Source organism: Candidatus Hydrogenedens sp., from assembly GCA_035361075.1.
Taxonomy (GTDB): Bacteria; Hydrogenedentota; Hydrogenedentia; order Hydrogenedentales; family Hydrogenedentaceae; genus Hydrogenedens.
In genome coordinates this window covers 57,672-104,234 of the sequence record DAOSBX010000008.1, presented here as the reverse complement: position 1 = coordinate 104,234, position 46,563 = coordinate 57,672, and the positions used below count along the sequence as shown (strand labels likewise).

The following is a 46,563-nucleotide window of genomic DNA, read 5'->3' as shown; positions in this document are numbered from 1 at the left end:
ACCTTTTTTTGTTTTCTCCCATGTCTATGACTTACATTCCAAAATGGAATCTGGAATGCAAATATACGACTCGAATGATGATAGATTTAGATTTTTTAGCAATTTGATAGATGCACCTTCAGAACTTACTCCCGAATGTTTGCCTGCTAATCCACGCTCTCTATTACAAATTATGATTGATAATCTCATATTTAAAGGGAAATCTTTTTTACTCAATCCGTACGAGAATCTTTATCTTCAAACCTGCTACGATGATTGCATAGCAAAGGTGGATTTCGCACTGGGAAATTTCTTTGAATATTTGAAAACCCATAATCTATATGAGAAATCACTGATCATAATCGTCTCCGATCACGGCGAATCTTTTGGAGAAAATGGATTTTATGAACACACAGGTGTATATGAAAACACTTGTAGAGTAGTTATGATGATAAAATTTCCCAATGAAGAGTTTAGAGGCACAAACATATACGAGTTAGTATCACTGATAGATATCGTTCCTACTGTGCTTGATTATATAGGATACCATTCTGATAAATTACCATATAAGTTTGATGGCTTTTCTGTTCTCCCTTTAATAAAAAATGGTAAAAAGTTAAGAGACTTCTTAGTCACTCAAAACCCAAGTATGGAAAACTTAGCAATTATCAAAAAAGATTATAAATATATACTAAATGGTGGAGAAAGGAAAGAACATCTTTTTAATTTAGCCTTACCTGATAGTGAAAATTTAGATTTATCCATCAAAAAAAGTGGTATTTTAGAGCAAATGAGAAATATGTTAAGGAATACTGAAAAAGAAAAGGAAAGAGGATATATTATCTCCTATAAGAACACTTCTGGGGCGGATGTTAATAATACATTTGAATTACTTATATCTCCTGATAATGAAGTTATAGCGATATATGGCACAGGGGGAACAATATGTATTCCAAATAAGGGCATCGAATATTCAGGTTCCATACCAACATTAATCAGAGAGACTAATTTTATCCCGGATTTGGGTAAGGTAGTTATCGTGCCTAAGTCTCCCCAATCGAGAATAAAAATCTCTTTAATAAATGGACCTGAATATTCTTTAGTTTTACCTGACCAATCGGTGATAAAGCTTGAAAAGAATAAGCCCGTAGATATTTCTGTTCCCCACATATATTGGGAAACCGAACCAAAGTTTCCTGAGGATTCAGGTCCCTATCTTGCTATCCAGAGAAAGTTAGCTACTGGAGGTGGAACCAAAATTGAGGTTCCTGAAGAAGTCCAGCAACAGCTAAATGCCCTCGGATACCTAAACTAAGAATTTTTGCAAATAAAAGAAATGAGATATCTCTGAACAAGGCGAGTATGAGGTTTTAATATAAGTTATACATGTTTTTATGAGAAGAAATTCGATTGAAAATCAACATAAACAAGAACTCAGAGGTTTATTCCTACTTATTTTATTCTATTTTCACCCATTTTATTTGTTATTTTCTATTGTTTTTTCTCTCTTTTTATCACCTATACATAACATCCATCTCCATTTACCACCTCAATTCCTTATACATCCGTTTCAAATTATAGCCCGCCACTGACAAGAAGTGATATGCCCCATTCTTCTCTAAACCCCGAAACCGACATAGCGTTGTCTCGTCCAGCACCACACCATCAAAGCCGATACCCAAAAATTCTCGAAAGGATAAACAATCTACTATCTGTTCCTCCGTCTGCAGGTCTGATAACCCATACCATGCCTGTAAAAATAAACTCCCTGACAATATCCGAAATGATAACGATGGACGAGTTAGTTCACCCTAATTCGCTTTGTATACCCCACATCTATACACTTCTGTTCCAATTCTATTCACGGAATCACCTCTTGCATCTACCTTAAAAATTCTCCACGGCAGGTCGGCTTCTGGTTAGACAGTTCATAATCTAAAAAACTCGTCTGGCTCCATTTCTTTCGTCATACCTCGTTACCCTTTCTTCATGTATATTTATTCTAAATTGTGTAATCGTCCAATTACTCACCTAATCTTTATATCACTCCCCTCTCTTTTCGTTTCATCTTTTTTCTCATCACCCTCTTTCTTTATAATCTATTTCTAAAATACTAACTTGAAATAAAACTTATTCAGAAACATCATATATATAAGGAAATATCCTATGATGTATTTTATGACATTATTATTAATCTTAAAAGCATGGGAATTACCAGCCCCAATAGATAAAGAGCCAGTCCCTTCTGCCTTTTTCAAAGATAGATTACATACATATATATGGCTAAATTGGTCTGTTGTCCCAACTAAAAAAATAGCCGAAACTATCGGAGCCAAAGAAGAAGACATCTTATCTATTGGGAAACGAATGGGATTACCTGACCCACCTCATTTAACAACACAAGAATTAGCACAATTGCATTGCACAATTATCCGTCGGAACTGGCATTTATTACCCTATGAGCAAATTATGAAATTATTGGGTTGGAACAGCCATCAATTAGCATATACACTACGAGAAGATGATTTCCTATTTATTAAATTAGGCAATTTCAAACCAAAATGTGAACCTCTAATTTTTGAGGAACCTGATAAAGACACAATCCAATATGAAGAACAGATCGGAAACACTATCAAAAGACTATTCCCAAACGGTATATCTTCATGGGGAGAAAGACCTTTACATTTCATTGAAGAACTAAAAAAAGAAATCCCATTAGAAAAACAAACCAAAAAAATAGATATTACAAATGCACCTACGAGATACTGCTCATCTTACTTCCTACATTATGGAGACCCATTTTCAGACCTCGAAAAGTCTTATCCAATGGGATACATTCAAAAACTTCATGAATTGGGTGTAAATGGTATATGGCTACAAGCGGTCCTTTATTTATTAACCCCATTCCCATGGGACCCATCCATTAGTGAAGGTTGGGAAAAACGATTAGAAAATCTAAGTATCTTCTCCCAAAAACTAAAAAATGAAGGCGTCAACGTTTTCCTATACTTAAACGAACCCCGAGCAATGCCTAATTCTTTTTATGAAAAGTTCCCAGAATTAAAAGGCGTGAACGAAGGCGATTTTTCCGCTCTTTGTACTTCTAATCCTGATGTTCAAAACTATATCAAAAATGCAATAAAAATGATTTGTGAAAAAGTTCCTGAGTTAGGTGGCTTCTTTACTATCAGTGCATCCGAAAATCTTACAAATTGCTGGTCTCATCATCACGGAGAAAATTGTCCCCGTTGTTCAAAACGAAATCCATCAGAGGTCATCGCAGAAGTTCATCAACTGATTCAATCGGGAATAGATTCTGCTCACTCGTCATGTAAACTCATCGCATGGGATTGGGGCTGGCGTGATGATTGGGTCGAAGGAATCATTTCAAATTTACCATCCAGAACAGCCGTCATGAGCGTTAGCGAATGGGATATCTCAATAACTCGTGGAGGAGTAAATTCAGTCATCGGCGAATATAGTTTGACTGAGCCCGGACCCGGGCCACGTGCCTCACGCCACTGGGAAATAGCAAAAAAATATAATCACCCTACCTTTGCAAAATTACAAATAGGAACAACATGGGAATTAGGTTCTGTCCCTTACATCCCCGTTCTTGAAAACGTCGCAACTCATGCCATCAGACTCCGCGAAAAAAAACTCGATGGATTTATGCTGGGCTGGACATTAGGGGGGTACCCATCCCCAAATATTCAAGTCTTCAATTTATTAATTGATAATCCCGAACTCGATATAGACAACGCATTAAAACAAGTAGCCGAAAAACGATTCGGTCAAACATTAGCCCCCATAATGGTCAAAACATGGAAACACATTACACAAGCTTTCAAAGAATACCCATTTCATATCATCGCTGTTTACCAATGTCCAGTACAGGTAGGTCCTTCAAATCCTCTCTGGGCTAAACCAACAGGATATAACGCTACCATGACAGGGTTCCCTTATGATGATGTAAAAAACTGGTGCGGAAATTTTCCACCAGAAATCTTTGCTAATCAAATGGAAAAAATGGCTCGTGGGTTTAACGAAGCCATTCTTACCGCCAAAAATGAATTAAAAAATCTAAATGTGGATAACCAAGAGCATCTCTCCTCTTTTGAAAACGAATGCAGAATCATTGAAGTCTGCGCTTCACATTTCCAAGCAGTTGCAAATCAAACACGATTCGTCCTATTAAGAAACAAACTTCTAAATGAGCAATTATCTAACGAAGAAAAAACAAAACTAATTGCTCAACTTAGGGAGATACTGAACAACGAAATGGACATCGCCACGAAAGAATACCTAAATCAGCTCCAAGATAGCCGTATTGGCTTTGAAGCCACTAATCATTACTTCTATGTCCCTCTTGATCTCGTATTAAAAGTTATGAATTGTAAACTACTATTAAACACATGGCTCCCTGAACTAACAACAAGTGCCCAACAATGATAAAAATATAGATAATGGACAATAAAGAACAAAAAAAACAATATATAGGGGTTATTCGTTACGACGGCTCTGCTTTTCATGGCTGGCAGTTTCAACCCAATTTGCCAACAGTACAAGGAACCGTAGAGCAGGTCTTATCTCTAATTACAAGACAACCCATTCAAATTCAGGGTGCATCCCGTACCGATACAGGAGTACATGCCTTAGGACAAGTTTTTTCCTTCTTTTTCAATGCCGAAATACCAAAACGACTTAGACATTCTGCCTCACAATTACTATCACCAAATGCACAAATAACAAATATTAAAGAGGTACCATTGGAATTTGATGTTTGCCGAGATGTAAAGTGGAAAAAATATTGCTACACTATAGATTTAGGAAAAGAATCCGACCCTTTTGCACATAAATATGCTTGGCACATTCCATACAGCATCGATTTAGAACTACTTCAAAAATTATTCAAATATCTCATCGGTACCCACGATTTTAGAGGATTTCAAAGTACAGGAAGCCAGATGACCTCTACTATCCGCACCTTATACTCCATTCAACTAAAAAAAGGGGGGGTTATAGGACCAATAGACTCTAAAACCCTATATCACATCGAATATATTGGCAACGGCTTTCTTTATCACATGGTTCGTAACATTACAGGCACACTTATCGAAATTGCACGAGGGAAACAACAACCAGATTTTTTAATCGAATGTCTTGAACTTAACAAAAAATTCAAAGGTCTATGTGCTCCACCCCAAGGACTCACACTGGCACAAATCAGTTATGAACCCTTTACTCATACGTAGAATCTCTTCCCGTATGAAAATGACCAAAAATATTCAACGCCCGAAAATCAATAAATTTAGGAAGGTTCTTAAAAAATTTAGTTAATGAATACCTATTAAACTTCAACAAAATCCATAAATAGATAAGTGGTTGTAAAAAGAAATAACCCACCAACATATAAATCTTAAATAATAATTTTGTAAACCAACTATTTCGTTTTTCCCTATAACGATTCAACAAGTAATTCACTGCCCATGCAGGAAATATCGTTGCAAAGTGTTGAAGATGATTTAATTCTGTCGGTGCTGGTACTAAAAAATCTTTTGTTGTATCATCATGCAAAAACTCTGGTTTCTCCTTCTTTACACGTTCCCTCAAATCTGTCCCTTCATATAAAGTAAGCGAAAAGATAAGGAAAAAATAAGGCTTAGATAATCCCATTAATACTTTTACTGTTTCTATTTGGTCTTCCTCTGTCTCAAACGGATTATCGCAAATAATATCATAATATGGGACTACTGGATATTTATGTATAATCTCCGCAACCTCTTTAAATTTTTGAGGCGTCATCTGACGGTTATATACATTTTTACAAACAGACTCACTTCCAGTTTGAAGACCTACATGTATCGATGCCAAGCCACCATCTACCGCCATCTTTAATTTTTCCTCAGTCAAAAAATTAGGCGAACTAAACAAAATCAAAGGCTTACCCACTCGTTTCTTATATAAATCAAAAAATTCTCTCATCTGTTCCGTTGTTTGAGCAAAAAAATTATCATTGAATATCGATATAAATAAAAGGGGTAAATCCTCGGAAACTCCTGCTACAATTTCATCCACCATCCGTTTCGGAGATGTCCATCGAACCCTCCAATTATGGTACAGTTTTGGGAAAATAGAATTAACACAATAACTACATTTGTGAGGACACCCACGAGATTGCATTATTCTATAAATTCCCCCATAAAATGCACTATACTTCATATAAAGTTTTCTCGTAAGTGGCATAACATTATCTTTTGGAAGTATAAATGTCTTTTGTGCTAATCGTGGTACAAAAGGCAAACTATCAAGGTCTTCTATAATTGGATTTAAGGGATTTACCTTAATTTCTCCATCCTCAAACCATGCAAGATTATTTATATCTTTCAGTGGTTTACCATACGTCAATGCCTCACAAATATCTACAACAGTTTGTTCACCCTCCCCTACACATAAATAATCTGCAATCTGCACACACCGTTCCACTGCAGTAGTCGCTTGTATTCCACCCCAAATTACAGGGAACGAATCAAATTCCCTTTTTAGGAAATAGGTAATTTCTTTAGCATCATGAAACTCCGATGCAGTTACGCTAATACCAACCCATGACGGATTTAAATCTCTAACAAACCCCTTTAGCGCATCCAACATCCTTTTATTTTCTTTATTAAAACGATTCAAATAAAGAAGATTTGAATCATATCCTCTTTCTAAAAGGATTTGATGCAATAATTTTAAACCTAAGATATTTAGATTTCTCTGAAGGGATAGAAGAAGAACTTTCATACAACGTCTTATATAAAATAGTTTTACCTATTATATCACATTTTTCTATATATAACTAATAACAAAGCCACAGCGGAAGTTCATTCCTGCTGTGGCTAATATTAACCAATACTAAAATATAACCTTACTTCGCCGAGGGGTTAAAAAATAGTAACATCTGCCCTTCTAACAAACCATCCTTCTTCTCATTTATTAAGCGAATTTCACGTATCTCTGCCAATGCTTTCTCAACCTCCATTTGCATTCCACCTAAATTCTGACCCATTATACTCATTAACGGGAAAATAGTATCTAAAAATAATTTGCTCTGAATTGATATTAGCGAATAGCGTGGGACACCTGCATCAACAGGAGGATTTAAATTAGCCAAATAATTTGATGATTGTTTATCAAGAACCAAATCTATCATTTTCTTTAACACATCTGTATTATTACTTACAACAACCTTATCTTCAACCATCACCATCGCAATAGGAATAGGCGACGGAACAGCTATCTTCTTCACAGGAATTTCCCGATAAACTTCATCCTGCATTGATGGTACCAACATATCCAACAATGCCTTCACTTGTTCAACATTTGAAACGTGAATTACAATAATCAACGCAGGAAAATCCCCCATCGTACCTGTAATTCCTACTCCCAATTCATTACCTAAAAATCCCATTGCTGTCGAACCATACTGCAATCCCTGAGCTATCTGTTTCTTATCTGACAATGCAGTTTTAATCTGTGGTACTGCCGTTTGAGTTAAATAGGTTTTGTATTCATTAGTAACTTGAAAGAACAGGGATGCTTGAGTATTATCAGGGAACAATTTAGGCAACTGTAATGGATTCGCCTGACCCAAAATACTGGCAGATTTGGGACGTTTCGACATATCAATTAATGTCCGAACCTGTAATTTCTCTTCTGGATTTAAGGACATACAAACATAAACTGGGTCATCTACCCCTTCACTTACCATCTCTGCCCAAGGTCCAAGTTTCATCTGAGCAAGCACACCATAAGGGGACATTTGAACAAGATACGGTGTGAGTTGATTTAACATTGGAATCAATTTCCAATCTTTTATCAAGGTAACTCCTTCAGGTTCTGAACTTGCTGGCATTTCCGCTGTACCATACCTTATCGCATACGGATTTGAAAAACGGTTTGCCACATCTTTCACAAGAACAGTAGAACCAACCACTACATATTTAGCAGATATAAAATACGAATATGGTCCATATTCAATTACCTTCGCACCATCTACTATTTCTTCTTTAGGTGCTATTCCACTAATTTCCGGAACCTCAACTACCAGTTCTTTCAAACTCTCTTCTACCTTCGCAGTATCCTTTACACCTAACATTAATACCCAATTAGGTTGTTTTATCTGTGCCCAATCAATTTGGTCAATTTTCTTCTTCTCCCCTTGAGCCTCTGCCTCCGTAGTTGGTGCTAATATCTGCATTAAATCATTAAATGAAGGTGATAAATCAGCAAAAACACCCACAGGAACCGTAATATCAAATCCTCTACCTTCCGCAATCTCTATTAGACTTTTTGCCTCTGGTAAACCAGCAAATCCCGCTAAATTCCTCAAATTATTCTGTATCCATCCATCCACTTCATCCGCAGGATAAAAACGTTTTGCTGTTTGAACTACCTTATCCAATCCTTCCGCTAATGAGGGTAACACCATACCCAATTGCGCCAATTCTGGCGTCAACTTTAATAATGATGTCGTCGGAAGATTCCCCTCTGCGGGAGGAAGTGATAATTCTCTAGGTTCCTGTGGTTTCGGTGGTGGTGCCTGTTCTGCTGGACCTCCACACCCTGAAAAAACAAACAAACAAAGCACAACAGAAACCAAACTGAACATCAAAATCCCTTTTCTCAATGTGTTTCTCATATATCTTTCCTTATCTTTATTTGTTAAATTAAACACAAAAAATTGAATCTTATTTAGTTTGACAGCATAACTTATATCTATGGTTTCAGTCAAAACAAACATTTTTTTAATCCATGACCAAACACTATTATAAATATATCAATCCATACAATAATATTATCTCCCATCTTTTTTTACCTTATCCTATTCCGTCAGTTCGTTTGCAATAGTATCTTTATTACGGTTTTAATTCCTATTGCTCTCTATTTTTACCCTTTACATTAAGGTTCCTTGCAAAATATGCCCTGTATTCAGATGGATTACATCCAGTTACCTTCTTAAATTTTGCAGATAAATGCGAACTATACTTGACACCTACCTTTATACTGACTCTCGAAAGACTTTCATCTGTTTTCCTCAAGGACTCTGCAGTTTTCTCCACCTGTATATAACTCAATAAGTCCTCATAATTAGAATCCACATTCCTTTTTAACCAATGACTTAACGCAGAGACATTCATTCCCAATCTCTTCTCAATTAGTTTCATTAGGTTAGGAGCCCATAAGTGATTCCTCATCTCAGATACAATACTCTCAAAACGTTCCTGCTTTTTCTTAAAGACACAGGTATTATCACTAAAAAACTCAGGAGCCAAAGATGAAAAAATAATTTTACGTATCCTCTTTACACCACTATCTAAGCCTTTAACATTTTGAAAATTTTCCTGTCCCACACACGATAATATCCTTTTATCTATAAACGTGTCCAGTCCATAATCGAACAATCTTGATGTTATTACATTAATCGACCAAATATATAATAAAAATAGTGCCTGTGATAAATTGCTTCTACTATTACGTATCTCATCACCCTTCCCCCTCAAAACGATTTCCATTAATTCTTTATTCTTCGTCCGTAAAGCAACTAAAAACATGTTCTCCCGCACACGGTCAAATTTTTCCAAACGGACTACTTTTCCCTCTTCTAATTCTGTTTCCCCATTTTGTCCAAGCACCTTTTCTTCCCGCCTATCAACATAATCTTTTGTATTAAAAAGTGTTATCCATTCCTTTTGAAAAGAGTCCTTCGTCCATAAAAGTACCTCTCTTACAGAATCCGACAACAAATATGGCAACTGCTTCAAATAAGCCATATCCTGTTCAGATACTTCTATACTATACCTACTCATATTTTTTGAATATTCATACTCCAAAACCTCCCTATTCTCATCAATATAAAAGGGACCAACAGTCAGAACTAAAACATTATTGTCAAGATGAAACAAAAGAACCGATGCACAATAAAATCCTACATGACACTTAAATAAAAAAGGAATATCTAAATTAATAATCTGCTTTACGATCTTTGCCCTATCTTTATCACATACTTTCAAACAATGAGGAGAAGAGGCAATCAAATCACAAAAAACACCTTTTTTCTCTGACCATAGTTTCCATTGCCTGTTCCCTTTCCTATCCCACAAATGGACAGCCACCGATGAATTTAATATAGTTGCCACACGATGAAACAAAGGCTCAAAACGAGGTCCCGTAATGCGTCTTGTTAAAATGGCTAACTTAAATGAATCAATGGCGTTGGGTGTGTCTGATTGGTTATCCATAATTGAATATCTCTACTGCCTATAGTTTCACGCACCAACCGTGCTACAATTTCAGGATGATTATTATTTTCACTAATATGAGCAAGCACTAAAACCCGCAAGGCTTCATCCATAACTTCAGACACAATCTGTAACATTTGCTGGTTTGAAAGATGGCCATACCGACCTTTTATCCTTTGTTTAAGATGTGCGGGATATGGACCGTTGATTAACATATCCGGACAATAGTTCGATTCTACAATCAAACCGTGACAGCCTTTAAGTTTGTTTATCATTAACTTTGAAGGATAACCACAATCTGTTGCAAAACCAACCCGTACACCAGAATGCGAAATAACATAATTCACAGGGTCACCAGCATCATGAGTCACCGCAAAGGATTGAACATAAATATCCCCAACCGCTATTGAGTCACCCGATTCAAATATCTCAATATTCTTATTGCTATCAAATAACCCTTGCAGTGCACAATATGTTCCACGAGTCATAAATACTGGTATATCGCAAATAGAAAGTAATCGTTTCAAACCACATACATGGTCTGTATGTTCATGTGTTATCAAAATTGCATCCAAATCCAATATATCTCTCCCCAAATATTCCATCCTCTTCTTTATTTGTGGCAAACTAAAACCACAATCTAACAAAATTGAACGACAAGAACTCTGGATATATGTTGCGTTTCCCGAACTTCCACTACCTAATACAGAAAAACATATCATATATTTCAACACCTCATTTATAAATCCAAAAATATATCATGTTTTATAGCATCGGAACACACCAACATCATAAGAAGGAACTCTAATTTTTATGTTAGTATCTTTTCTATTTACAAACCTCGTCCCACTAAATAGCTCAAAAACCTCTTTACCATCATAATCGGGGTTAACAAATCGGATAGACCCTTCCCATTCAAAATCTGCATGATTTACTAAAATAATCGTCTGGCTATCTTCTTCACTTGTAACCAACCACTCACATGGAGGTCCTTCAATAGAAATCGGAATCAAAGAATTAAAAATGAAATCAAACAACTTAACCGCAACACCTGCCAAACAAAACATCGGTGACTCAAACCACGGCACAAGACAGGTATATATTTGTCCCTTCCCAAAATGAGAACAAACAACTAAAGGTGAACCTTTATTAGCCCATGCCAAAACATGAGATTGTGAATCCACATTAGAAGGAACATAACGAAATGCCTCATTAATCCAACCCGTCTGTTCCCACTGCCATCTGTATCCCACATGCAATTCAGGTAATATCTGTATTCCTAACCAGTCATAATCATCAGGTCCTACTGTACCTGCAGAATGAATAAGTATCCCCCCAGAATTTACATAACTCAATAACTTCTTACGGAATTCCTCATAAATTATTAAAGGTCCCAAAACCACCACAACCTTATATTCATTCAATACATCTACATTTACCTCATCAGTAAATACATCAAAAATATCTCCCCAACGGCTTACCCCCATTGGTCGATATGGAGCAGGTTCTATTCTATTTTCATTTAAAAACCGATTCGCCCCTTTCCTATTTCGAAATTTACCAAAAGGAATATATGACTTACTATAAAAAATATTCTTTGGTGAAGGTGCATAACGTGGAGTAATACATGACAATGCAAATGGACTTGATGGAGGGTCATTTTCCTCATAACAACCTAACGGATAAGGGTCCATCGCAAATTGACTTCCAGGAAAACACATTCCAAAAAAACCATCTATCCCCTTCTCACCAGGCTCCCTCCGCAATCGTGCATAATTCCATGCAAATGACTGTGTCTCCCAATATGGCGGTGTAATCCAACCATGAGAAGATGGAAGTATTACCGCAACAGGTGTGTATGCCACTCCCCGTTTATTCTTACTTATCCACTTAGAAAATGCTTCAAATTCAGAACCCATAACAGATAATTTGCCCTCTGGCGAACAGAGCAAATCGCCACCTTCAACCGACATATAATCTGCACCAGAAAAATAAGAAATCAACCAATTCCGACGATGATAAGAGCAGGGCAAATTCTGAACACACCCATAAAAAACACCCCACCAAAGAGAAAAATCAACTCCCCAAGAACATCCATATTGCTTCCCTGCTCCCCTTAAAAATGCAATCCCCGTCTGTAAATCATCAACATCATCATTTGCCCTTTCAAGTAATACACAATCCAAACCAAGTTTCGCATACGTATGCGTACTACTTGCATAACCACATCTACCCCATTTATGAATATTTGGAGCATATTTACACACCTCAGATAATCCTTCTCTCAAAAACTGTTCAAACCGTTCCTCCGCTTCTTTATGGGAACTGGGTTGATTCTGTAATAAACAACGAGAAAAACCTACTCCCGAAGAATCTTCTTCTGTAAATCCCTCCCATATAAATTTGTTTCCAAAAATATCAAAATACGGGGCAAGGGCATCTTCAGGTCTAATCAAAGACATATTATTATCTTCAAAAAAACGTTGCCGACTTTCAGGATGTGCCAAAAAAGAAGTGATTATCGGTGTAATCTCTTTCTGTTTTAAATAATTTAAATGACTTCTACCCTTCCCAGGAGGTGAAGCAAGACCCCATGCCCAGTTACCTTCACATATCCAACGCCACAAACCTGATATCTCATTACCTCCTTGAAAAGAAGGACAATCAACAATTATTTTCGCATTACACCGATTATTCAATTAAATTCCTTCCTGTAATTACATTTATAATACGTTCAGTATACTCCCAATCATAAAATAAAGTATCATTAATTATACTAATGAAGGACAACAAAAATGGAAATTATTGATGTGCATTGCCATTTAGAAGCACAAGAATTCAGCAATGACCTGGATATTGTTTTAGACGACGCTAAAAAAATAGGCATCATAAAACTTATCACCTCTTCCGTCGAGCCTTCTCAATGGGATAAATCGTTAGAACTTTCCCAAAAATATCCAGAAATTGAATGTACATGGGGTATCCATCCATGGTATATAAAAGAAGAATTTTTCGACGACTTGAATCGTTTAACTTCAGACTCAGTAGAAAAAATTGTAGCCATTGGGGAAATAGGTTTAGACCTGAAAATTGATACTCCGTCCTACGATTTACAAGAAAAATTTTTCATCCGTCAATTAGAAATTGCAAAAGAAATAAATATACCTGTAGTCATCCATTGTCGAGGGGCATTCTCTCAACTTACAGGCATCGTAAAAAAAATTGGTATGCCCCAAAAAGGTGGCATCATCCATGCCTTCAAAGGAAGTGTCGAAATCGTAGAGCAACTACTCCCTCTCGGTTTCTATTTCTCTTTCGGTTGTGGTATCACATACAGATATAGTAAAAAAAGACAACACGTATTAAATACTATTTACCCAGAAAGAATATTAATAGAAACAGACAGCCCTGATATCCCACCTGCAGGAAAAAGTGATACACGAAATATACCGTCAAACATCACTCTTGTAATTAAAAATCTCACTGAATACTTAAAATGTTCAGAAAATGAAATTGCTTCTCAAACAACAAAAAATGCAAAAAAAATTTTTAATTTATAAAAATTTTTTTTGAAAAATAAAATAAAAAAATACATAAATATATGTAAATTATTGACTGATAATAATATACAGATTTTTATTATTTTTCTGTTTTAATCGATTTTTTACTTGACTTTCAGGATTATTTATGGTATAAATATTATGTAATCCCTTTGGACCTGTATTTCACTTAGGTAGGGGGTTCGTTAAATATAAAATAAAAGTGAAATTCTTTTTTTGATGTTTTTGTTTTTATAATAAACAATAAACCTTAACATACAAAAAGAAAGCGAGGTGATTAAAATGAAACGTTGTGCTCTTTGTAACGAGTACATAGAGGACATCGAGTTCCAGTTCGACGAAGCTATCGATTTAGATGGTGAGTACTGGCATGTGGGCTGTTATGAAGAATATTTCGGTGAGATGCCAGAAATCACCACTTCCGCAACAACTCCTGTCTATAATCATACAAGGTCAAATAATGTGACCTTGCCAAAAAGAAATCAATGACGGAGTTGTATTGTTTTACAATTGAATCGTCCTCTATGTCTCATTCATGTAGGGAGTCTTATTTGAGTGAATTTTGATTAAACTGACTATTCAGGTTTTATAATTTATAAATTAGCACTCAAAATCAAGACTCCCAATTTTATTTTAAAATGAATTCAATTATTGAATTTTATGACTCACTTTCATAAAATATAAAAATAGTAGAACCCAACAAATTCATAATAACCCTGTTATGCAATACAAAAAAGAATCAACATTCAAATTCAAAGTACACATCATTCCTTCTGCACACTCTGAATCTATCTATCTAAGAGAGGATAATATAATTGCTGTGCGTGTAAATGCTCCCCCTGAAAAAGGAAAAGCAAATACAAAATTACTTGAACTCCTATCAAAATGGTTAAATATCAGCAAAACAAAAATCAAAATCATCCAGGGCGAAACAAGTAGAGATAAGTTATTAGAATTACCAGAAGAATTTAAATCAATATTCCTTCAAAAAAAATCTGAACTTCTCAAATTAAATAACCAAAATTAATAGGGAGATTATTATGAACACACTACGAGAACAAATCAACGAATCCGTCAAAGTCATACGAAGTGCCACAAACACTCATCCTTCAATCGGCATTATTTTAGGAACAGGATTAGGAACCTTAAAAGAAATTATCAACAGCGAAATAAATATTCCATATCAAGAAATCCCCCATTTCCCAGACGATTCCCTTCATGGTGGCGAATTAATTGTCGGCGAACTCGCAGGCAAAAAAGTCCTTGCCCTATCCGGACGGTTCCATTATTATGAAGGATTCTCTATGCAACAAGTAACATTCCCTGTTCGCGTAGCAAAAGCCTTAGGAGTAAAAATACTCATTGTCTCAAACGCTGCAGGCGGGATGAATCCCCTCTTCAAAGCAGGTGACCTAATGATTATTACAGACCATATTAATCTTATGGGCGACAATCCATTAATTGGTCCAAATGATGATACGTTAGGTCCACGTTTCCCAGATATGAGCGAACCCTATTCACAAGAACTTATTGCTCTTGCTGAAAACACTGCTATTGACCTAAAAATACCCATCAAAAAAGGAGTATATGTTGGCGTGGCAGGACCATGTCTGGAAACACGAGCAGAATACCGATTCCTACGAGCCATCGGTGCAGACGCCGTAGGTATGAGCACCGTTCCTGAAGTTATTGTCGCCGTCCATTCAGGACTAAAAGTACTCGGTTTCTCTGCAATTACCGATGAGTGTTTCCCAGACGCTCTACAACCCGCAAACATCGAACATATCATCGCAACCGCACAAAAAATAGAACCTTTACTCAGAACATTAGTTAAAGAAATCATCTCAAAAATCCCTGAATAAAAAGTCACCATTTTTAATAAAAGATTAAAAATACCAAACATGAACCAAATCAATATTCTCCAAATTCACATTCACCCCTATTATTCATAACAAAAGAATAAGTCCACAAAAGACATAATACATACTTAATATTTAGTTAAGGAACATATCCTTCCTCATATAAATATCATAAATATCAATTACGTTCGTATTATAGAAAATCTACAAAACGCATTTTGAAAAAACAAAAAGAATAATGATAAATTATTATACAAAGGGATTAACAAAAAAAGGTTTATAAAAAATGGTTATAAAAATTATTAAAGTTGTTTTCGTGTTAGCTTGTATAATTATGGGGATAATGTGGGCATATTATCTCACGGGCGAACTAACCGACCCAGGAAATAATCACGCCTTACTATTGGGGCTCTCCGCAAAAATCTGGATTGTCTTAGGGGGAATAATAGGTGCCATATTAGCCATCGCTATTCTGTTTGCAATCCAGTTTATAACTCAAGAAATTTATGAACGTATTGCTCCTGCCTTAGTTGCCATTGTTCTCGCTATGGTCGCAGGATATTTCATCGGCCAATATATCTTCTTCTGGGCACCCCAAGCCGAACTCACCCTCCGTATTTTCGTCATGGTTTCATTAGTTCTCATATTCGGTTTTATTGGTATTATCCTCGGTATAACTCGCGCCTCTAATTGGGAATCTCTAATAACAGCCGTCCAAAAGAAAGGAACAAATTTCAGTAATGTCAAAATAATAGATACCAGTATACTCATCGATGGCAGAATTGCAGATATATGTAAAAGTGGATTCCTCGAAGGAACACTTCTTGTCCCTCGTTTTGTCCTACGTGAATTACAAAATATTGCCGATTCAACGGACATACTCCGTAGAGCCAAAGGAAGACGAGGCTTAGATGTATTAAAAGCATTACAGGAATCCTCCGAATGTCAAATCGAGATTATCGAAGAAAATCCAAAAGATGTCCGTGAAGTTGATGCTAAACTCGTAACCCTTGCAAAAAAATATCATGCCCCAATCTTAACTACTGATTTTAACCTAAACAAAGTAGCACAAATTGAAGGCGTCCGTGTATTAAATGTCAATGACCTCGCAAATGCACTAAAACCTATCTTACTACCAGATGAACAAATGGAAATAAAAGTTATCAAAGAAGGAAAAGAAACAGGACAAGGTATCGGCTACCTCGATGACGGAACAATGGTCGTTATTGATGGAGGCAAACCTTATCTCGGACACACAATCAATGTCATCGTTACAAGTATTCTTCAAACATCAGCAGGTAGAATGATATTCACTCGATTTCAATCATTAGTTTCATGAATGCACAACTCCTCATACCCGCAGGCGGATTCGGAAGCAGATTAGGAAAAGGAATTCCTAAAGCATTAGTCCCTATCGGAAACAAACCTATACTTTACTGGACATTAAAAAGACTCCTAAATCTACATTGGATAGCCCCGCCTATCATTGCTGTCCCACCAAACTGTATCAATACCTTTGAAAAAGAAATCATCCAAAAATACAATCTTCCACCATGCACCTTCGTTGAAGGTGGACATGAAAGACAACATTCCGTATATAACGGACTGCAATATTTACATAAAAAAACAGACATTGTCGTGATTCACGACTGTGCAAGACCTTTCGTTCCTCTTAACTGCGTCACCGACTCCATAGAAAAAGCAATTAAATTCGGTTCCGCAACCGTCGCAATTCCTGTAACAAATACTATCCTTGAGATAGACGAACAATTATTCCTGAAAAATACCCCTAACCGAAAATATCTTTATGAATGTCAAACACCACAATCGTTCAAAAAAGAAATTATCCAATCCGCACACGAACAAGCAAAACAAAAAGGCATAATCTACACCGATGATGCAACTCTTGTCCATGAAATGGGGTATAATGTTAGCATTGTCATTGGAGACCCCATAAACATAAAAATTACATTACCATTCGATATCAGATTAAGCGAATACCTAATAAAGATAATCCAAAATGACTAATCATAACTTCATACATCGAATCGGCATAGGCTACGACCTACACAGACTTACTGAAGGACGTCCCCTTATTATCGGCGGAGTGACGATATCCCATCATAAAGGTCTACAAGGCCATTCCGATGCTGATGTCCTTATCCATGCCATTATCGACGCCATCTTAGGGGCATTAGCATTAGGTGACATCGGAACTTACTTTCCCGATACAGACCCTAAATATAAAAATATCGATAGCAAAATATTACTAAAACAAACCGTTCAAGTCCTACAACAAAATGGCTGGAAAATCGTAAATCTCGATACGACAATAATTGCCGAACAACCCAAACTTAAACCCTACATCAAATCCATGCGTGATGTCCTAAGCCAACTTCTTCAAATTCCTTTGGAATGCACATCCGTAAAAGCAAAAACGAATGAAGGCGTCGGACCAGAAGGCAAAGAAGAAGCCATCTCCGCATTTGCTGTAGTTCTCATCTCACAAAAAAGTTAAAACCTTAAATCACAAAAATCATAACATAATATCAATCATAACGTTAACATATCTCTATACCACTATTAAAAATCTATTTAAATCTTTACACATATTAAACTAAATGTTATATAAACAACACTTGATTCATAGTCTAAGCACCTTTTATGCTCTAGAATAACTACAATAATATAAATACAATCTCAAAAATAAATCTACATCCTCCAGAAACCAAAATATTCAAATAGTAGTCCTATAATCTAAATCCAATTTATGTTAAAATAATTGATATAAAAATTTTTGATAAAAAACTTGATTTTCCAATTTTTTTGTGCTATAATATTGATTGAAATTTGAAGAAAATTTAATATATAATGTATTTTATAGAATTTATTATAAACGTTGTAAACTTTTGAAACTTTTTTGACGTTTATAGTATAAAAGAATATAGAAGAGAAAAAGGTAAAATTAATCTCGCTCTTTGACATTTGAATAATTCACCAAATTGTGTAGAAAGTGAGGTATATTATAGCCTACTTTTTATTTTGAATCTGGCCTTTCTCAACCTCAAAAACATATTAGCTTTCATGTTAAAAAAAGGCCTTCCTCCCAACCAAAAATATTTCATATCTAAGTTACCACACACACACAGCCCTCACTACCCTGCACAGTACCCTCCCCAGCGCACGGGCTACTATCCCCCCCTCCTATGCCTGTTCCGATAGATATGCCCGTGCGCACCTTTTTTAAATACCTACATTATTCAGTCTCCTCATTTTATATCCAATTTATCGAAACTTTTTTCTACAATTCCCTATCTAATAAAAAAACAGAAAAATTTCACTAAAAATTATTGTTAAGGAAGTAACACCAATGACTAAAACAAAAAATCTCCATTCAAAACATCTAACCTCATTCTTATTAATTACAGTTATCCTATTCTTTTTAAATCTTCCTCCCTTTGCTGATTTAAAAACACCTCCAGAACGTGAAACCCCCTTCCCCGTTACAGAAACACCCTCTCAGATAGTACTCACCATAACTGAAACACCCCAAAATTCAATTTCAATACAATGGAGCACCTCCACAAATGTAAAAGAAAGCATCATCGAATGGCGAAAAAAAGAAGATTCAAACACATTAAAAAGTCAAGCCCAATCCATCTCCATAATAGACCCACCCTTGAAAAACAATCCAGAAATACTCCGATGGTTCATAACCTTAAATTCTTTAGAACCTGACACAATTTATGAGTACCGAGTAGCTTCCATCCCACAAGATATTTGGAGTAATTGGTTCTCCTTCAAAACTGCCCCTGCCCAACCACGAACCTTTTCATTTATATACTTAGGGGATGCTCAAGTTGGATTTGAAGAATGGGGAAAATTGCTTAGTAATGCTATTGAAAAATGTCCCGATTGCTCCTTTATCCTTATGGCTGGAGACCTTGTAAATCGTGGGAATGAACGGGATGACTGGGATGCCTTATTCCACTTCGCAGGTGATATATTCGCCCGATACCCGTTAGTCCCAACAATTGGCAACCACGAGTATAAATCCAGCCCTATGTTACCTAAAATGTACACCGACTACTTCGTCCTGCCACAAAACGGACCCGAAAATATCCCAAAAGAATATTGCTACTCCTTCCTTTTTTCAAACGCACATTTTACTATCCTAAATGCTAACCATAATCCAGAAGAACAAACGGCTTGGTTAGAAAATCAATTAGCACACAGTCAAAGTTTATGGAAATTCCTCTTATTTCACCAACCTATTTATAGTTCGGGAGTACGTAGAGATAACAAACACATTAGAGACGCATGGTTACCTATCATTGACAAATACCATGTTGATTTTGTTTTTCAAGGTCATGACCATTCCTACTGGCGAACATATCCATTAAATAACAACCAAAAAGTATCCTCTCCATACGAAGGAACATACTACGTTATTGCCTTCTCTGGGACAAAAGCTTACGAAACTCAGGAACCAACCGAACTTATTGAAAAAACATTCACAAAAACCCCAACATATCAAATAATAACAATCGAGACGGAAAAAGATAATAAACTCACGTACCGTTCCTTTGACAAAGAAGGTAATCTCAAAGACGAAGTTATCATCTACAAACCTGCACAAAACTTACACTCCTTCAATTTTGATTCATTAAGATATTTCGAACCTATTTTAACTGCCAACGCATTTTAATTTTTATTAAAAAAATAGTATAATAATCGTATCTTCCATGGGGGAAGGTTTTTTCCACATACCCAACCATCATAATTTTTTTAATAGAGGTTTATATGCGTCGAAATATTGTTCACGAAGGTGCCCGTAATTTAAGCTACGAAATAAGAGAAATCGTAGCCATCGCTAATAAAGTAAAGGAATTAGGTCAACCTATTACATGGGAAAATATCGGAGACCCTATCGAAAAAGGGGAACAAATTGCCCCCTGGATTAAAGACATTATTCATGAAACAATTGATGATTCACGCACCTACGGTTACTGTGATACTGCTGGCGTCCCTGAAACCCGTGCCTTTTTAGCCGAAATGGTAAATCAACGAAGTGGTAGCACTAAAATTACACCCGATGATATCATCTTCTTCAATGGCATCGGAGATGCTGTCGCAAAAGTCTACGGTTTTCTTAAACGTGAAGCAAGAGTCTTAGGTCCTTCACCAGCATATAGCACTCATTCTTCTGCTGAGGCGGCTCACTCTGGTTACAGTCACCTCACCTATAAATTAGACCCATATAATAACTGGATGCCCGATTTATATGACCTTAGAAACAAAGTAAAATATAACGACTCCATCGCAGGCATACTCCTACTCTCACCAGATAACCCTACAGGAGCCGTGTATCCAAGAAGTGTGCTTGAGGAAATACTTAAAATCGCAAAAGAATACGATTTATTTATCATTACCGATGAAATATATAGCCATATTGTTTTCCCGGGGTATCCAAAAATTCACCTAAGCCAATGGATTGAAGATGTCCCAGGTATTGCCATGCGAGGAATCAGTAAAGAATTTCCCTGGCCTGGAGCCCGCTGCGGATGGATTGAAGTATTAAATCGTAAAAAAGATGCCAATTTCTCCGAATATGTTGACAGTCTACTTGCCGCCAAACGATTAGAAGTATGCTCAACAACATTTCCACAAATGGTCATCCCCAAAGTGATGGGAGATAGTCGTTATCCACAACATCTTCGTCAACGTGCCCTTACATTCAGCAATCGTGCAGACGAACTTATGGAGGCATTTCACGGATGTCCTCATGTCGTATTAAACAGACCTGGCGGAGCATTCTATGCCACTGTCATGTTCAAAGAAGGTGTGTTAAACAGCCATCAAACACTACCAATCGAAAATAAAAAAATAAAAGAATACATCGAAACCCTGGTCAAAAATGCACCTCCCGACAAACGTTTTGTATATTATCTTATGGGTTCCACTGGCATCGTTGTTGTGCCCTTAAGCGGATTCCAATCCAATTACGATGGTTTCCGCATTACCCTCTTAGAAACTGATGATAACAAACGTTCCTGGATTATGAAAACACTCCGCCATGCTGTCGATTCCTATATCACTAACGAAACAAAATCCTAATTAATCCAAAAATACCAACAAAACAATACATACATTATCACACAACATTGTTAATTATTTTAAAATTTTTCCGTTATAAAATCGGAACTTTTATAACAAATTAAACATAAATAAAATATAAAACACGGAAGTATTACATACCCAACATTTTTTATGTTATTATAAAACAATAAAGGAGGGAAAAAAATAGTTATAAAATGCAATGGTTATATCAAGAATATTGGAATAGAAATAAAGAATCGAAACGGATAAAAAAAGCATTTATCATTTCGATTCTTATCCATATTCTTATTTTCATACCTTTTTATTTTTATAAATTTAGAACACCAGAACCCATTCCACTTGTTTTTCAGGTATCATTAGAGAACCCTGTCCCAGAAAAACCAATCACACAAGAACCTCCACCAGAACCACCTAAACCCGAACCTCCCAAACCAGAGCCTCCCAAACCTGAACCACCAAAGCCAGAACCTCCCAAACCTGAACCAAAACCTGAACCCAAACCAGAACCTCCTAAACCCGAACCGAAACCCGAAAAAAAACCAGAACCTCCTAAGCCAAAACCAGAACCTGAAAAAAAACCAGAACCTCCTAAACCAAAACCAGAACCCGAAAAAAAACCTGTAGAGAAAAAAGAGAAAATCCCACCTACTCCACCCGCACCTAAAGCAGAAGTCGCAACTCCTTTACCGCCAGAATTGGAATGGTGGGCAAGACAGGTCCAAAGAAAAATTGAATCTGTTTGGGTTGTCCCAGAAGGAATTAAAATAGACCCCGAAAATAACGTAGCAGAAGTATCTTTTTGGGTAAACAGACAGGGACAACTCATCGAAACCCCAAGGGTAACCAAAGAAGCAAGCGACCCAGAGTTAGGTGAATCAGGTATTCGGGCTATTTTGCTCGCCGCACCATTCCCCCGTTTCCCAGACGGATTCGCAAAGGACGAACAACTGGTAGTATATGCCTTTTCGCTACAATAAACATCCGCAAATGTAATTTTTTATCAATTTCAATTATAATACTTGTGATTCTACAAACTTAAAGCAAAAGGGATAAAGTTATGGTTCCAAAAAAAATGTATATTGTCGTTTTTATTACTCTTCTTTTCCTCTCATTTAATCTTTATTCACAGGATGCAATCAGAATTCAATCAGTAAGAGGTATTGATACAAGAATTGTAGTAGCAGTCCCACCTTTTTGTCCAGATACACCCGAATTAAGTGGTGTCGCTGTAGAATTATCACAGGTTGTAGCTTATGACCTCGAATTTTCAGGACTCTTTATCATTCTACCTCGTGAAAGGTATCCCGTAGGATTTGTCGCATTGGATAGAGAAATAACCAATTTAAATTTCGAAGCATGGCGGGCTACAAAAGCAGAATTCATCGTTTACGGTTTTGTAAAACGAGAAGGGAATAAGTATGTTTGTCAAATACGATTAATTGACCTTTTATCAAACAATCAAGTAGTAGGCAAAGAAGTTCGAGTAGATATCTCAAACGCTCGATTGTCTGCACATCGCTTTACTGAAGAAGCCATCGGCTATGTTGATGGCATTCCAGGTATCGGAACAAGTCAAATTTGTTTCACGGGTATTGTGGGCAAAAATAAGGAACTTTTCATCGCAGATTATGATGGGGCAAATCTAAAACAAATCACAGAACACGGTTCTGTATCAATAAAACCTAAAATTTCCCCTGATGGAACAAAAATCGCCTACTTATCATACAAAGACCGTTACTCTTTCTTATACATCTTTGACCGTCTAACTGGCAAAGTCACACCCTTATCTAAAGAGGTTGGCTTAAACTCTGCTCCTGCTTGGTTCCCAGATGGACAACGTTTAGCTATGACATTAAGTAAAGATGCAAATATGGAAATTTATATCCGTAATATGGACGGAAGTAACCCTGTCCGAATCACAAGAAATAAAGATGCAGATACATCTCCTTGTATTTCGCCAGATGGTTCCCAAATTGCTTTCGTAAGTGACCGAGGTGGAAACCCACAAATTCATGTCATGGGAGCAGATGGAAGTGAACCAAGAAGACTTTCATACCAAGGCGGAAATTCTTATGACCCAGCATGGTCACCAGATGGAAAAATGATTGCGTACGTCGTAGAACAAAAAGGAGAAGGCTTCGAAATCTATGTTATGAACGCTGATGGCTCCAATCCAAGACGATTAACCAACTCCTACGGAAGCAATGAATCTCCAACATGGTCACCTGATTCAAGACATCTCATGTTCTGTTCCACAAGAAATGGAAGATGGGAATTATGGACCGTAAATGTAAAGACAGGAGAAGAACGACGCGTCCCAAACTTAACTATGGAATGTCAAGGACCTTCATGGGGTCCACGTATGAGTAGTAGTAACTAAAAATAATATCTTTAAAAAGGGCTTTTATGGCACGACAAAGTGGAGAAAAATTAATCGTTCAAAATAGACGTGCCCATTTTGATTATGAAATTATGGAACGATATGAAGCTGGAATTGCCCTCAAAGGAACTGAGGTAAAGTCCCTACGAACTTCAGGAAGTATGTCAATTCAAGATGCCTATGTCGACTACGAAGATGGCGAACTCTTTTTAGTCAATTCTTACATACGCCCATACGAACAGGGAAACATACTAAATCATGACCCACATAGGAAAAGAAAATTACTACTCCACAAACGAGAAATAATCCGTTTAGGAAGAAAAATCGAAGAAAAAGGTTTGACTTTAATACCTCTTCGCGTATATTTTAAAAATGGCTTGGTCAAAGTAGAAATAGGCTTAGGACGTGGCAAAAAAGTAATAGATAAACGTGAAGAAATAAAAAGGAAAGATACTGAACGGGAAATAGAAAGAATTGTAAAACGATACCGATAAAATGTGTTAAAATAAGTTATACGGAGGTATAACAATGGAAACCAAAGAAAAGAAAAAAAATCCAGCAAAATGGCTACCCAAAGATTTCTGGATTCATTATATCGGTCCTATGAGCCCATCCGCATTCCTTAAAATCTCTGGGGTTTATAGCCCATACCGTGCCGTTGAAAAACATTTAAGACGATTATCCACATTTTACGGCATTGTAAGGCAAGGCACCTGGAAAGAAACTTTTGCAAATTCTAACCAATTTACATTCGAAGAGGTCTTTTGGGGAATTATTGCATACCTTAAAGAAACAGAACACGAATGGAAACAAGAATGGAAAGAATTCTGGCTGGCTCAAGATGTCGATAATCCACTTGAAGACACAAGCATCATAAAAAAAGATGATAGTAGTATCATAAAAAAAGATGATAGCAGTTTCATAAAAAAAGATGAAAGTACTATCTATAAAAAATCAGATATGAACTAACCTTCATACCATAAATAAAAAATGGCTTTAATATGACAAAACAACAACATCGGGGTAAAAATCCACTGGATGAAAAATTATTTGCTCCACAAGAAATACCTAAATTAAAAGAAGCAGTCCGCGACCTTTCATACCTTTATACGCGAAATTATTCAGAAAAAAGCGCCATTAAAATCGTTGGAGACCATTATCAATTAAGAAAAAGACAAAGAATAGCTGTCCAGAGGTCTGCATGCTCTGATAATTCACTAAAAAAACGAAAAGAAAGCGAAGTAGACGAAGAAGAATTATTTGGTAAAAGAATTTACATCGATGGATATAACATATTAATCACTATCGAAAGTATGTTATCAGGAGGAGTTCTAATTCTTGCAAGGGATGGCTGTATTCGAGACATGGCAAGCATACACGGTTCATATCATAAAGTTCAGGAAACTATCCCTGCTCTAAACTGGATAGGTGAACGATTGCCATACTATGACCCTGCAGAAGTAAATTGGTTTTTAGACAAACCTATCTCTAATAGTGGAAAACTGGCAAAATTGATACGAGAAATATCTTTAAATTTTGGTCAAAAATGGAATGTGGAACTTGTGGACAACCCTGACCACGTACTGATTTCAGAAGGGGGAATTATATTAACCTCAGACAGCTGGATTTTAGACCGTGTATCGTGCTGGTTTAATTTTATTTTCAACAGTATTGAATTCCATCTATCCAAGTTTTGGATTGTAGATATTTCTTAAATTACACTAATCATGTGAGATATGTTTGCAACATCTTAGAAAGAACATTCATGTTATACGGCTTATTTAAAAACCCTTGGATAGAAAAACCAAGCTCTTTCTCATCCAACGTGTGCTTCAGAAGCCCACTACTTAGAAAAATAGGTATGTCCGAAGACTTAGAACGAATATGCCGTGCTACTTCTATTCCATCCAAATAAGGCATAGTAATATCCAAGATCACTGCACAAATACACTCTTTGTTCTGTTCAAATAATTCCACAGCTTCACGGCCATCCTTTGCAGAAATAACATTAAAGCCCATCTTTTCAAGCATTTTTACCGTTATCTGAAGAATAATCGCTTCGTCATCCGCAAAAAGTATAGTCCCTTTCCCTTGCCATTTCTCCTGAACCTCAACCTCTACATAAGTCCCATTTGGTTTTGTATATGGCAGATATACCTTAAATACAGTTCCTTTCCCTAATTCACTGTATACTTTTATAGTTCCCGAATGTGCACGTATTGCCCCCATAACCATAGCCAACCCCAATCCTCTGCCTTTATCCTTTGTTGTGAAAAATGGGTCAAAAATTTTTGAGATTACGTCTTTATCCATTCCACAACCTGTATCTGAAACTTCAAGAACTACATACTTCTTAGGCTCTATACCCTCCTTAAACCATGCAGTCCACATCAACCCCGTATCATAATCTACTATATATGTCTTAACTCGAATAAGACCACTATGATTACCTATAGCATCCGATGCGTTGATAACCAAATTTAACAATATCGAACGAAATTGACCTGGTTCACCGAATATCATCATATCTTCAGTACCCAGCTCAAACTCCAATAATACCTTCTTTGAAACACTTATTTTCAGTAAATGTTCCATCTCACAGATTATTTTATTAATATTCAACACTTGATGTGGTTGTTGTTTCTTACCCGAAAAAACAAGCAACTCCTTACACAATTCAGCAGCACTCTTAACTGATTCATCTATTCCAACAAGATAATTTTTAATTGCATCTGGATTATGCAAATCTAACAAAGCAAGGTCAATATTCCCCATAATGGCCATGAGTATATTGTTAAAATCATGAGCAATTGCACCCGACATAACCCCTAAACTTTCCAATTTCTGAGTATGCTGTAATTGCAACCTCAATTGTTCTTGTTCCATCTGAATTCGCTTAATGTTTGTAATATCTTGAATAAGAATAAGGTGTAACATCTTCCCTTCTGTGATTTGAACAGAACGATATATAATCCTAAGATTCAGCAACTCGCCTCTTTTATTACATTCATCTATCTCAAACTCATAAGATAAAGTGTTCTCTCCTCCACTATCTTCTTTATGATAATCCAATATTAACTGCGTTATACGGGGTATAAATGAAACAACAGGATTAGATATTACTTCATCACTATCCCAACCAAATATTTCCTCAGTAGCCTTATTCCAAAATTCAATATTCCCTTCTGTATTTATCGCAACAACCCCCATGGGTGCAGAATCAATTAAAGCTTTTAAAATAGACATGGTCTCATTAAGAGTATCTATGATAGCTTTCAATTCTGTAATATCCTCATAAATACCCAATACTCCCATAGATTTTCCACCTATCCCTACCAAAGGTATTTTACTCGTTCTCAACCAGATCAACCCACCATCAGGCGTCGTTTGTGATTCTTCATAAAATACTTTAGACACCCCAGTCGAAATAACAGCCCTATCATCTTGACGATACATATCCGCTTGAATTTTCCATGGGAAACTATAATCTGTCTTACCTATAACATCCTCTGGTGATTTTTCCCCTGCATCTCGTGCAAAAGCAAGATTACAACCTAAATAGCGCAAATCTATATCCTTCCAGAAAACACGAACTGGAAGTAAATCGAGTATCAAACGCAAAAACGCTCTATTATTTTCTACTTCCTTCTGCAACCGCTCCTTATCATCCAGATTCTCAATATACGAGAAAAAACAACTAATCGGAAAGCTTTGGCCATCAGGAATAGCAAGCGTGTGAACCAATGCACGAAAAGTCGTCTTATCTTTTCGCACATAATGCTTTTCAACAAGCGTTAACCCCCTAAGTAAAATCTGATGATTATTTAATGCCTCTCTATAAATTAGTGACTCACGTTCCACATTTTGCGCGTCCGTTACATCCTGCCAACTTAATTTCAATAATTCGTCACGAGTATACCCTAATAGTGAACATAATGCTGGATTGGCATCTATCCAGTGCCCTCCAATATCCGTTATTCCTAAAGGCAAATCCAACTCATGAAAAAAATTGTATATCTTAGGACTTTGCTCAATTACATTCAAAGGTTTAGGCAAAATAGACGTATAATCTTGAACTATGATTTTGTTCGTCGAAAGATTATTCTGCTTAGGAATGATTATAGAACACCAATAATACTTATTTGCCCGATTCGCAAACCATGCACCTATTTGTCTTTCATCACAATAACCTTGTTCAGGATATAAAAAACTTTTGACCCTCTCCCGATAAGGCTCAAAAATCCAATTATAAATCGAAGACTCCTTATACTCTTTAACTTCAAAATCTAAAAAAAGACTATTCTCCGATTGTATGTCCGTTATAATTCCTCCCTCTTTCAATTCTAAAACCACACATACTGGAGTAAAATATTTCATTCATTTCTTTCTTAAAAATTAGTTTATCAACTTCTATTATACACTTTTTTTATTATCATTCATACAAATTCACACAACTCCCATTCCTATTTCAAATTCACCTTATCAAACCCTTCCAACTTGTCTGCTTCTTCGACCCTCTAAACTACATTCCCCTACCCTTCCAAAAACAACGAGCCCAAACAGGTCTCACATCAGTTATTTCCAATTGCCCAAGTTTCTCAAGCCACCGACAAAGCAACTGCTCATGAACCTCAAATGCAGTATCAGGTTTAGGAGGATTCTCAAGCCATTCCCGTTCTACTTGCTCTCTTTCCCCATCAAACACAGGAAAAGTAATCTCTGGATTCTTCATAACCAATCGCTGAAATTTTTCATGTTTCCACCAAAATACCTCATCAAATTCACCATAAACATTGCAAAATCTACCGCTTAAAGGTCGTGATACTTCTACAGGCTTGAACAAACTGATACAGGGTGTGGATGTGGCAGTAACCCAATGTGAACAATTCCGAGATGTAAGTTCTGCAACCCATGACGCAGTAGTTTGATAATTAAGTAATAACCCACCTGCATGCATACAGGGAGCATCCATTCCACCATGAAACCAGTGATATTCTGGATAAACACGCCCATCTTTGTGTAGTCGTAAAATTCTAAACATATCTGAAATAGTCGGACTATCAGGCACACATTGTTCAATAGCATTTCTCCGTTTTAAGCACTGAGTAAATCGGCTTTTTATTCGGTCTTCATACCTTTCCTTAAAACCCTTTATCGTTAATCCATTTGATATAGAACGGAACCCTTGCACTCTTTCAACTTCATAATACTTATCCGCAGTTTCGAGAACATAGGCTCCACACGGGTCAGCAATAATAAAACTATTATGGTAGTACATCCTTTTCTTGAAACCGCAATTCCCCCCCTGACCATAAACCTCTACAAAATGAATAATAGTCTCGCATGCTTGTTTCGCATTCATAGAGCGTTCCAAAGCAAGACGCAGTAAATCCATCCCTGTAAGTCCCGTTGTAGCGTAAGGCTGATTGGTAAATACCGCTTCATTACCAATAGTAACACCAAGTTCATTCGTTCCCATTTCTGCACCCCACATCCAGACAGGTTTGCTTATCAAAATGGCATAGGTCTCTCTAATCTGAGGAATTACTATATGTGTGCATTTTAAGCTCTCTCCTTCTCGATAGGTCCTTCTTGACTGCCAGAATAGAACCTGCGGTTCGGTTACTTCTCGATCAGAATTTTTAGCGAAAAACACCCTTTGATTATCAACAAAAACAACTGTATCACACATATTTTAATTCACAGGTAAAAGATTATACTTACCTAATCCAAAAACCGTTCCTTTTCCGATATGGAGATACTCGCCCCAGCAAAGAATCTCAATAACTTCAGGAGGAATGTGCTCATACAGTATGGAACCTATAAAACCTCCCATAACAACCTTTCGGTCCTGACGCGAAGAATAACGAACCCAGTCTTGCCATTGAAATGCAGAATACAAAGGCTGAAGTTTTTTTACTGTTTCAAGTAGAGGGCTCACTTCTTTTTCTAAATATCCACCACAGAAAAAATATTGTAACAGGGTCAATCTACGGAGCAGTCCTGGAAATATATGCGGGATTTCTCCTTTATCATGTAAATTCCCATCAATAACAAGGCGGGTCGGTGTAAGGAAATGGATTTCAATTTGTTTGTTAATTAAAAGAGTTGTCTTTTTGTTGAGTATATCTTTTATCGTAAAAGAATAAGGTTCACCAACAAACTCATTTGTTTCTGAAGAATAAAGGGGAATCCATTTACCTTCTGCAGAAAGATAGTCCAGCGACACAAGTTTAGATTTTCCACGCCCTCTTCCAAAACCTTCTTCCGCCATAACATTAAGAGCATAGATAAAATGAGGTAAAAATTCTTTTGCCCTTCCTACGAGAGTTAAATTACACTCAAAAATTTCTCCAGGTTCATAACGATCTCTGGCTTCAAGAGGCGGTTCCAGAATATAAGGGTGTGGTGCTTTGGGATATTTTTTCATAATTTCTGATGATTTTGGGATAGGAGTCTCAAAGCACACACTATAAGCACATTTTTCACGAATAGGACATTCCGGACAGGTAAATCTCTTCAAAGCACAAGAAACCTTTTTCAATGCATGTCCCAATGCACCACGAATCATTGAACCCTTATATTCTGGCACCAATAAGGGCTCCTCCGCTAAAAAACGAACCCGCTGTATAGTAAAACTAAGATCGTTAAACATTTAGAATTTCTTTTAAATCTTGTTCACTAATTTCAATTAAAATGTCTTTAAAAATATTAAATGGATTCTCTTCCGATAATCGAATCCCTACACTCTCAATCAATGACCTAATAATAAGAAGAATATCTTCTCCCTTTTCAAGGGTAGACCTAATACTTTCCCTCGATATATTTTCAAATCCATGTGCTATAATGGAATTGTTTCTCATACTGGCAAAAGGTCTTAGTTTTCTTACCCATTTTTGGATATTCTTATATTTACTCTGGTTATTTCCAGTTTCTGCAAGAAAATCAATACTCGCAAACAGTGTAGGCATATTAGGCACAATCGGTTTTTTGACATAACTTATATTGTAGTCGCTTTTATTTTCATCCAAAAATTCAAAAAAATCATTATTATTCCCTGCCCACTTTCTAAATTTACTTTCAAAAGGCTTTTCATTTGAATTTTTTATCATTTCATCCCATGTACATCCTATAATTTCAAGTAACGAATACTGAAGAGATGTTTCCATCATTCTCCAAACTCTTCCTATAAAATTTGCACACTCATCTCGCTTCCACATAACTACTGTATTCCAGTAAAGTTCATTAAATATTGAATTGGGTTCTTTTTCGCATAATTTAAACGCATCTTTTCTTAATATCTCAAGCATACCTATAGGGACATTATCATACATTTTGTCTATTTCTTTCTTATAATTAAAAAAATCAAAGTTTTCTCTATAGCACGCAGATAAAGATAAATTTCTGATTGTCTCTGAATAGGATTTATTTTGTACTACTGCATCAAAATCATATCTTTCAACAAGTTGTTTTAAATTCTCATGTTCATATGTACCTAATATATATTCTGCAGCATTAAGAGATTGTATATCCCTCGAATTTTCAGACTTATAAATAAATCTAACTTTATTCCTATAATATTTAATACAATTTAACATTACAGAAGTATTAATTTGAGGAGTCCCACCTGTTATTTCTGTATATACCTCATAATTGTTATTCTCACTAAACATTTCAAATTCTTTGGATAAAAAATCTCCAAATTCTTTAATCATTAAATCGTAGTTATTAGGTGAATTTTTTAGAATAACTGTTTTGATTTCTGGACAAGGTTTACTTTCCTTTTTGTAGTAATAAGGAAAAAACTTTTCTTCTAAAAACTTAGCTATTGTACAAGTATCTCTGCAAACATGTTCATTGTCAGTTTTACTTACTGTCTTTGATTGATCCGTTGCAATAAGATATATCCTATGTATCAATTTGTCTTTTTTTTCTATGTAACTGAGAAAAGGCTCTATCAATGGTATCTCTATTATCTCTTTTATTGAATCAAAATTATTATTTAACCAATGTCCAAATTTACGAACATTTAACTCTCGAAAATTTCTATTATCTTTACCTAAAGGATATTGGTATTCTTTCAACTCCATTTGTACTTTTTCATCTAATCCGACTTCATCTCTAATTTGTACATCTCGGGTACCGAGACATATAAACAAATAAGCGTCCATTTAAGATATCCTATTGTTTGAATTTTCACATTCAAATAAAGTTTAATGTTAATTAAATTATTATATTATTACTTTTTCAAATAAATACGCAAAAAATAATTAAACCCATTTTAAAGGAATAAGAAAATGGAAAAAGATAACAAACATTTCGAGTTTTCTCGCAGGTCATTTTTATCGCTTTCAGGTTTAGTTTCGATGGCATTTGCAATGAAAGGTTCTGCACAGAATCAACCCGCAACGAATTCTATTCGTAATACACCTGCCCCAGCAGAATTTTTCTCCGCTCCTCCAATGGAAACGGTTCGCGTCGGATTTGTTGGTGTAGGAGGTATGGGGACAAATCATGTAAAGAACTTACTAAAGATAGAAGGTGTACAATTAAAGGCAGTCTGCGACATTGTTCCTGAAAAGGTAGAACGAGTTAAAAAAATGGCTGTGTCAGCAGGACAACCCGAACCCAAAGGATATACAAATGGGGAATTGGATTTTAAACGAATGTGTGAAACAGAAGAATTGGATTTAGTTTACACAGCAACCCCTTGGGAGTGGCATGTTCCCGTGTGTGTTTCCGCAATGGAAAATGGTAAACATTCAGCCACCGAAGTTCCCGCAGCTGTTACATTAGAGGAATGCTGGCAACTCGTCGAAACAGCAGAAAAATATAAAAAACATTGCGTTATGATGGAAAACTGCTGTTATAATCGTACAGAATTAATGATGCTCCACATGGTTCGAAAAGGTTTGTTAGGAGAAATTATTCACGGCGAATGTGGCTATCTGCATGATTTAAGAGGCGTAAAATTCAGTAAGGACGGAGAAGGACTCTGGCGACGTGCTCATTCGATGAAACGAAACGGAAATCTATATCCCACACATGGCTTGGGACCCGTAGCTCAATATATGAACATCAATCGCGGAGACCAGTTTGAGTATTTGGTTTCAGTTAGTAGCAAATCTCGAGGCCTCCAAGAATACCAAAAAACGCTACCTGAGGATGACCCCCGTAGAAATGAAAAATATGTGTTAGGGGATGTGAACTTAAGCATTATAAAAACCTTTAACGGATGTACAATATATATCGTGCATGACACAAATTTACCTCGTCCTTACAGCCGAATTAATATGGTGCAGGGAACAAAAGGCGTCATTATGGACTATCCTCCACGTATTTTTGTCGAAGGTTTATCTGAAAAAGAAGAATTTGAACCCTTGGAGAAATATGCCGAGCAATGGGAACATCCGTTATGGAAAGCGATGCAGGATTCTGCCAAAGGAGCCGGACATGGTGGAATGGATTTCATCGAGGATTTCCGTTTAATTGAATGCCTCCGCAAAGGTTTACCAACAGATTTGAATGTTTACGATGCAGCCTCATGGAGTGCCGTTTGCGAATTAAGTGAACGCTCTGTAGCCCAACGCGGTGCACCTCAGGATTTTCCAGACTTTACGCGAGGAAGATGGAGAGAGTACCCGCCATTAGGAATTATCTACGGGTAAGCAAACCAGTTTTAAATCGTAGCATTAGTTATTCGACAACGCATTTACTTATCAGTATTATGCAATTTTTTACTATAAAGTGATTAGTTTTCTCTATGTGCTATTTTCATCATCTCCTCAGGTAAAAAAACCTCAACAAATACTACATCCTCATTATTAGAAGAATCCAAACAATAAATCTTATGCTTTCCAGGAACAAGATTCCACCATAACGGTTGTTCCCAAGTACTACTACCTAAATATTGGTCGTCAACATACCAATGAATAGTACTCATATTATCCTTTGAACTCCGCAGTTTTATCATGCTATTGGATGGTACGTGGCTATAAACGAATTTTGCACCATCTGCCGGATTTAATATTTTTAATTCTGTAAGAACTTCTTCATTATCATCCCCTTTTTGGACAGTACTTACACGTGCTAAATCCCAACCCCGACTACGAGATGGAAACCGTTCCTTAACCATCCCCGACTGAGCATCAAAATAATGCACATCACATATCCGCGATATTGGCGTGTTTGATGAAACATATACTAATTTTTTTGATTTGCAATGAGGGTTAACTGGCAAACCACTTAAACTACACACCTCAATCTGTTTCACCGCATCATCAGTAAAATCAGGGAATTCCTTTTCATTCTTCTTCATCGGAAGTATTCGAAATATATCACAAGCCACAGGATATGCTGATAAAGCCCCAACCAATTTTGCACTACCAGTAGATTGAGGGTTACCCATCCATACTCCAACGACATACTGTTCATTAAACACAAATGCCCATGCATCCTTTCGCCCAGAAGACGTTCCTGTTTTCCAACAAATACGAGTAGGCGATCGAGAAAAGCGAACCGCATCCTTTATCTTTTCCCCACTCAATTTCCCTTCCATCATTCGATATAAAACTAAAACACTTCCACGATCAAATACCTGAAATCCTTCCACTTCCTTCTCATCCCTTACAATTTTCAACGGCTTAAAATACCCCTCATGTGCAAGACAGAAGTAAGCCTGCATCATCTCCTCCATACTCACTTCGCAGTTCCCAAGAATAACCCCCAAATTTGAGTTCTTATATGTTGTTACCTCTGACTTCAAATGAACACTGCAATTTCTCAGTCTCTCAACAAAAGGATACGTCCCCAATCGTTCCAACAAAAGCACTGCAGGAATATTCAATGAATAGCGAAGCGCAGTCGTTGCATCAATAAAACCGTGGTATAATTCATCAAAATTCTTCGGGGCATAATTACCCACATCAAATTCAGAATCATATAATATTTCCTCTGGAAAAAGAAATCCTTTCTCCATTGCAAGACAATATAAAAATGGCTTTAACGAAGACCCCGGCGAACGTGGAATACTACAAAAGTCAAAATAACTTACAGGGATTCTGGAACGTTCCTTGACACCACCCACACGAACCAATACCTCACCCGACGGAACATCAACCACCATCGCTGATGCAGTGGATATTTCTGGAGACCATTGCTGAACTCTTTTCTTTAATATCTCTTCAACTTGTACCTGTAACTCATAATCCAAATAAGTAAAAATCTTCTTCTCCTTATCGAACAAATTCTTATGTCTCGCAATCCAATGTTGTGCATAACAAGGGAAAGGATAAAAGGCTATTTTCAGTGGAGATTCTATATACTGCTTATATTGCCCATCAGTGATATAATTCTCCTCTTTCATCCGATTCAAAACATACTTCATTCTGTTCATACTTATACGTGGACATCTATCTGGCCGATATATCTCTGGCGATTTCGGTAAACCCGCTAATAAAGCACATTCTCCAATATTCAGAACTTCCCCCGTCTTACCAAAATAACGCCAACTTGCCGACTCAACCCCTAACAAATTTCCACCATAAGATACATTATTCAAATAAGTCTGCAATATCTCCTCTTTGGTAGCACACCGTTCCAGACGCAAAGATTGAATTGCCTGCAATAACTTAAATTGGAATTTGCCGATATTTGAATTTATAAAACCATTTCCATGTTGCTGATAATATTGTTTTATCACCTGCATCGTAATTGTTGATGCACCTGACACTATTCGTCGGGCACGTATATTCTGAAAAATAGCACGGCATACAGCAACAATATCTACTCCTCTATGTTCCCAAAATCGTTGGTCTTCTATTGAAACTGTAGCATCAATAAGATGTGGCGTAACCTTATGTATATCTACTGGCAAACACCATTGTTGAGCACTATTCAAACCAACCCATAAAAGTTGACCCTCTTTAGAAAATACTCTGGGGGAATAATCAACATGCAAAAAATCGCACGGATTAGTCGGACCTAAATTCCACAAATAAACAATATCAATCACACTTATAATGATAAAAAAACCACAAAATACAATTAGTGTCAATATGAACCATCTTCGTCTCATCTACTATTACTCAACCTCTATCTGTTGTGTAGATAATCTCGCAAATATTTCAGGCTTATACATATCTTCAATTCGTGCACCCGGAAACTCAAAACTACCCTTTGTAATTGCACGCACAATACATCCATAAGCATATACAAGATCCTTCGAAGATTCTAACGGTGGAAAAGCAACTATTAATTTATCATCCCGTATCTCTACATGCTCCGGATTAATCTGCCTAAAGGAATATTTTAATGTCCCCGAAATCATATCATCCATCCCTTCCGGAGTTAACCGTGGATTTTCTATTTCTAATCCTGCTGGTAACAACTGCGACAAAATAAGATTATCAACATCGTACTCCGGTTTAACTGTAAACAAAAGTAAGTACACATTTCCTTGAGAATATTTATTATCCGTCAACACTTTTTTCTGCTGTGTATATACCATTCTTGTTAACTGAATATCCTGCGACTCCTCACCTGTAGGCGGATTGGTCGGAACTCCATGAATACTCCACAAAACAAACAAAGGCGATTCACATTTATTCTGTATTTCTACCTGAGTCGTTCCTTTAACCTTCTTAAAAAATAATTCGGTTCCCTTCAAATCCTCTATTTGACCGTTTATATTGATTTGAGCAACACATTCCGACGGCTGAACCCCTAATTTCTTAAAACTCATATCCAATGCCATTAACACAAAGGCTAATTCATAAGTGGTAAAAGAATACGATTTAGATACATATTCAATTAATGGTCTCTGACAATCTATAATTATATCCGGCGATGAGTCTGCTATTACATGCGAAATAAGCTTTAAAGCCAAAGACCTCATTTGTTGAGAATTAAACTCGTATGTATTCTTTACATTCTCATGTTCTGTCTCCCAGGTCAATAATTTAACATAGGGGACAATAAACTCTTTAGGCTTACCACAGATATGTGCACCCATAAGAAGCATAACCCTCAAATTCCGAGGCAAATCTACTTTCAAATAATTCACCAAACGCTCACTTGCGGATGGGTCTCCATTGATAGATAAGATAAGCGTTGCAAACGCCTGAGCCTCCCAGGCTACACTATTCTCCGAATCACCTCTACGACACACATCTTGCAAAAACTCCATAAGCCTTCGATATGGCTTTTCAGGAATTTGTAATTCTTTATCCCTATTTATAAGAGCCAGCAATAAGGCTGTATGAAGTGATGTTTTAAGGTCGGTAGAATTCGAATAAGGCCAAAGTGAAAAACCTCCATTTGCCTGCTGGTGTGCAAATATTTCATTAACAAGGGTTAGTAAAATATTATTATATAACTCCTTATTTATTGTCTCTGGCATAGAATTCTGGACATAATGACGAAATAGATACAACCCATATAATCGTGAAATTTTTTGTTCACAACATGAATACGGATACTTCCACAACCACGATATAGCCGGCTCTATTTGTAATAGTGGACTACCTCCCACTTTTATTTCCGTCTCTAACAGGTCATCCACAACAAAATCGTTAGTATCCAATTTAAGTATCTCCCCTGGAGAAATCATATACGTTTTTCTCCGTTGCTCATATATCGCAGGGATTCGATTAGGTATAGGCGTCTCTTGACTAAATTGGTCAACCACATTTCCTTGTTTATCAACAATTTGGTATTGCCAATCAATCTTCGCCTGACTTAAACCAGACACACAAGTTAAATTTATTTCGGGTGATAAACTAAGACTTTGAGGTTTTGATTCCCATTCAAAAAATGTAGGTATTATTTGAAGTGCTTCACTCGGCGACATAGAAACCTTGACATCTAACGGAACATCTTGAGAATTCAAACTCCTTGCAAATAGTATCGCCTTATCATTAGGTCGTAAAAATCTTGGCAAATGTGTCTGAATCACACAAGGTCTACGAACAAATAACGAACCTTCAACAGAACCCACCAGCTCTTTGTTAACACCTACTACCACTATTCGTAACGTACCATTAAATTCAGGCAAACGGAAAGAAGCCTTTGCGATACCCTGTTCGTCAGTACGAACTACACCAGACCATAAAGCAACAGGTTTAATCCAGGTATCACTTATTTCAGGCTTCCCAGATGATAACATTCTCGCCAACATATCACCACCAGGTAAGGTTGGGTCATAATGATAAGCCACATGGTCATAATAATGTACTCGTTGAATGGGTGAATAACGAGCCCTACCAAACCACGCATACGGGTCAGGTGAAATATACCCAACTATTGAATGTATCCCTTCGTCTACTAAAGCAATTGTCAACTCTCCTACCAAGGGTCTATTATCCTTATCCGTTGCCCGAACGGATACCTCAACCTCCGTCTGCGGTTTTACCTCTGTAGGCAAATCAGAAAAAACAAGATTTAATTTGCCTTTCGGATTTTCTACCTCAACTTTAGCAAAAGAAAATGAAGAATATGGGCTAATTTCCACTTCCTCTTTGGTAGGCACGTGTAGCGCCGAAACTCCAACCCAAACATTCGGATAATATTCTTCTTTTATTGGCAATGAAAACATCCCCTTCCCCGAAACAATATCTATAATCTGCCCATCCCATATCTTGTCTCCCTGAACTATTACCACAGCCTTACCATCGAAAGGCACTTCAATAGTTACAGGAACATCCTCACCAACAGACCACCTTTTATCCTCAATATGTATTTTTACCAGTTCTGGAGGCTTATCTTTCAAGTCAATCATTTGCGAAGGAACATAATAAAACGAACGTTCTGAAAAAACTTTTGAACCAACTCTTTGCGCCCGAATCCTATAAGAATAATACGGTAACGGACTATCAAATAAAACAACAGCCATCCCATTATTGGTGACTATTTTTTTCTGTTCAATAACTTTAAAGACACGTTCCCATTGCGGAAAAGCTCCTCTATAAACACGATTCACATAAGTCCATTCAACTTTCTCTAAAAATACTTCAACTTCCTGATCCGGAGCAGGGTCAAAATTTTTATCCACCAAAGCAACACTCGCCTGCAACTTATCACCAATCTTTTCAAGGCCTAACCCACAAACAATATCCTCTGGATAACCTATAACCTTCTTAACACCAAAAACTGCCCTGCCACCAGATTCCGAAACTTCCGCTATCGTCGATATTTCAACAGGTACATTAATAAAGCCCAGTGGATTAAACACAAATTCCAACTTCGATTTACCATCCTTATCCGTTTTTTGAACCCCTAAATCCATAACTACCGTCTTAAATATCTCATCGTTACCAAACCGATAACCCTTCCATTTATCACTCTCAAACTCCTTCTTTGTAATAACCAATTTCCATTTACAATTCAAATCATTGGCTGGTGGTCCTACAAAATAATGAGAAACAGATTCTACACTTTGTTTAGAACCTACAACCCAAAAATCTTCACTAACAGTTAGCTCCGTCTTAATCTGGTCGGGCACAAAATCCTCAATATGTATAATTGTAGAGCCACAAATACGTTCTCCACCTGGAACATACAAACCCAAATTATAATTTCCTGTCAAATACGTCATCTCTGTAACTATATCTTCACCACCCGTACCCAATTCCGACAAATTCACTATCTTACGTAAAATCACCTTATTTTGTGGATTAACAAATCGTAATTCTAAAGGAGCATGTACAACTTCTGAACCATACTTTGTCCTAACAATCCACCTCGAATGAATCGTCTCTCCCGGTCGATACAAATTCCTATCCGCATAAATAAAAGCATCATATCCTTCACTATCATATTTATCATACTTCTCCAAATCCTTAAAGGTAGGTAGCGGTTTAGGAACCAAAAATACAAAGGTAAAATCTTTATCAGTACGAACCGTCAATAGATATGGACTTCCCAACCCTTTATCATCAACTGATATTTTCACAAAACCCTTATTATCCGTTATACCTTCACCTACTTTACGATTCTTAATCGAATAAGCCGTTACAACTGCATTCGCTTGCGGAGTTAAATCTAACAAATCATGTACAAAGGCAATCAACCCCGTATCATTCCAATGCGAAACAACCCCCAATCTTGTCCACAACACATAACATATATCACTTCGAACTCCTTTATAATCCGAATAAAATCGATTCTCATCACCATACCCCCACTCATCTTCATAATCATACCTTTCATATTCCTCGTCATCTTCCTCTCCTGATGAGGTAGAAGCCTTATTTTCCCATGATGCCCTCAACACACCCGGTTTCTTTGTATCTGATAAACATAATGTAAAAACCCCTTTCGGATACCCAGCCAAGTAATTTGTCAAATCAACATCTACATAACTCGCTTTATCAATACAATTCGGAAATTCAACAGGAATAGCAGTCAGATATTTTGTCGTCCTCTCATTTATTTCAAACGGAATACTATTCGCCGAAACATTCCCTATCCATACAGGAAGATTTTCCGTAATCACCTCATAAACGTGAATATAACCCTTCGGAACATTACGACTACCAACACGCACAAAATTTTTTTCATGAAGAGGAACTATATAATATTTATCATCATTTGCAAAATCTAACGTTTTATACTCCGGAACCTTCGCCAACGGATATACATAATCATTTGATAAAACCTTATATCCAGAAATAGAATCGCCTCCCCATTCCAATCCTGCTTTCCATTTCATCACATAATTTATACCTGATTTCCAATCACCATCAATCTGAATATTACCCCATCCCTTCGTCTGCAACAAAAGATTCTCAACAGGAGGAATTATTTCAAGATAGTTTATAGCCTTATCAATATCAATCGGAGGCATATTAACCGAACACGAAACACCATCCAATCCTTTGTTATTCCAGTATATATAATCAATCTTAAAATCAGATGTACTCCTTTGAGAAGTCCATTTATACTCCTCCTGTAAAAGGGCATAATCCGTTGACCACGTATACTGTTTTATGCCTACATTAATAATATCCACCGAGATGCCTGGCTTAACCTTTAACAACCATGATTTAGATCCCTTCTCCTTAATGTAATCCCCCACATTAAAGGTTTTTCCCGAGGACGATACCGCATCTAACACCCTCCAATAATCAGGTTCCACATTTGCCATAGTATATGCCGTGCTAATTACAGGCTCATTAACCATCCCCCAATCCGCAGGAATCGCATTATATTCAATCCTCGCCTGATTAGGATAAGTCACATAAACAGATTTTAAAATAACACTGCCCGAAACAGGTCTTGAAAACGTAATTTGTAAATATCCATACTCCCTCACCTTACATTCAACCACCTCCAACCGCTCTTTCAAAGGAAATTCAAAATATGCCCCTTGCCCCTTATATCTCTTTTCACTGTCCCAATACCCAGGCTTTATCAGCATCTTATACGGCTCATCAGCAGACCTCTTTATCTCTAAATCAACTACCTCCGTTGGATTCCCTGTATCCTGCACACTAAACTCAACATCTCCTCCATCCTTATTAGTTAATAAAATAAACGACTTCACATCTCCCGCCAAAACCGCCTGACTAAACTTCAACGAAAACAAAAAACGGCTCTCATTTACATCCTTAAATTGACCTTCTAAAACCTTAATACCCTTTGTTGGTAATTGATAACACAACTTTTGAGGATCTATTTTCAAGCCATCTTCCGACTGCAACTGTGGATGTACACAAATCTTAATATCTTCAACATCTGTAGGCAAATCCTGCAATAAATTAAAAACGATTGCATTCCCCAAACATTCTACAACTCCCCTCAACGGCGGCTCTGTCTTTATATAATCATCAACAGATACATCTGATGGGAAATATACCTTTTTATCAAACACCAACATAAATTTTTTATCTATCACTTCCCCAGCCATTGGATATTGATATATCGGCTGTAATGATACGCTCTCACCCACCGTTTTTGGAACTCCTTGCACTCCTTCAGGAGACTTCCCAACCCCTTTACTTGCAGGTGTCCTATCCTCCTTCTTTATATTTCTATCTTGACAAGAGATAACTAAACAACAAACAATGGATAGGAAAACAAATACAAAATATTTACTTTTCATTGAACTTCTCCATTTACTTTTATGTTAAATTTTTCAAAAAGTAATCTCATGCATTCGCCTTAATATAAATACAATCGCCATCTTTAACTATATAATCCCGTCCTTCAATACGCCATGCTCCAGCATGTCTTGCTCCCGCTTCTCCACCATGCAACAAAAATTCCTTCACGGGAACGACCTCTGCACAAACAAAATGTTTTTCAAAATCGGTATGAATCATACCCGCAGCATTAATAACATGGGTTCCTTCCTTCACCGCCCATGCACGAATCTCTTTTGGAGGTGCCATCGTATAAAACGTTACCAAACTCAACAACCTATACGCAGTATGAACCACTTGTTCCAATGCCGACTCTGTTGCCCCATCCATCATCAAAAACTCTCTCCGTTCCGCCTCCTCCATCTCTGCCAATTCCATTTCTAATTGTGCACACACCTTAACAACCTCTGTCCCCTCATGTTCAGCCAACTTCCGTATCCCATCCAAAACAGGTGGATCATGCTCCAATCCTTTCTCATCAACATTCGCAACATAGATAATCTTTTTACCCGTCGTAAAACGCATCTCCTCATTTAACTCATGAAATATGTCACTATCCCGCTCAGGAAATACCCTTGCAGGAAGTCCTTTCTCAAAATGCCCCTTTAATCGTTCACACAATTCCAACAAAGGAATTACCTTTTTATCCCCTTTTACCTGTCGATGTAATTTCTCAATCTTACGCTCCAATTGCTGTAAGTCTGCAAATATTAATTCAATATTAACAACATCAATATCAGCAAGAGGGTCAATAACACCATGAACATGGACTATATTCTCATCCTCAAAACAACGAACAATATGAATCAATGCATCCGTTTCACGAATATGTGCCAAAAATTGATTACCAAGTCCTTCTCCCTTATGCGACCCTTTTACCAAACCTGCTATGTCCACAAACTCAATCGTTGCATAAATAGTCTGCTTCGGCTGAATCATTGCAGACAATCGGTCTAAGTTTTCATCAGGCACCCTTACCACTGCATGATTAGGCTCAATAGTGCAAAAAGGATAATTCGCCACCTGAGCATGATTACTTTGGGTTAGTGCATTAAAAAGCGTACTCTTACCAACATTAGGTAAACCAATAATCCCTACAGAAAAACCCACAACTTAACCTCCAATAAAAAAGTTTCTTAATATCATACCACGTCACGAATAAAAAATAAAGATATAACCCAAAAACAAAAAAATATTTCCTTCACATCTAACTACCTCCCCTAAAAAAAATGGCGCCCCGACCGCGAATCGAACGCGGGTCTAATCCTTAGGAGGGATTCGTTCTATCCACTGAACTATCGGGGCATAGGTTATTAATTATATTAAAAAAGACAAATAAAACGCACCAAAAAACATCAAAAATAGATTACTCGCCAATGACAGTTACAACAACCTTCCTACTACGCGGTTTAATGTCACACTCAAGATGAAATATTTGTTGCCATGTCCCCAAAATAAGATTCCCATCATGAAAAGGTACTGTAATCCCTGCACCCATTACTGTCGCCTGCAAATGCGAATGCCCATTCCCATCATGCCATGTCTGTTCGTGAGCATAACTTCGCCCCGGAGGAAATAATCGCGACAGCTGTTCCGGCAAATCACGAACAAGTCCCGGTTCATACTCAATAGTCCCTATACAGGCTGTACTTCCAACATTAAAAATATGAACTATCCCTACTTTCATCCCTGACTCCTGAACAATACGTTGCACCCGAGACGTTATATCCATCATCTCACCATACGTCTTTGTAGATATTGATACAATTTTTTGATACACCATAAACATCCTCTTCCTATAATTTTCCGTTAAAAAATTAATAAAAAATGTATATAATATAATACAAAAATTAAGGAATTTAATTATGGCTTATGTCGTAACAGAACCATGTATTAAATGCAAGTATACAGAATGCCTTCGTAATTGCCCCGTTATCTGCTTCCACGAAGGTGCAAATATGTTAGTTATCGACCCAGATGATTGTATTGACTGCGGTGCATGCGTCGACCCTTGTCCCGTAAACGCCATATATCCTGAAAAAAACATCCCAGAAAAGTGGAAACACTACATCCAAATCAACGCAACATATTCCAAAATCTGGCCTATCATTACCATCCCTAAAAAACCTCTTCCCGAAGCAGAATCCTTTGCAAAAATAAATGACAAGCACAAATATTTTGATGAAACTCCAGGCACAGGAGATATACAATAATAGAAAAGATATACAACTATGGAAAATAACGAACAAATATTAAAATCAAAATTCTCCAAACCCGCTAACAAAGAATTATACGAGACATTAGAGGGAGATAAGGTTCGTTGCTTTTCATGTGGACATCAATGCACTATATCTCCAGGTAAAAGTGGAATCTGCAAACTAAGATTTAACAAAGATGGCATTTTATATGCACCCTATGGCTACGTTGCTGGACTTGCAATCGACCCCATCGAGAAAAAACCTTTCTTCCACGTATTACCAGGTGATACCGCATTATCTTTCGGCATGTTAGGTTGTAATTTTCATTGCCCATTTTGCCAGAACTGGCTCAGTAGTCAAACACTCCGCGACCCCAATTCACTCATCCGTTTCGAACCTATCTCCGCAAATACAATATTAGAACTTGCACTTCAACATCATTCTCCCGTAATTGTTAGCACATATAACGAACCACTTATCACAAGCGACTGGGCATTCGAAATCTTCTCCTTAGCAAAAAATAGAGGTATCATTTGTGGTTATGTAAGTAACGGACACGCATCAGAAAAAGTATTACAATTTTTGAGACCCGTGACAAAACTATTCAAAATAGATCTAAAAACATTCCAACAAAAAAACTATGATAAATTAGGCGGAAAACTTTCTACTGTCTGCCATACAATTGAAAAAGCTGTCGAATTAAACTACTGGGTAGAAATAGTCACATTATTAGTTCCAGGCTTTAATGATAGCGATGAAGAATTACGAGAACTAACAAAATTCATCGCCAAAACAAATCCGAATATACCATGGCATGTAACAGGATTTTACCCCAACTATAAAATGAATGATGGTTTCCCTACAAGTGCACATCAACTTGAAAAGGCATATAAAATTGCTAAAGATGCAGGCTTAAAATTCGTCTACGCTGGTAACCGTCCCGGCTCCGTAAAAACAATGGAAAACACATACTGTCCTCATTGCCATGAGTTACTTATTGAACGAACAGGCTTCAATGTCTGGTCTAATAAACTAACAGATGGCAAATGCCCATACTGCGACACTCAAATACCTGGCATCTGGTCTAAAAACACAGACTAAAAACTATGCTACATACCCCACCCTAACTTGTGTGTTTTGGCCCCGATTTAATCTGAGAATACAACGCACTCTTCTTCTCTTCCACAATTCTATTAGCAATACCTATCACCTTATTTTTTAACCAAATAACTGTTTCACTATCCTCACGATAATCTGCAGGCCCGTATGCATCTATTCGGTCTGATTCTAAAAGTTCAATCACCTGCTGATATTTATATTCATCCCCTCTCGGATATACCGCATAAGTTAAACCGCCATGCTTACGCACCACCGAAAAACATGGAATATCACTCGGACCATCACCCACATAAATCATATTCTTAAATGGAACCCGTCTCGCATTTTCAGGTATCGAATCATTGACACGAATCCCCTCCACCTTATTTATCCCCTTATTAATCTCAAATAATGCTCGCGTTTTCGTGGTATGGTCAATGATATATCCAACCTGACTAATCAATCCCGATTTAGGTTGTTGCGTGAAATCCTCACCCGGTCCCGCCGGCACCTCAATAAATTCTGACGCCCATACCCCTGATATATACGGAGCTATCTTCGAACCCTTTATCATCTCTGCAAGACCACTACTCACAATATAATGCTCCACCTTTAAATCATATTCAAGATAAGGTTCCCTATTTAACTTTTGTTGAATCTCCAAAAAAAACTCCGGCAATCCCGGAAAAAATGGTATTTTCCCACCCAATTCCCTTAATTTTTGATTCGTCAAATCCGGAAACGTACCCGCCTTAACATAAGAAATAATATGCCACAAATAAGCAGTCTCTTCAGACACACGAATCCCCGCTTTCTTATAATATTCAGGTAAAGCATTAACCTCTTTCCAAAACGTTTGCTCATCCACACCATACTCAATAAACAACGGCTCCTGCATGTTCTTCGGCGTTAACGTAAAATCAAAATCCCAAACAATTGCAATTAC

The 46,563-nt window shown here is 36.9% G+C and carries 35 protein-coding genes and 1 tRNA gene (1 of these 36 cut by a window edge); 21 read left to right on the top strand and 15 right to left on the bottom strand.

The genetic code is table 11. From position 1 onward, the window contains the following. The 4 genes from PLJ10_04240 to truA form a co-directional block, all read left to right on the top strand. Positions 1–1,294 (top strand): sulfatase-like hydrolase/transferase (locus tag PLJ10_04240; protein ID HOK08854.1); only part of this gene is annotated, 1,294 nt, incomplete at its 5' end. 288 nt (positions 1,295–1,582) lie between these two features. Next, positions 1,583–1,870, top strand: a complete 288-nt coding sequence (locus PLJ10_04235; protein HOK08853.1) for a hypothetical protein — start codon at positions 1,583–1,585, stop codon at positions 1,868–1,870. Positions 1,871–2,145: 275 nt separating this feature from the next. Beyond that, on the top strand, positions 2,146–4,431 hold the full coding sequence (locus PLJ10_04230) for a hypothetical protein (protein HOK08852.1): 2,286 nt from the start codon (positions 2,146–2,148) through the stop codon (positions 4,429–4,431). Between the two features lie 14 nt (positions 4,432–4,445). Beyond that, entirely contained in the window at positions 4,446–5,234 is a 789-nt protein-coding gene (gene truA, locus PLJ10_04225; protein HOK08851.1) for a tRNA pseudouridine(38-40) synthase TruA, read from the top strand. Here truA and PLJ10_04220 read toward each other — a convergent pair. The 5 genes from PLJ10_04220 to PLJ10_04200 form a co-directional block, all read right to left on the bottom strand. Further along, a complete protein-coding gene (locus PLJ10_04220) occupies positions 5,221–6,765 on the bottom strand; it encodes a radical SAM protein (protein ID HOK08850.1) in 1,545 nt (514 codons plus the stop codon). The two genes, truA and PLJ10_04220, sit on opposite strands and share 14 nt — an antisense overlap. Positions 6,766–6,889: 124 nt before the next feature. Beyond that, on the bottom strand, positions 6,890–8,662 hold the full coding sequence (locus PLJ10_04215; protein HOK08849.1) for a hypothetical protein: 1,773 nt from the start codon (positions 8,660–8,662) through the stop codon (positions 6,890–6,892). A gap of 232 nt (positions 8,663–8,894) precedes the next feature. Continuing rightward, entirely contained in the window at positions 8,895–10,262 is a 1,368-nt protein-coding gene (locus tag PLJ10_04210) for a helix-turn-helix domain-containing protein (GenBank protein HOK08848.1), read from the bottom strand. Further along, complete coding sequence (locus tag PLJ10_04205; GenBank protein HOK08847.1) at positions 10,214–10,984, bottom strand: MBL fold metallo-hydrolase; 771 nt, start codon at positions 10,982–10,984, stop codon at positions 10,214–10,216. The genes PLJ10_04210 and PLJ10_04205 overlap by 49 nt, the downstream gene beginning before the upstream one ends. A 36-nt stretch (positions 10,985–11,020) precedes the next feature. Continuing rightward, positions 11,021–12,961, bottom strand: coding sequence for a hypothetical protein (locus tag PLJ10_04200; GenBank protein HOK08846.1), 1,941 nt, complete (start codon positions 12,959–12,961; stop codon positions 11,021–11,023). 96 nt (positions 12,962–13,057) lie between these two features. On the opposite strand from PLJ10_04200, the gene PLJ10_04195 reads away from it, so the two are divergent. The 14 genes from PLJ10_04195 to PLJ10_04130 all read left to right on the top strand — a co-directional run bounded on the left by PLJ10_04195 (position 13,058) and on the right by PLJ10_04130 (position 25,896). Beyond that, positions 13,058–13,822, top strand: a complete 765-nt coding sequence (locus PLJ10_04195; GenBank protein ID HOK08845.1) for a TatD family hydrolase — start codon at positions 13,058–13,060, stop codon at positions 13,820–13,822. A gap of 282 nt (positions 13,823–14,104) precedes the next feature. After that, positions 14,105–14,311, top strand: coding sequence for a hypothetical protein (locus PLJ10_04190; protein HOK08844.1), 207 nt, complete (start codon positions 14,105–14,107; stop codon positions 14,309–14,311). Positions 14,312–14,543: 232 nt separating this feature from the next. Continuing rightward, on the top strand, positions 14,544–14,849 hold the full coding sequence (locus PLJ10_04185) for a DUF167 domain-containing protein (GenBank protein HOK08843.1): 306 nt from the start codon (positions 14,544–14,546) through the stop codon (positions 14,847–14,849). A gap of 13 nt (positions 14,850–14,862) precedes the next feature. Next, positions 14,863–15,684 carry a purine-nucleoside phosphorylase gene (locus tag PLJ10_04180; GenBank protein ID HOK08842.1) on the top strand — a complete coding sequence of 274 codons (822 nt, stop codon included), beginning with the start codon at positions 14,863–14,865 and terminating at the stop codon, positions 15,682–15,684. A 283-nt stretch (positions 15,685–15,967) separates the two neighbouring features. Next, positions 15,968–17,020: a TRAM domain-containing protein gene (locus tag PLJ10_04175; GenBank protein HOK08841.1), complete on the top strand. Its 1,053-nt coding sequence runs from the start codon at positions 15,968–15,970 to the stop codon at positions 17,018–17,020. Further along, complete coding sequence (ispD, locus tag PLJ10_04170; protein HOK08840.1) at positions 17,017–17,709, top strand: 2-C-methyl-D-erythritol 4-phosphate cytidylyltransferase; 693 nt, start codon at positions 17,017–17,019, stop codon at positions 17,707–17,709. The genes PLJ10_04175 and ispD overlap by 4 nt, the downstream gene beginning before the upstream one ends. Further along, the gene (ispF, locus tag PLJ10_04165; GenBank protein ID HOK08839.1) at positions 17,702–18,199 is read left to right on the top strand and encodes a 2-C-methyl-D-erythritol 2,4-cyclodiphosphate synthase; all 498 of its coding nucleotides are present in this window, start codon (positions 17,702–17,704) and stop codon (positions 18,197–18,199) included. The genes ispD and ispF overlap by 8 nt, the downstream gene beginning before the upstream one ends. A gap of 852 nt (positions 18,200–19,051) precedes the next feature. Continuing rightward, positions 19,052–20,389, top strand: coding sequence for a metallophosphoesterase family protein (locus PLJ10_04160; protein ID HOK08838.1), 1,338 nt, complete (start codon positions 19,052–19,054; stop codon positions 20,387–20,389). Between the two features lie 95 nt (positions 20,390–20,484). After that, positions 20,485–21,798, top strand: coding sequence for a pyridoxal phosphate-dependent aminotransferase (locus tag PLJ10_04155; GenBank protein HOK08837.1), 1,314 nt, complete (start codon positions 20,485–20,487; stop codon positions 21,796–21,798). A 197-nt stretch (positions 21,799–21,995) separates the two neighbouring features. Next, positions 21,996–22,778 (top strand): TonB C-terminal domain-containing protein, encoded by a 783-nt coding sequence (locus PLJ10_04150; protein ID HOK08836.1) that lies wholly within the window; start codon positions 21,996–21,998, stop codon positions 22,776–22,778. A gap of 80 nt (positions 22,779–22,858) precedes the next feature. Further along, positions 22,859–24,181: a Tol-Pal system beta propeller repeat protein TolB gene (tolB, locus tag PLJ10_04145; GenBank protein HOK08835.1), complete on the top strand. Its 1,323-nt coding sequence runs from the start codon at positions 22,859–22,861 to the stop codon at positions 24,179–24,181. A 26-nt stretch (positions 24,182–24,207) separates the two neighbouring features. Then, complete coding sequence (gene smpB, locus PLJ10_04140; protein HOK08834.1) at positions 24,208–24,675, top strand: SsrA-binding protein SmpB; 468 nt, start codon at positions 24,208–24,210, stop codon at positions 24,673–24,675. Between the two features lie 34 nt (positions 24,676–24,709). After that, entirely contained in the window at positions 24,710–25,150 is a 441-nt protein-coding gene (locus tag PLJ10_04135) for a hypothetical protein (protein ID HOK08833.1), read from the top strand. A gap of 32 nt (positions 25,151–25,182) precedes the next feature. Beyond that, a complete protein-coding gene (locus PLJ10_04130; protein HOK08832.1) occupies positions 25,183–25,896 on the top strand; it encodes a DUF434 domain-containing protein in 714 nt (237 codons plus the stop codon). Positions 25,897–25,906: 10 nt separating this feature from the next. Here PLJ10_04130 and PLJ10_04125 read toward each other — a convergent pair whose 3' ends face one another. The 4 genes from PLJ10_04125 to PLJ10_04110 form a co-directional block, all read right to left on the bottom strand. After that, on the bottom strand, positions 25,907–28,558 hold the full coding sequence (locus tag PLJ10_04125; GenBank protein HOK08831.1) for a PAS domain S-box protein: 2,652 nt from the start codon (positions 28,556–28,558) through the stop codon (positions 25,907–25,909). 145 nt (positions 28,559–28,703) lie between these two features. Beyond that, the gene (locus PLJ10_04120) at positions 28,704–29,873 is read right to left on the bottom strand and encodes a peptidase U34 (GenBank protein ID HOK08830.1); all 1,170 of its coding nucleotides are present in this window, start codon (positions 29,871–29,873) and stop codon (positions 28,704–28,706) included. Between the two features lie 3 nt (positions 29,874–29,876). Then, a complete protein-coding gene (gene cas6, locus PLJ10_04115; protein HOK08829.1) occupies positions 29,877–30,836 on the bottom strand; it encodes a CRISPR system precrRNA processing endoribonuclease RAMP protein Cas6 in 960 nt (319 codons plus the stop codon). Then, positions 30,829–32,352 (bottom strand): hypothetical protein, encoded by a 1,524-nt coding sequence (locus PLJ10_04110; protein HOK08828.1) that lies wholly within the window; start codon positions 32,350–32,352, stop codon positions 30,829–30,831. The genes cas6 and PLJ10_04110 overlap by 8 nt, the downstream gene beginning before the upstream one ends. A gap of 126 nt (positions 32,353–32,478) precedes the next feature. On the opposite strand from PLJ10_04110, the gene PLJ10_04105 reads away from it, so the two are divergent. Further along, positions 32,479–33,849 carry a Gfo/Idh/MocA family oxidoreductase gene (locus tag PLJ10_04105; GenBank protein ID HOK08827.1) on the top strand — a complete coding sequence of 457 codons (1,371 nt, stop codon included), beginning with the start codon at positions 32,479–32,481 and terminating at the stop codon, positions 33,847–33,849. A gap of 83 nt (positions 33,850–33,932) precedes the next feature. On the opposite strand, the gene pbpC is transcribed toward PLJ10_04105, so the two are convergent. From pbpC to PLJ10_04080, 5 genes are all read right to left on the bottom strand, one after another. Next, a complete protein-coding gene (gene pbpC / locus PLJ10_04100) occupies positions 33,933–36,257 on the bottom strand; it encodes a penicillin-binding protein 1C (protein HOK08826.1) in 2,325 nt (774 codons plus the stop codon). Positions 36,258–36,263: 6 nt separating this feature from the next. Then, positions 36,264–42,281 carry an MG2 domain-containing protein gene (locus PLJ10_04095; GenBank protein HOK08825.1) on the bottom strand — a complete coding sequence of 2,006 codons (6,018 nt, stop codon included), beginning with the start codon at positions 42,279–42,281 and terminating at the stop codon, positions 36,264–36,266. A gap of 46 nt (positions 42,282–42,327) precedes the next feature. Then, entirely contained in the window at positions 42,328–43,431 is a 1,104-nt protein-coding gene (gene ychF / locus PLJ10_04090; GenBank protein HOK08824.1) for a redox-regulated ATPase YchF, read from the bottom strand. A 120-nt stretch (positions 43,432–43,551) separates the two neighbouring features. Further along, positions 43,552–43,626, bottom strand: a tRNA-Arg gene (locus PLJ10_04085). A 61-nt stretch (positions 43,627–43,687) separates the two neighbouring features. Next, the gene (locus PLJ10_04080) at positions 43,688–44,104 is read right to left on the bottom strand and encodes a secondary thiamine-phosphate synthase enzyme YjbQ (GenBank protein ID HOK08823.1); all 417 of its coding nucleotides are present in this window, start codon (positions 44,102–44,104) and stop codon (positions 43,688–43,690) included. 82 nt (positions 44,105–44,186) lie between these two features. Here PLJ10_04080 and PLJ10_04075 point away from each other — a divergent pair, with 82 nt between their 5' ends. Together PLJ10_04075 and amrS are read left to right on the top strand one after the other, a co-directional pair. Then, entirely contained in the window at positions 44,187–44,534 is a 348-nt protein-coding gene (locus PLJ10_04075; protein ID HOK08822.1) for a DUF3470 domain-containing protein, read from the top strand. Between the two features lie 18 nt (positions 44,535–44,552). Beyond that, positions 44,553–45,620, top strand: a complete 1,068-nt coding sequence (gene amrS, locus PLJ10_04070; protein HOK08821.1) for an AmmeMemoRadiSam system radical SAM enzyme — start codon at positions 44,553–44,555, stop codon at positions 45,618–45,620. A gap of 22 nt (positions 45,621–45,642) precedes the next feature. On the opposite strand, the gene PLJ10_04065 is transcribed toward amrS, so the two are convergent. Beyond that, on the bottom strand, positions 45,643–46,563 hold the 3' portion of the coding sequence (locus PLJ10_04065) for a haloacid dehalogenase-like hydrolase (GenBank protein HOK08820.1). 36 nt of this gene lie beyond the right edge of the window; 921 of the gene's 957 nt are visible here — the last part of the coding sequence; the start codon falls outside the window, past its right edge — the gene reads right to left on this strand; its stop codon occupies positions 45,643–45,645.

Bases quoted from the DNA above. Each gene is read 5' to 3' on its own strand.
- PLJ10_04235 (HOK08853.1), top strand. From the start codon at position 1,583: ATGCCCCATTCTTCTCTAAACCCCGAAACCGACATAGCGTTGTCTCGT.
- PLJ10_04230 (HOK08852.1), top strand. From the start codon at position 2,146: ATGATGTATTTTATGACATTATTATTAATCTTAAAAGCATGGGAATTA.
- truA (HOK08851.1), top strand. From the start codon at position 4,446: ATGGACAATAAAGAACAAAAAAAACAATATATAGGGGTTATTCGTTAC.
- PLJ10_04220 (HOK08850.1), bottom strand. From the start codon at position 6,765: ATGAAAGTTCTTCTTCTATCCCTTCAGAGAAATCTAAATATCTTAGGT.
- PLJ10_04215 (HOK08849.1), bottom strand. From the start codon at position 8,662: ATGAGAAACACATTGAGAAAAGGGATTTTGATGTTCAGTTTGGTTTCT.
- PLJ10_04210 (HOK08848.1), bottom strand. From the start codon at position 10,262: ATGGATAACCAATCAGACACACCCAACGCCATTGATTCATTTAAGTTA.
- PLJ10_04205 (HOK08847.1), bottom strand. From the start codon at position 10,984: ATGATATGTTTTTCTGTATTAGGTAGTGGAAGTTCGGGAAACGCAACA.
- PLJ10_04195 (HOK08845.1), top strand. From the start codon at position 13,058: ATGGAAATTATTGATGTGCATTGCCATTTAGAAGCACAAGAATTCAGC.
- PLJ10_04190 (HOK08844.1), top strand. From the start codon at position 14,105: ATGAAACGTTGTGCTCTTTGTAACGAGTACATAGAGGACATCGAGTTC.
- PLJ10_04185 (HOK08843.1), top strand. From the start codon at position 14,544: ATGCAATACAAAAAAGAATCAACATTCAAATTCAAAGTACACATCATT.
- PLJ10_04180 (HOK08842.1), top strand. From the start codon at position 14,863: ATGAACACACTACGAGAACAAATCAACGAATCCGTCAAAGTCATACGA.
- PLJ10_04175 (HOK08841.1), top strand. From the start codon at position 15,968: ATGGTTATAAAAATTATTAAAGTTGTTTTCGTGTTAGCTTGTATAATT.
- ispD (HOK08840.1), top strand. From the start codon at position 17,017: ATGAATGCACAACTCCTCATACCCGCAGGCGGATTCGGAAGCAGATTA.
- ispF (HOK08839.1), top strand. From the start codon at position 17,702: ATGACTAATCATAACTTCATACATCGAATCGGCATAGGCTACGACCTA.
- PLJ10_04160 (HOK08838.1), top strand. From the start codon at position 19,052: ATGACTAAAACAAAAAATCTCCATTCAAAACATCTAACCTCATTCTTA.
- PLJ10_04155 (HOK08837.1), top strand. From the start codon at position 20,485: ATGCGTCGAAATATTGTTCACGAAGGTGCCCGTAATTTAAGCTACGAA.
- PLJ10_04150 (HOK08836.1), top strand. From the start codon at position 21,996: ATGCAATGGTTATATCAAGAATATTGGAATAGAAATAAAGAATCGAAA.
- tolB (HOK08835.1), top strand. From the start codon at position 22,859: ATGGTTCCAAAAAAAATGTATATTGTCGTTTTTATTACTCTTCTTTTC.
- smpB (HOK08834.1), top strand. From the start codon at position 24,208: ATGGCACGACAAAGTGGAGAAAAATTAATCGTTCAAAATAGACGTGCC.
- PLJ10_04135 (HOK08833.1), top strand. From the start codon at position 24,710: ATGGAAACCAAAGAAAAGAAAAAAAATCCAGCAAAATGGCTACCCAAA.
- PLJ10_04130 (HOK08832.1), top strand. From the start codon at position 25,183: ATGACAAAACAACAACATCGGGGTAAAAATCCACTGGATGAAAAATTA.
- PLJ10_04125 (HOK08831.1), bottom strand. From the start codon at position 28,558: ATGAAATATTTTACTCCAGTATGTGTGGTTTTAGAATTGAAAGAGGGA.
- PLJ10_04120 (HOK08830.1), bottom strand. From the start codon at position 29,873: ATGTGTGATACAGTTGTTTTTGTTGATAATCAAAGGGTGTTTTTCGCT.
- cas6 (HOK08829.1), bottom strand. From the start codon at position 30,836: ATGTTTAACGATCTTAGTTTTACTATACAGCGGGTTCGTTTTTTAGCG.
- PLJ10_04110 (HOK08828.1), bottom strand. From the start codon at position 32,352: ATGGACGCTTATTTGTTTATATGTCTCGGTACCCGAGATGTACAAATT.
- PLJ10_04105 (HOK08827.1), top strand. From the start codon at position 32,479: ATGGAAAAAGATAACAAACATTTCGAGTTTTCTCGCAGGTCATTTTTA.
- pbpC (HOK08826.1), bottom strand. From the start codon at position 36,257: ATGAGACGAAGATGGTTCATATTGACACTAATTGTATTTTGTGGTTTT.
- PLJ10_04095 (HOK08825.1), bottom strand. From the start codon at position 42,281: ATGAAAAGTAAATATTTTGTATTTGTTTTCCTATCCATTGTTTGTTGT.
- PLJ10_04080 (HOK08823.1), bottom strand. From the start codon at position 44,104: ATGGTGTATCAAAAAATTGTATCAATATCTACAAAGACGTATGGTGAG.
- PLJ10_04075 (HOK08822.1), top strand. From the start codon at position 44,187: ATGGCTTATGTCGTAACAGAACCATGTATTAAATGCAAGTATACAGAA.
- amrS (HOK08821.1), top strand. From the start codon at position 44,553: ATGGAAAATAACGAACAAATATTAAAATCAAAATTCTCCAAACCCGCT.